Origin of the sequence: Pelomonas candidula, assembly GCF_043555985.1 — a bacterium.
GTDB lineage: Bacteria > Pseudomonadota > Gammaproteobacteria > Burkholderiales > Burkholderiaceae_C > Pelomonas > Pelomonas candidula.
Genome location: NZ_JBIGIC010000010.1, coordinates 227,313 through 269,791, shown reverse-complemented (window position 1 = coordinate 269,791; position 42,479 = coordinate 227,313). Strand labels below are relative to the sequence as shown.

The following is a 42,479-nucleotide window of genomic DNA, read 5'->3' as shown; positions in this document are numbered from 1 at the left end:
CTGTGCTGGCTCACGCCGATCCGGGCGCAGACGTCGGCCACCCGATGACCTCGCTCCGTGATCTGCTTGACCGCCTCGATCTTGAATTCTTCCGGGTAGGGTTGCTTCGCTGTCATGGCACCTCCTCTGGGCCTCAGTTTGAGGCTCGAAGGTGTCTACTGAACCCGGGGCGATTCACAGGCGCTTCCCCCACAGCGAATCAATATCCGGAATGTTGCCGCCGGTGCGCCGACGCCATGGCGGAAAGTCAGGGTCGCTGTTGAGCTTCTCCAGCAAGAAGGCCGCCGCTCGCCGCGCGCGCACCGTTGGAGCCGCAGATGAATTCGATCACCTCTTGCAGCGAGATGAAGCGATGGCGCTCCACTGCCAGCAGCGAATCCAGCCTTGAGTCACCAGCCTCATCCAAGGCGCTGTGGGCTACAGCGCTTTCGAGCGCCGGTACGCTCATGCCGCCGCCAGGTGCTGCACCTCTTCGGCCAACTGCCCCCCCTGGTCGCGTTGGATCACCTCGATGTCGTACTGGGACTGCAGGTTGAGCCAGAACTGCGGCTCGACTCCGAACGCCAGGCCCAGACGCACCGCTGTATCAGCCGTGATGCCACGCTCACCCGAGCAGATCTCGTCGATGCGACGCTGCTGCACCCCGATGGCCTTGGCCACGCGGTAGCGCGTGATGCCCATAGGCTCGATGAAGTCGTTCAGCAACACCGCGCCCGGATGCACGGCATCCAGCTTCCGGCCGGTCGTGATGCCTCGGAAGTCCAGATCCTTCAGTTCGCTGCGTGCAATGCTCATGGTCGGTCACTCCATTGACCTGCGACCCCAAGGGTCAGTGATAGTCCGCAATCTCGACGTCGAACGCGTTGCCGTCCTTCCACTTGAAGCAGATCCGCCATTGGTCGTTGATGCGGATGCTCCACTGGCCTTTGCGGTTGCCCTTCAGCGCCTCCAGCCTGTTGCCAGGCGGCACGCGAAGGGTCTCCACCGACAGCGCGGCGTCAATGACCTTGAGCTTGCGACGGGCCGTCGTCTGGATCTCTCGCGGCAGCCCTCGCACCTCGTTGCCCAGGAAGATCGCCGCGGTGCGCTTGTCTGCGAAGCTCTCGATCATGGTTAATATTGCTCTCCGACACTAGTAATGTCAAGCGGCATTAGTATCGCCGCCCGACTTCTTTTTCGACCCGCCGGCCTTGGGCAACGGGATCACCTCCGCCGCCACCTTGACGCCGGCAGCCTCGAACATCGCAGCCGTCGCACCCTTCAGCGACGTGCGCACCGGGTCGAGGTCGAGTCGGGCGTAGATCTGCGTCGCCTCGGGCGTGCGGTGGTTGAGCATCTTGCCGATCAGCAGCAGCGAGGCGCCAGACCTGGCCAGCCAGCTGCCGTTCGTGCGCCGGAGGTCATGCGGGACAAGATTCGTCAGCCCTGCCGCCTTCAACAGGCGCTCCCAAGCTGACGAGAAGTCTGTGATGTGCCCAGATTCGCTGCGGTCCGAAGAGAAGACGAAGTGCGCTGGGTCGTTGGGCGCAAGCTTGCCAGTGCGCCGCGCCGAGACCAGCAGATCCGACTTCTCGCGCCGATGGCGCAGGATCGCCACGGCCTCAGGCGTCAGCGGCACAGTGTGGGCGTCACCGTTCTTGGTGAACTCGCCTGACAGCTTCCACTCGGCACGGTCCAGATGCAGTTCATCCCAGCGCATCGCCACCACGTTGGCGCGCCGCTGGCCGGTGAACAAGGCAATCAGGATCGCATCGCGCATCGTCTCATTGGGCTCCTGGGCCAGCGCCTCGAAGAAAGGACGCATCTCGTCCGGGTAGAGGAAGCGTTCGCGGTCGTTCTGCTTGAACTTCTCGTGGCCGGACGCCGGGTTCGGGCCTGCGAACAGCGCCCGCTTCGGGGTCATGGCGAAGAAGTACATCGCGCGTAGCAACTCCAGGGCCTTGTTCGCGCTGCCGTGACCCGTCACCGGCTTTGCGGGCTTCCGCGCCACCTCCTGCTTGGGCTTCGGGGCCGGCCCGTGACGCCGAATGGCCTGACGGGCCTCGATCTCGGCGCGACGAGCTGCAGCGACCGCGGCGCGCTCTGCGGCCTTCTCCGCCCTCCGCTGCATGATCTTGGCCGGTAGATCCCGGTGCCAACGCTCGACGTCCAGGGCCTTCACCTCGGACAGCCGACGCCGCGCCCAGGCGGGAGCGACATAGTAGTCCCAGAGGTCTTTGGTGGCTTCCGGGGCCTTGTTGGTGACCTTGATGTGGGCGTAGTAGAGGTCCCACAGTTCGCCGACGGTGGGCTCGCCCTTGCGCGCGTGCCGGGCGGCGGTGACGCTCAGGCCCGACGCGAGTTGCCCGCCCAGCTCCCGGGCGCGTTGGCGCGCCTCCTCGGGCTTGACCAGCGGGAACTTGCCAAAAGTCTCACGTTCGGCCCGGCTCCCACCCTTCGGCCGACCGACGAACGAGAAGGTCTTCACACCCTTGTCTGTGACCCGCAAATACAGGCCCTGAGACTTGGTGTCCTTGTACTCGTCTCTCGTGCCCGGCGCGGCGGGCGGCAGCGCTTCGATGGCTCGGATCGTGAAGTCCAGCGGCTTTGACATCTGTTTCCCCGGGGTGACGCCCGGGTAACATATTACCGGAAAGTTGGGAAAAGTCTATAGCCCTGGATTCGAACTATCCCCAGGAGAAATGAGGGGTTCGAATGGCTCCGAAATGTCAGTTAAACATGTGATCTTTACGTTCTGGACGTAAAGTCCGGAGGTTCGAATCCTCTCACCCCGACCAGATTTCCCTTGTTTATCAAGGACTTGCAGAAGCCGCAGACTCCGCGGCTTCTTGCATTTCAGGGCCTCCGTGCCGAATGGGTGCCACGGAATGGCTTGTGTCGGCGCGGAACGCCCGGCAAACCCACCCGCCTGCCTTCACGACTCCCCGGCCGTCTGGAAACTCCCGACGACCATCGCCAGCGGCCAGTTGCCGCAGCCTCGATGCGCCGTGGCCGCTGTCCACGGACCGGATCGTCAGCAGGCCGCAGCAGCAGGCGACAGCCGGGCTCCCGCGGCGGGCCGCCAAGGTCTGGCCCCTCAAAAAACTTCTCCGCCGCATTTAAGGTTTGCGCCGCTCGCGCCGCCCAGTAACTGCAGGGGCGATGGAGATCACCCCACCGTCAAATGAACACCTCGGAGTGAACACCATGTTGAGCCTGCACACCAATGCCGCTTCCCTCTCCACGCAAAGCGCGCTGAACTCCACGACGCAGTCGCTGGCCACCACGCAAGCCCGCCTGGGTACCGGCTTCCGCATCAATTCGGCGATGGACGACGCTGCCGGCCTGCAGATCGCCACGCGACTGAACGCTCAGGTCAGCGGCATGTCGGTTGCCATGCGCAACTCGCAGAACGACACCTCGATGTTGCAGACGGGCGAAGGCGCCCTGAACGAAGTGACCAACATCCTGACCCGCATGAAGGATCTGGCCACGCAGGCAGCCGACGCCTCGTCGACCTCGACCGACCAGGATGCGATGCAGGCCGAGTACGACTCGCTGGGCCGCGAGTTGAACAACGTGATGAAGAACACCAACTTCGGTGGCCAGAACCTCTTCCTGAAGGCGGCTGACACGGCCGGCGGCGGGGCCGCTTCGGGCACCTTCGGCGCCAGCATCACTTTCCAGATCGGCGCGGCTTCGAGCGAGAAGATGGACTTCGACGCGTCGACTCACCTGAACGCTGCAGACACCGCCATCGGCGCCATCTCGGCCCAGTACGGCACGCCCGCCGCTGGCACGCCCGGCACGGAAATCACCGGCGGCAATGCCTCGGCCAACATCGACAAGCTGTCGACCGCCATCGCCGCCGTCGGCACACTGCGTTCGGACTTCGGCGCCGCGGCCAACAGCCTGAGCCATGTCTACAACAACCTGCAGAGCATGAGCAACAACGTCAGCGCCGCCAAGGGCCGCATCATGGACGTCGACTACGCGTCGGAATCGTCCAACATGACGACCCAGCAGATGCTGATGCAGTCCGGCATGGCCATGCTCAAGCAGAGCAACCAGATGTCCGGCATGGTCATGTCGCTGCTGCAGTAATCGCGGCATCGGCGCTGCGGCCCGCAAGGGCCGCTCGACCCAAGGCTCGGCGCCGCTTCTGGTGCCGGGCCTTTGTTGTTTTCCGCTTTGCCATGCCCATCGCGCTCACCCCCCTGCCCCTGCCGCTCGCGCTGCCGGCCACCGCCGCGGGCCTGCCGGACTGGCGGCCCGGCATGCTGCTCCAACTGCTGCGCGACGCCACGGGCGCCTGGCAGGCCAAGCCGGCGGACGCACCCGGCGGGCCGGTATGGGACGCCACGGCTCTGGTGCGCTCGCTGAACCCTGCCCTGCTGGCCGGCGGCGATGTCGGCCTGCTGCTGCGCGTGATCGCCACGCAGCCACGCCTGCAGCTGGAACTGCTGGCGCCGCCGTTCCCCGAAGCCTCGGTGAACGACGCGCTCGACTCGCCGACCCTCGCGACGCCGACGCGCGCCTTCCAGGCCGAACTGCCGCCTTGGCTGCACGGCAAGGCGTCCGAGCCTGCCGGCGCCGAGCCCTACCAGCCCGCACAACATGCGCAGGACTGGGCCCGCCTGAGCCTGCCAGCGCTGGCCGCGGGCCGGTCGCTTCCTGAACCTTTTGAAGACAGTCTGTGGCTGCAGGCGCTGCCGCTGGCCGGCGACCTCCGGGGGCAGGCCGGGCCGCACCTGAGCCTGATGCTGCCCTGGCACGGCGAGATGCTGGGCGTGCAGATGAGCGGCCGGGCGGCCGCGCTGGAGATCGACCTGATCCTGGCCTCGCCGCTCGCGATGGCGCTGGCACGCTCTCGCTGGCCGCACTGGGACGGCGCGCTGGCGCGGGCCGGTGCACGGGTTCAGGCCTGGCGCTGGCGGCGGCGCAGCCTGAGCTCGCCGGCCCGGCGCGAAGCGGTCCGTGCCGACCCCGACCTGCTGGTACTGGCCGCCGAGCTGCTCTGGTCCTTGTGAGCGATCAGCCCAGCGAGCCGACCACGACGATCTCGCGCTGCTCCGGCACCTCGTTGTACGACAGCACGGAGAGGCCCGGTGCGAACAGCCGCGCGTAGCGGGCCAGCAGCGGGCGCACCTGGGGCATCACCAACAGGGCTGGCGAGGCGCCCTGCCCCTTGAGCCGGTCGCGTGCCGCGGGCATGTGCTGCTGCAGTTGGCCCAGCAGCACCGGGTCCACCGGCACGCTGTCCAGCGCCACCTTGGCGCCGCCCTGGCGCGCCTGGTTGAGCGCGTTGAGCAGATGCGTCTCCAGCTCGCCGCCCAGGTTGAACACGCGCAGCGCGGCGCTCTGGCCCTCGGGCCCCAGCAGCTGGCTGACGATCTGGCGGCGCAGCGTGCAACGCACCTCGGCGGCCAGCAGGATGGGGTCCTTGGTGATCTCGGCGTTCTCCACCAGCGTGCCGGCAATGCTGACGATGTCCCTGAGCGCCACGTTCTCGGCCAGCAGCAGGCGCATGATCTTCAGCAGATGGGCATGGGTGTAGGCCTTGTCCAGCGCCGCACCCAGCTTGGGCGCGATGGCGTTCAGGCGCTCCAGCAGCGCGGCGATGTCGTCGAAGCGCAGCAGCTCGGGCAGGGTCTCGCGCGCGAGCTTGGACACATGGGTGGCGATCACGCTGGCCGCGTCGACGACCTGGTAGCCCAGGCCCAGCGCATGGGCCTTTTGTGCGGGGTCAATCCAGGTCACGGCCATGCCGTAGGCCGGGTCCACGCTGGGGGTACCGTCCAGCTCACCCCAGACCTGGCCCGAGGCGATGGCCATCAGCTTGTCCGGATAGATGCTGGCCTGGGCCAGTGGACTGCCGTTGAGCAACACGCTGTAGCTGGTGGCCTTCAGCGCCAGGTCGTCACGCACCGGCAGCGCCGGCAGCAGCACGCCAAGCTGCTCGCTGAGCGTCTGGCGCATGCCCTTGATGCGCTGCGTCAGCGGCGCACCCTGCGCCGGGTCGATCAGGTTCACGAGCTTGTAGCCCACGGCCACGGCCATGGGCTCCACCACCGGCAGCGCCCGCCAGTCCATTTCGGGCGGCGGCGCCAGCGCCAGCGTCGCGTCGAGATCCGGGGCCTCAGCCACCACCGCGTCGCCGCGCTGGCTCATGCGCCGGCCGGCCCAACCCAGCGCGACGGCGAAGCTGGCGAAGGCCATCCAGGGCATGCCCGGGATCAGCGCCAGCACCAGCATCACGCCGGCCGCGCTGTAAAGCACCTGGGGCGAGGCCAGCATCTGCTCGCCGACCTGGCTTTCCAGGTTGCCGGCCGAGTCGCTGATCCGCGTGACGATGATGGCCGCCGCGGCCGACAGCAGCAGCGCCGGGATCTGCGCCACCAGGCCGTCGCCGATGGTCAGCAGGCCGTACTGGCGCAGCGCGTCGCCCAGGCTCAGGCCGTGCATGAAGGCGCCGATGGCCACACCGCCGATCATGTTGATCAGCAGGATCAGGATGGAGGCGATGGCGTCGCCCCGCACGAACTTGGACGCGCCGTCCATGGCGCCGTAGAAGTCGGCCTCGGTGCCCACCTCGCGGCGGCGCTTCTGGGCCTGCTCCTGGTTGATGAGGCCGGCATTCAGGTCGGCGTCGATGGCCATCTGCTTGCCGGGCAGCGCGTCCAGCGTGAACCGGGCCGAGACCTCGGAGATGCGCTCCGCGCCCTTGGTGACGACGATGAAGTTCACCACCATCAGGATCACGAACACCACCAGGCCGACGATGAAGTTGCCGCCAATCACCACGTTGCCGAAGGACTCGATCACATGGCCGGCGGCCGAGGTGCCCTCGTGGCCGTGCAGCAGCACCACGCGCGTTGACGCGACGTTGAGCGACAGCCGCATCAGCGTGGTGGCCAGGATGATGCTGGGGAAGACGGAGAAGTCCAGCGGCCGGCGGCTGTTCACGGCCACCAGGATGACCACCAGCGCCAGCACGATGTTGAACGTGAACAGGATGTCCAGCAGCACCGGCGGCATCGGCAGGATGACCATGGCCAGAATGGCCAGCAGGAACATCGGCGCGGCCACGCGCATTTCGCGCAGCGAGGCAGTCAGGGAGGTCTTCATGGGGTGTCCGGATCGGAGAGGTGGCGCGGCACCTGGAGGTCGGCGTCCAGCCTGGGTTCGGTCTGCCGGCGGCCGCTGCGGAAGGCCTGCAGCTGCATGACGTGGTGCAGCACCTGGGCGACGGCCTCGTACAGCGAGGCCGGGATCTGCTGCTGCACCTGCGTGCCGTTGTAGAGCGCGCGGGCCAGCGGCGGCAGCTCCAGCTGCGGCACCTGGTGCTCGCGGGCCACGCTGCGGATGTAGGCCGCCATCTCGTCGATGCCCTTGGCTACGACGTAGGGGGCGGCGGCCTTGCTGCTGTCGTAGCGCACGGCCACGGCGTAGTGCTCGGGGTTGTTGATGATGACGTCGGCGTCGGGCACGGCCTTGCGCACGCTGCGCCGCGCCATCTGCTGGCGGATCTGGCGCATGCGCTGGCGCACCTCGGGGCGGCCTTCGTTCTGCTTGTGCTCCTCCTTCACCTCCTGCTTGCTCATGCGCTGGCCGCGCAGGAAGAGCAGGCGCTGCAGCGGCACGTCGACCAGCGCGTACAGGCCCAGCACGGCGGCCAGGCTGAGCAGCGCGTCGAACAGCAGGCCGGCCGCGCGCGGCAAGGCCTCGTCCAGGCTCAGCGCCTGCAGGCCGACGAAGGCCGGCGCCTGTGAGCGCACGAGGTAGGCCAGCACCACGATCAGGCCCGCGACCTTGACCAGCGTGGCGCCCAGGTCGCTGTAGTGCTTGGCCGAGAACAGCCGTGCCAGGTTGGCCAGCGGGTTCATGCGCCCGAACTGCGGCGCCCACTGCGAGGTGGCGAAGACGATGCCGCCGCCGAGCTGCGCCGCGACGGTGACCGCCAGCGGCAGCAGCGCCAGCGGCAGCACCATTTTGAGCAGCATCCACAGCGCGTGGCCGGCCAGCTCGGTGGCCCAGGCGTCCATCAGGCCCGGCTCCGGCAGCGGCGAGAGCACGAGGCGGAACAGGCGCCGGAAATCGTCGAACCAGCTCGGCGCCATCCAGAGCATGAGCTTGAGCCCCAGCAGCAGGCCGATGGCCGCCGCCAGGTCGCGCGAGCGCGCCACCAGGCCTTGTTCACGGGCCTTGCGGAGCTTCTGCTCCGAGGCCTTTTCGCTGCGGTCGCCGCTGTCATCCGCCATGGCTGGCCTTCATGGCCTGTGACAGGCCGTCGAGCAGTTGCTCGGTCATGCGGATGTAGTGCGAAGGGATGCTGGACAGCACCTGGCTCAGCATGAAGAGACCGATCAGCGTGATCAGCGTGTAGCCCAGCGAGAAGAGGTTGAGCGCCGGCGACGCGCGGTTCAGGAAGCCCATGCCGACCTGCACGACCAGCGCGCCCGCCACCACCGGCAGCGCCAGCAGCATGGCGGCCGAGAAGACCCAGCCGAGGTTGTAGGCCAGGCCCTGCAGCGTCAGCCAGGGCAGGCCGCCGCCCACCGGCCAGGCCGAGAAGCTGCGCCCCAGCACGGAGACGAACAGCAGATGCCCGTCCATGCCGAAAAACACCAGCATGCACAGCACGTTGACCAGCGCCGTGATGACGTCGGACGAGCTGCCGTTGAGCGGGTCGTTGAGCACGGCCATGGCCAGGCCCAGCTGCGACGACAGCAGGAAGCCCAGCGTCGTGATCACGCCCATGGCCAGGTGCAGCGTCAGGCCGATACCCAGGCCGATCAGGCCCTGCTCGGCCGTGGCGGCGATGGCCTGCAGCGACAGCGGCTCCACCGCGTGGGCCGTGGCCTGCGAGATCGGCATCATCACCACCGCCACCGGCAGCGCCAGCAGCGCGCGCACGCTCATGGGCACCATGGCCTCGCCGATCATCGGCGCGGTGGCGAACAGCGCCAGCGTGCGGCAGAACGGCCACCAGAAGGCCGACAGCCACAGCAGGATGTCCGTGAACGCCAGGTCCATGGCTAACCGACGAGCTGCGCGGCGCGCTGGAAGATGGAGATGCAGAAATCCATCAGCTGGCTCGTCATCCAGCGCCCGGCCAGGCCCAGCACGAACAGCGTGACCAGCAGCCGCGGCAGGAAGGACAGCGTCTGCTCCTGGATCTGCGTGGCGGCCTGGAACAGCGAGACGACGAGGCCCACGAGCAGGGCCGGCAGCACCAGCACCGAGACCAGCAGGATGGTGAGGTGCAGCGCTTCGCTGACCAGGTCGACGGCGACGTCGGGATTCATCGTCGGCCCCTCACCGGATGCTGGAGACCAGCGTGTTGACCGTCAGCGTCCAGCCGTCCACCAGCACGAAGAGCAGCAGCTTCAGCGGCAGCGAGATCACCATCGGCGACTGCATCATCATGCCCATGGCCATCAGCACCGAAGCCACCACCAGGTCGATGACCAGGAAGGGGATGAAGAGCATGCAGCCGATCTGGAAGGCCGTCTTCAGCTCCGACAGCACGAAGGCCGCCAGCTTGACGGGAAAGCTGTGCTCCTCGGGCGTCTTGACCTCGGCCTCGCCGGCCAGCTGTGCGATCTGGCCCAGCGCGTTCTTGCTCGTCTGCGCCAGCATGAAGCGCGACAGCGGCGCCTCGGCGATCTTGAGCGCCTCGCTCAACGTGATCTTCTCTTCGTCGTAGGGCACCATGGCCTTGTCCCAGATCTGCAGCCCCACCGGGCGCATCACCAGCATCGTGAGGATCAGCGCGACGCCCGTGATCAGCCGGTTGGGCAGGCCCTGCTGCAGGCCCAGGGCCTGGCGCAGCAGCGACAGCACGATGACGAAGCGCGTGAAGCTGGTCGTCATCAGTACCAGCGCGGGCAGCAGCCCGAGCAGGGTCATGATGACGAGGACCTGCGTCTTCAGCGTGAACTCGCCTTGCGCGCCCGTCGCCGTCGGCCCCACGACCTTGAGCGTGGCAGCCACGGCCGGGTGGCAGGCAGCCGTCAGCGCGAGGCCGAGCGCGACGCCCGACCAGCGCCGCAGCCGCTGCGGTACTGCGCTCATTGGTGCACCCTTCGCGCTGCGCGCTTGCCTTGCCAGTGCGACAAGGCGTTCGCCAGGCATGGGATGCCCACTGGGCATCCCAAGTCCGGGCTCACTCCCGCCGAGCGGGAGCGAGCTTGCTTGGGGCGGCCCCGCGCGGCGCTCATGCCCCAAGCTGGTCGAGGTCCAGGCCGTCGATCTCGATGACCTTGAGCGCGTGGCTGTCGCCGCTCACGACGACCTCGGCGCGGCCGATGGCGGTGCCGTTGACCTTGAGCGTCAGCGGCGCGCCGGCCAGCGTGTCGAGCTCGACCACGCTGTCGGGTTCCAGCTGGGCCAGGTCGTGCAGCGAGATGCGGGCTTCGCCGACCTCCAGCGTCAGCGTGACCGAGATCTTGCGCATCAGCGCCGGCATGTCGCGGCGCGGTGCGCGCGTTTCGGGAGCAGGCTCGGCCGCCACGTCGATCATGTCGATCAAGCCGTCCATCGTGTCGAGGTCGTTCATTGCGGGATCACTCCAGGTCTTGGAAAGAGGTCAGGCACAACTGGCCCTGGTGCTCGGCCACCTGCGCGTGGAAGAGCGCGGCGCCCTCGACACGCACGGTGGCCTGCTCCAGGTGCACGGGGATCAGCGACCCTGGCTTCAGGGCCAGCACGGCCTCCAGCGGGAGGCGCTGCTCGAGCAGCTGCGCCTTCAGCAGCAGCGGCAGGCGCTTGCCCAGCGAGGGCGTGGCGCCGGCCTTGCGGATGCCACGGGTGCCGCGCAAGGCCGCGGCCAACGCACGCAGCACGACGTCGATGACGCCGCCATCGATGACCAGCTTGACGGTGGTCGGCTCGAGATCGGGCGCGCAGAGATCCAGGCTGAGCAACCAGGCGCCGGCCGGCATGCGCGGCAGCGACACGGGCACCCAGGCCCCCAGCGGCTGCAATGGCGCCATGCCTTGCGCGGGCGCTTCCGTGCCCTGTGCCAGTTGGCCCAGCGCGCGCAGGCAGCGCTCGGCCAGGCTGCGGGCCAGCGAATGGCGCAGGCGGTCCTCGGTGGCCGTCTCGGCGGGAGCATCTGCCACCGTCTTCAGTCCCAGCCGCTGCGCCAGCATGTGCAGCACCAGGCCGCGCTCGATCAGGCAGGCCAGCGGCTCCCGCGCCTCGGGCGTCTGCAGCCAGCGCCCGGGGGTCGGCGGCTCCGCGCCGCCGTCGAAGGGCGTGACGCGCGCGGCCACGATGTCGTAGGACGTCTGGTAGCGGAGGTTCCAGTGCTGCTGCAGTGCCTGGTTCAGCGCTTGGCGCAGTTCCTCGGCAACCCGGGGCAGCAGATGGGTGGGACGGCCGAGGCTGCGGCTGTCCAGCCGCTGCAGCGGCGAGGTCGTGGCGCGCGGCTGGGCGCCGGCGCGAACGGTGCGGGTGTTGGACATGGAGGCTGGGGCCGAACCACAGCCCGGCGTGCCGGGGGGCTTGGCAAGGTGGTGTTGAATACCTGAACCACCGGGCTGAATCCCGTGTGGCCGATCGTTCCCGATAACGGATCTAGATTTTATGTGCGCGATTTAATTTCTGCACGCCGGCGTCCGCCTAAAACCCCTGGAGGGCAGGACCGGCGGCAAAAAATCACAGCAAACCTGGAGGGTATCCGGGCCGCCAGGGCAATTAACCCCACGCCTCGGGCGGAGATTTCAAATCACGGCAAAAAGGGCTGTTTTTCGAACAGCACAAGGGGGAGCGACCCCCGTCGAGCGTGAACCAGTTCACACTCTGGATGTTTCAGCTCGTCAGTTTTCTTACCGTATGCCGTCAAAAACGGACTGCTGCGCTACAGTTCGGGGCATCAGGGCACACCCGTGCGAAAGCCGGGGTCGCAAAGCCTCCGGTCTACAGCCGGCCTCCGGGCCGGCCACGATAGCGGGGTTGCCAGACCTGAGTCTGCGGTGCATGTGACGCATGCACCACTGGCTACTCATGCCTAGCCGGGCCGCCTCGCGCGGCCTGTTGCGACCTGCCGGCTGCTCGCCGATCGTGCCCCCGTGCAACACAGGGAGCATTTCATGTTCAGGTTCTTCTCGACCTCCTAGACCGCCTGGTCTGCGCTCGCGACATCTCGATTCGCGGCGCGCTCTGCCATTTTCAATTCCAAACATCCCGCCGGCCCGGATACCAATTCCTCGGGTCAGGGCATCGTTTTGTCTTGAATATATTCCCGAGCCACGCCCGCACTTTAATACTCGGGCCGGTCGGCAGAGCCTATTTCGAGCGTTATTGATATTCGTTGATGGCAGGCATACCTGCCGACACGAAGGATTCCGCTCGCCTGAACGATTCATGATGACGGAGTTATGGACATGGACGCGATGGTTACTGGCATGAATATGGAAAGCCACGGGCTGGCCGCCCTTGGCCGTGATTTGCAGGGCGTCCAGCAGGAGGCCGAGCAGATTGCCGCCGCTGCCGACGCCGGCAGTGCCCAGGCCGGCGCACACGGCTTCGAGCAGATGCTGCGCCGCGTCGACGCTCAGGGCCACGACGCCCAGGCGCGCATGCAGTCCGTCGAGCGCGGCGAGAGCGACGACCTCGTGGGCGCCATGCTCTCCAGCCAGCAGGCCAACCTGTCCTTCCAGATGCTCATGCAGGTGCGCAACAAGGTGATGGGCGCCATGGACGACCTCTTCAAGCTGCAGTTCTGAGCCCTCCATGCAGACCCTTCCTTCCACGCGAACCACCGAGGCCAGACTGCTGCCGGCGCCGGACTGGCGCCAGCGCGCCGCCGAGCTCTGGCGCGGCCGGCCCAGCCTGACGGGCGACTGGGTCCGCAAGGCCTGGCCGGTGATCGGCCTGGCACTGCTGGGCACGCTGGTCGTCGCGCTGCTGCTGTGGCGCGACCAGGCCAACTACAAGCCGCTGTACGGCGCCCACGAGCAGATTCCCACCGCCGACGTGCTGCCCGTGCTCGATGCCGAGCACGTGCCCTACCGCCTGCATCCCGACAGCGGCCAGGTGCTGGTGCCGGACGGCCAGCTGGGCCGCGCGCGCATGCTGCTGGCCAGCAAGGGCGTGGTTGCCCGGCTGCCGGCCGGCCTGGAACTGCTGGACCACAACGACCCGCTCGGCGTGAGCCAGTTCGTGCAGGACGTGCGCTTCCGCCGCGGCCTCGAAGGCGAACTCGCGCAGAGCATGATGGCCATCGACGCCGTGGCCGCCGCGCGCGTGCACCTCGCGCTGGCCAAGTCGAGCGCCTTCGTCGTCAGCAGCGCGGACAAGAACTCCGCGTCGGTCGTGCTGACGCTCAAGCCGGGCCGCCAGCTCTCCAACGAACAGATCGCTGCCGCCATCCAGCTCGTCTCGGGCAGCGTGGCCGGCCTGGACCCGCAGCGCGTCAGCCTGGTGGATCAGCAGGGCCATCTGCTCTCGGCCCGCGTGGACCTGAGCGAGGGCTTCGACGCCGCCGCCGCCAACGAACCGCAGCGGCGCGTCCAGGACGAGGTGCGCGCCAACGTGCGCGAGCTGCTCGCCCCCGTGCTCGGCGACCAGAACTACCGCCTCAGCGTCACGGCCGAGATCAACAACGACCGTGTGCAGGAGACCCGCGAGCAATACGGCAACGCGCCCAAGGTCACCAGCGAGGCCATGCGCGACGAGCAGGACCGCCAGGCCCTGGCCCTGGGCGTGCCCGGCTCGCTGAGCAACCGCCCGGTCAGCGAAGCGGCCACGGCCGCCTCGGGCGCGCAGGACGGCGGCGCCACCAACCGCCGGAACGCCTCCACCCGCCAGTACGCCTACGACCGCAACATCACCCAGGTGAAGAAGAGCCGCGGCCGCCTGGAGCGCCTCAACGTGGCCGTGCTGCTCAACGACGCAGCCGCACCCGCCGGCGCCCCGAAATGGACGCCCGAGCAGATCGCAGGCATCGAGCGCGTGCTGCGCAGCGGCCTGGGCATCGACGCCGACCGCGGCGACAAGCTGACGTTGTCGGCCATGAGCTTCCCCAAGCCGCCCGTGCCGCCGCAGTGGTGGGAGGAGCACGACACCTGGATCGACGTCGGTGGCTGGGCCGCCTACGGCCTGGCCCTGCTGCTGGGCTACCTGCTGATCGCCCGCCCGGTGCTGCGCATGGCGCAGCAGGCCGTGGCGCCGCGCCCGGCCGCCACGCCGCGCGCCGCGGAGGCCGCGCCGACCACGCTGCAGACGGCCGAGCCCGCGCTGGCCGCCGCCTCCGAGGCCCAGCCCGCCGTGGCAGGCCCGCGCACGGCCGTGACGCCGCTGCTGGAGAACTACGAACTGCCGCCGCCGGGCTCGCCCGTCGACGTGCTGGTGGACCACCTGAAGGTGCTGGCGGGCAAGGAGCCCGAGCGGGTGGCGGAAGTCGTCAAGCAATGGGTGCAGAGGAAAAATGGCCGAAGCGACTGATTTCATGCTGCCGACCAGCGCAGCCTCGTTGAGCCCCGTCGAGCGCGCGGCCATCGTGCTGCTGTGCATGGGCGAGGAACCCGCCGCCGCCGTGCTGCGCTGCCTCGCGCGCGACGAGCTGCTGGGCGTCACCCAGGTGATGTCGCGGCTGTCCGGCATCAAGGTGGACTGGGTCAAGACCTCGCTGCAGCAGTTCTTCGACGACTACCGCGAGCAGAGCGGCGTGCACGGCGCCTCGCGCAGCTACCTCAAGCGCTCGCTGGACCTGGCCCTGGGCGGCGAGATCGCGAGCAGCGTGCTCAACAGCATCTACGGCGACGCCATCCGTCCCAAGATGCAGCGCCTGCAATGGGCCTCGCCCAAGTGGCTGGCCGAGCAGATCTCGCGCGAGCACCAGCGCATGCAGGCCGTGTTCCTGGCCTTCCTGCCCAGCAGCATGGCCGGTGCCGTGATCGAGGCCCTGCCCGAGTTCCTGCGCGATGTCGTGCTGCTGGAGATGGCCCGCCTGAGCGAGGTCGACGCCGAGTTGCTGCACGAGCTCGACGACATGGTCGAGCGCTGCATCGCCGGCCTGGGCCAGCAGGGCGCCAGTGTGGAAGGCGTGCGCCAGGTCGCCGAGATCCTCAACCGCATGCCCGGCCAGCGCCAGCAGATGGTCGAACTGCTGCGCGCCCACGACCCCGAGGTCGTCGGCGAGATCGAGGTCAGCATGTACGAGTTCTTCATGCTCTCGCGTCAGAGCGAGGCCACGCTGCTGCGCCTGGTCGAGGACGTCGCGCTCGAGGTCTGGGCCGTGGCGCTCAAGGGTGCCGAAGCGCCGGTGCGCGACGCCATCCTCGCCGTCATGCCGCGCCGCCAGGCCCAGGCCTTCGAGGACCTGATGCGCCGCGGCGGGCCCATGCCCAAGAGCCGCGTCGAGCAGGCTCGCGCCGAGATCATCGCCCGCCTCAAGGCCCTGGCCGACGCCGGCGAGATCCAGGTCCAGCTGTTCGCCGAGGCCTCCGTCGAATGAGCACGACGCGGCCTCATCGCTTTCCGCCGCTGCTGCAGCTGCGCCAGGGCCACGAGCGCGTCGCCGGCCTGGCCGGTGCGCAGCTGCAGGCCGCGCTCGCCGACGGCTTCCAGGAAGGCATGGGCAAGGGCTACGCCGAGGGTCACGCCAGCGGCCTGGCCGCCGGCCAGGAGGAAGCGCGCCGCATCGCCGAGGAGCAGGGCTTCCAGCAGGGCTGGGAACGCGCGCGCGCCGATGCCGGCGAGCGGTTCGCCGGCCCGCTGGCCGCCGTCGAGGACCTGCAGCGGCAACTGCGCCAACTGCAGGACGACTACCAGAACGCGCTGCGCCGCGAGGTCGTGGACCTGGTCGAGCGCGTGGCCCGCCAGGTCATCCGCGCCGAACTGACGCTGCGCCCGACCCAGTTGCTGGCCCTGGTGGACGAGACCCTCGCCGCCATGCCGGCCGTGCCGCGCGAACAGGTGCGCGTGCACCTGCACCCCGAAGACCTGCAGCGCCTGGAAGAGCTGGCACCCGAGCGTGCCCGCGAATGGCGGCTGCAGGCCGACGCCCAGCTCCAGCCTGGCGAATGCCGCGTGCTGGCCGGCTCGCGCGAGGCCGACGCCGGCTGCGCGCAGCGCCTGGACGCCTGCATGCGCCAGGTGCGCGAACAGCTGCACGAGCCGGCCGCACCCGCGCTCCAGCCGGAGGCCGCCTGATGCTCTCCAACGCCCTGCGCCGCGTGGCCCTGGACGAGGTGCCCGTCGCCACGCCCACCGGGCGGCTGCAGGCCGTCACGGGCCTGCTGCTCGAAGTGAGCGGCTGCGCGCTGCGCATCGGCCAGCGCTGCCTCATCGAGCGAGTCGGCGAGGACGGCGCGGGCGACTGGATCTCCGCGCAGGTGGTGGGCTTCCGCGACCCGGTGGCCTACGTCATGCCGTTCAAGAAGCCCGAGGGCCTGGTGCCCGGCGCCCGCGTGCTGCCGGCGAACGAGCGCGCACCGCTGATGATCGGCCCCGAGTGGCTGGGCCGCGTGGTCAACGGCCTAGGCGAACCCATCGACGACCTCGGCCGCCTGGGCGGCGAGCACCTGCTGCCGGCCACGCCACCGCGCGTGAACCCGCTGCGCAAGCAGAACGTGCACGAGCCGCTGGACGTGGGCGTGCGCGTCATCAACGGCCTGCTCACCCTCGGCCGCGGCCAGCGCGTGGGCCTGATGGCCGGCTCCGGCGTCGGCAAGAGCGTGCTGCTGGGCCTGATCACGCGCAACACGGTGGCCGACGTCATCGTCGTCGGCCTGATCGGCGAGCGCGGACGCGAGGTGCGCGAGTTCATCGAGATGTCGCTGGGCCGCGAAGGCCTGGCCCGCTCGGTCGTCGTCGTGGCGCCGGCCGACGAGTCGCCGCTGATGCGCCAGCGCGCCACCGAGCTGTGCCACAGCATCGCCGCCCACTACCGCGACCAGGGCCAGCACGTGCTGCTGCTGGTGGACTCGCTCACACGCTACGCCATGGCCCGCCGCGAGGTGGCCCTGGCCCTGGGCGAGCCGCCGGCCACGCGCGGCTACCCGCCCTCGGTGTTCTCGCAGCTGCCCGAGCTGGTGGAGAGCGCCGGCAACGGCGAAGGCCCCGGCAGCATGAGCGCCATCTACACCGTGCTGGCCGAGGGCGACGACCAGCAGGACCCGGTCGTCGACACGGCTCGCGCCATCCTGGACGGGCACATCGTGCTGTCGCGCGCGCTGGCCGAGCGCGGCCACTACCCGGCCATCGACGTGGCCCAGTCCATCAGCCGCTGCATGAGCCTGGTAGCCGGCCGCGAGCAGCAGGAGTCGGCCCGCCGCTTCAAGCAGCTGCTGGCGCGCTACGAGCAGGTGCGCGAGCTCATGCCGCTGGGCGCCTACGTGCCCGGCGCCGACCCGGCGGTGGACCGCGCGGTGGAGCTCTGGCCACGCATGGAAGCCTTCCTGCACCAGGGCACGCGCGAGAGCGCGCCGCTGCAAGGCTGCCTGCAACAGCTGCGGGAGCTGACGTCATGAGCCGGCAGCTGCACGCCAACCTCGACCAGCTGCACGCGCTGCGCGAGCGCTCGCGCGACCAGGCCCAGCAACGGCTGGCCGAGCAACAGCGCCTGTGCGAACGCATCGCGGGCACGGTGAGCCGGCTCGAGATGCTGGCCGACAGCGCCGCGCCGGCGCCGGCCGACGGCCGCCTCACCGCGACGCTGCTGGCCAACCACGCGGCCTACAAGGACCGCGTGCTGGACCTGGCCCGCAGCCAGCGCCAGGCCCTGGCCAACGGCCAGGCCGCTGCGGCCACCGCCCGGGCCGAGCTGATGGCCGAGGTGCGCCGCGAAGCCGCACTGGCCCAGGCCCGCGACCAGGTCGGCGAACGCCTGGCCCGGGACGCACGGCGCCAGGAGCAGAAGGCCCAGGACGCCGTGGCCGCGCAAAGCTGGCAACGAGGAGGCCGCGCATGAACTGCCTCCGATTTAAGCAATCGCCGGCGCGGGTCGCCCTGAGCTGTGGAGAACCCTCTCCACGAGCCGAAAGGAACGCCCCATGAGCCTGAGCACCACCAGCTTCGACCCCGTCACCACCGCCACCAGCCTGGCGCAGGCCTCGGTGCAGAACATGCAGCAGCTGCTCAACACGCGCAGCCAGGCCGTGCAGAGCACCAACACGGCGCTCAGCGGCCTGCAGTCGGCGCTGAGCAGCTTCAGCACCGCAATGAGCGGGCTGTCCAGCCTGCCGGGCCAGAGCGTCACCGCGTACAGCGCCACGCTGAGCGACAGCACCGTCGCCACGGCCAAGGCCAGCAGCACGGCCGTGCCGGGCAGCTACGCCATCAGCGTGGCCCAGATCGCGACGCAGCACTCGATCGCCTTCGCCAACATCCCCAACACCATCGTGCCGTCGCCGCCGCAGCCGGGCTCGACGATCACCATCACCTTCGCCAACGGCAAGACCGCCACCGTCACGCTCAGCGCGGCCGGCGGCAGCATGGGCGCGGGCGACATCGCGCGCGCCATCAACCAGCAGGCCGGCGGCCAGGCCACGGCCAACGTCGTGTCCGGCACCGACGCGGGCGGCAACCCGGTGACGCAGCTGACGCTGACCTCCGGCACCAGCGGCGCGCAGGGCGGCATCGCGTCGATCAGCTACACGGACGGCAGCGGCGCCACGACGGCCGGCGAACTCGTGCCGGGCGTGTCCTTCGCCAGCGCCACGCAGCTGACACCCGCGCTGGATGCCGAGGCCACGATCAACGGCGTCTACGTCAAGCAGGGCAGCAACACCGTGACGGCCATCCCCGGCGTGACGCTGACGCTCACGGCCGCCCAGGCAGCCAGCGCCGCACCGGCCACGCTGACCGTGGCCCGCGACAACAGCGCCACTGCCGGCCAGGTGCAGAACTTCGTCAACGCCTACAACACGCTGAAGAAGTCGCTGGACAACCTGACCGCCATCGGCAGCGACGGCACGGCCACCGGCGCCTTCGCCAACGACGCCGGCGTGCGCAGCCTGCAGGACAAGCTCACCAGCCTGCTGCGCCAGAACTATGGCGGCTCGACGCTGTTCAAGCTGGGCGTCAGCGCCGACCGCAAGGGCACGCTGAGCCTGGACAGCGACAAGCTCAAGCAGGCGCTGGATGCCAGCCCGACGGCGCTGGACGACGTGCTCGGCAACGCCAGCCTGTCCGCGCCCAGCGGCCTGCTCGGCGCGCTCAGCGGCCTGGCCCAGCGCTGGACCAACGCGACCAGCGGCCAGATCCAGCAGCGCCAGCTGTCGCAGCAGCAGATCGGCAAGCTCATCGCCGACCAGCAGGCGCAGCTGACCGATCAATACAACAACGCCTACTCCCGCTATCTGGACCAGTTCACGCGCCTGCAGGCCGTGCAGACGCAGATGTCCCAAACCAGCAGCATGTTCGACGCGCTGAAATCTTCCTGATGACATGAGCTACGACGCCTACCAGAGCTATCAGAGCACGCATCTCAACGCCCAGACCGCCCAGGCCTCTCCGGTCCAGCTCGTGCTGGTGCTGATGGACGGCCTGCTCGACGAGCTGGCCCGCACCCGCGCCCACATCGAGGCGCGCCGCTACGAGATGAAGGCCAGGAGCCTGGAGAAGTGCGTCGGCATCATCAACGGCATGTCCAGCGCGCTGGACATGGACCGGGGCGGCGAGGTCGTGCAGAACCTCGCCCGCCTCTACGACTACTGCGCCCGGCGCCTGTTCACGTCCGGCATCGAGATGGATGTCGGGCCGCTGGACGAGGTCACCCGGCTGATGTCGCAGATCCGTGGCGGCTGGCAAGGCGTGCAGGCCCGCCATGGATAAGTCCCCGCTCAACGCCAGCAGCGTCGCGCAGCTGATCGGCATGGGCAGCTGCCTGCGCGAAGCCGCGCGCGCGCGCAACTGGTCCGCGCTGATGCGCCTGGACGCCGAGGTCGCCTCGCTGCTCGACGGATTCGACCCCGGCCTTTGCAAGCCCACCGAACTGGCGGCCTGGAAGCAGCTGTGCACCGCCCACGAGAACGCCCTGCTGGATTGCCAGCGGGAAGTCCGGCGCCTGGACCAGGCCCTGGAGCAGATGCGCCAGCACCGCGAAGGCTGGCAGGCCTATGCCGGCTCGCAGGACTGGATGCCCGAGGAGCGCGCCGCATGAAGCCGCTTGCCGCCCGCCCCCTGGCGATGCCTCCCCTGGCCATGTCACCCGCCGCCGCAGGCGCGACGCCCGTCGCCGCGCCCTCCGGCGTCACGGCCGCACCGCGCTTCGTGCTGACGGCGCCGGCGCCCGACGCCGCGCCCACGCCGGTCACCACGCCCGCAGCTCCGGCCGCCGACACCGAAGCGCCGGCGCCGGAAACCGCCCTGCCCGTGCAGGACCCCGCCCAGCTGCTGGCCTGCCTGGCGCAGATGAGCGGCCAGGTTCCGGCCGTGCCGGTGGCGGGGGCCGACACCGGCGCCAAGCCTGCCGCCACGCCACGCGCCCAGCCGGGACCGGCCCTGGCCGCCGGGCCCGCTCCGCTGCCGTTCACGCAGTCCGCCCCGCTGCCGGCGAACGCCCTCGCCGATGCGCTGCTGCCCGTCGACCTGCCCCGCATCGCCGCGATCGCATCGGCGCCGGCATCGACCGCTGCCGTGGCCGAGACACCGCTGCCGGCCTCCGACGCGCCGGCCGCCCCCGGTCCGGTGAGCCCGGCCGGCAATGCGGCCAGCGGCTTCACGCCCGTGCTGGCCAGCCTGGGCATCGACACGGCCGCGCTCTCCAACAACCCGCGCAGTGCCGCGCCTGCGCCGCTGCAGCTGGCGCCCGGCACGCCCGACAGCTGGCAGCAGCCGCTGCTGCAGGCACTGGGCGACCGGCTGCAGCTGCAGATCGCGGCGCGCAACGGCGACCAGGCAGTGCTGCACCTGGCGCCGCCGCAGCTGGGCCGCGTGGAGATCGAGATCCGCCAGCAGGGCGGCGTGCTGCAGGTGCAGATGAGCGCCAGCCACGACGAGGTGGGCAAGCAGCTGCGCCAGATCAGCGAGCCGCTGCGCCAGGAGCTGGTCCAGCGCCACACGGGCGAGGTGTCCGTGCAGGTGTCGGCCGGCAGCTCGGTCGGTCCGGAAGGCCGCGGCCGCGACGGTGCGGCAGGGCAATCGCAGCAGGACCCGCGCGAGCAGGCCGAACGCCGTGCGCCGGCCCGCGCGCGCGACGAAGACGGACAGCCCCCCAGCGGTTTCGCCCAACGCATGGCGCACACCGCCACCTCCCTGAACGGATGACCCGGACATGAAGCTCAAGACCAAGTTGCTGATCGGCGGAGTCGCCCTCGCGCTGCTGGCCGGCGCCGGTGGCGGCTGGTGGTGGTGGACCTCGCACACCACGCCCACGGACGCCGCGGCGCGCGCGCGCAAGGCCGTGGACTACAAGTACGTGTCGCTGGACAAGGTGCTGGTGATGCTGCGCGGCGAGCAGGGCCAGGCCGTGCCGCACTACATGGCCATCGACATCGTCTTCAAGGCCGAGCCGCGCGACGAGGCGCGCGCCAAGGAGCACCTGCCGCTGCTGCGCACGGTGGCCGTCAAGGCCCTGTCGGTCAACACCTTGCAGACCGCCACCGCGATGAGCATCGACCAGGTGGCCCAGGCCCTCAACCGCGCGTATGTGCAGAGCTACGAGGCCGACGGCCGCAAGCCGCCGTTCGCCGAGGCGCTGGTCGGCCGGATGATCATCGAGTAAGCGACCGATGTCGGCCCTCCCCGTCCTCACCCCCGACGCAGCCGCCTACGGCGAGTGGGCCCAGCCCGCGCCGGTGCGCCTGTCGCCGCAGGCCGAGCAGCGCGCGTTGCGCAGCTACGCGCCGCTGGTCAAGCGGGTCGTGCGCCAGCTCGGCCCGCAGGCCAGCGCGGTCATGGACCGGGAGGACATGGAACAGGTCGGCCTGATGGGCCTGCTGCAGGCGCTGCGCCGCTACGGCGAGCCCGACGACGGCTTCGGCGCCTTCGCCTCGCTGCGCGTGCGCGGCGCCATCCTCGACGAGCTGCGCCGCCAGGACTGGCGCCCCCGCACCGTGCGCCAGGACAGCCACCGCCAGCGCGACGCACTGCGCGCGCTGACGCGCCGCCTGGGCCGCCAGCCCACCGAGGCCGAGATCCTGAAGGAGCTGCAGCTCACGCCCGAGGCCTGGCTGGCCCTGCAGCAGGCCGAGGTGGCCGAGGAGATGGCCAGCTTCGACGAGATGCTGGGCGAGCTCAGCGAGCTGCCCAGCGAGCAGCGCACGCCCGAAGCGCAGCTGATGGTCACGCGCTCGCTGGCCCAGGCACTGCGCCAGCTCGACGAGCGCGAGCAGAAGGTCATCCAGCTTTACTACGAATACGACGCCAGCCTGAAGGAGATCGCCGCCGTGCTCGATCTCAGCGAGGCGCGCATCTCCCAGATCAACAAGGCGGCCCTGCGCAAGATGCGCGCGGTCCTGCAGGCCGGCTGAAGCCCGAGGAACCCCCATGCAATCCTTCGTCGGAATCCTGATCATCCTCGGCGCCGTCTTTGGCGGCTTCGTGATCCACGGTGGCGAGTTCCAGGTGATCTGGCAGCCGGTGGAGCTGCTCATCATCGTCGGCGCCGCCGTCGGCGCGCTGGTGCTGGGCAACCCGCGCCACGTGCTGTCGGAGATGCTGCTGCAGCTGCGCAAGGTGCTGCGCCGCCGCAAGCTGGGCCAGGAGTTCCAGCGCCAGCTGCTGCTGCTGATGTACGAGCTGCTGCAGGCCGCAGCCGGCGGCCTCAAGGCGCTGGATGCCCACGTGGAGGCGCCGCACGACAGCGTGCTGTTCCAGCGCTACCCGATGGTGCTGAACGAGCCCAAGCTGCTGCACTTCATCGTCGACAACTTCCGCCTGATGGCCATGGGCAAGATCAACGCCCACGAGCTCGAAGGCGTGCTCGAGCAGGAGCTCGAAGCCATCCACGACGAGCTGGCCCAGCCCGCCAAGAGCCTGCACAAGATCGCCGAGGCCATGCCCGGCTTCGGCATCCTGGCCGCCGTGCTGGGCATCGTCATGGCGATGAACAACGTGGCCGCGGGCGCGAGCTCGGGCGAAATCGCCGTGATGGTGGCCGCCGCGATGGTCGGCACCTTCATCGGCATCTTCTTCTGCTACGGCGTGCTGGACCCGCTGTCCAACATGATGAAGCAGCTCGTCGACGAGGAGCTGGCCGCGCTGGAGTCGGTCAAGGTCGTGCTGGTCACGCACGTGGCCGGCAAGCCCGCGCTGCTGGCCATCGACGCGGGCCGCCGCCTCGTGCAGCTCAACGCCAAGCCGAGCTTCTCGGTGCTGGAGGGCTGGATCGACGCGCTCGGCGAGGCCGAGGCCGAGGAACAGCCGCGCCGCCGCGCCACCGACCGCATGCCGGGGGAGGAACGCCGTGCAGCCTAAGCTCCACGATGTCGGCCACGCCACCGTGGTCAAGCGCGTGTCCCGGCGCGGGCACGACGAAGTCCATGGCGGCGCCTGGAAGGTCGCTTTCGCCGACTTCTGCCTGGCCCTGCTGTGCCTCTTCCTCGTGCTGTGGCTGCTGGCCTCGCGCAACGCCGAGCGCATGCAGGTCGTCATGAAGAGCGCCGGCGCCAACCTGCTCGAAGACGGCCAGGGCATGTCCGACACCATGTCCATGGGCACGCGCGGCAGCATGATCGACCGCTTCCCGGTGCCCGCGCGCTCCGAGGACGCCAGCGCCGGCGAGCCCGACCACGGCGCACGCGATCCCCGCCCCTATCCGCAGGAGGCCGTCCTGCTCGACTCGCCGCAGCAGCTCGGCGAGCTGGCCCAGCGCATCGAGCGCATCGCCGCCACCGAGGGGTTGTCGGGCAACCTGCAGACCACCGTCACCGCGCAAGGCCTGCGCCTGCAGCTGCACGACACCGAGGCCAACGGCATGTTCGAGCGCGGCGGCATCGTGCCGAGCCGCCGCATGCGCACGCTGCTGCACCGGCTGGGCCCGGTGTTCGCGCAGGTCCGCAACCGCCTGCTGGTCACCGGCCACACCGACGCCACCGCCTACAGCGACAAGACGCCCGGCGCCTTCTCGAACTGGGGCCTGTCCACGCAGCGCGCCATGGCGGCGCGCTACGAGCTGCTGGCGGGCGGCATGCCCGAGGCCAGCGTGCTGCAGGTCAGCGGCATGGCCGACACCGCGCCCGTCGACGCCGCAGACACCAAGGCGCCCGCCAACCGCCGCATCGAGCTGATGGTGCTGACCAGCGCCCAGAGCCGCGCCATCACCGCCATGTACGGCCCCACGGCCGGCGGCGTGTCGGCCGCATCCCTGCAACCCGCTTCGCCCGCGCTGGCACCGTGAGGCCGGGATGCGAACCAAGTCCAAAGGATCGATCATGAGAATCGCAGGCACAGGCCCCGCCGCCGGCGTGGTGCAGACCACCGAAGTCGCCTCCACCGAACGCGCCGCCGCGCCCGTCACGCCGGCCCGCGCACCGGCCGACCTGGCATCCGGCGTGCTGCGGCCCGCGCAGGCCGAGCTGGCCGCCCTGCCCGAGGTGGACATGGACAAGGTCGCCGAGCTCAAGGACGCACTCGCGCGCGGCGAGATCCAGTTCGACGCCGACCGCCTCGCGCGCCTCGTGCAGCGCTACCACGGAGGCGGCCGGTGACCACGCCGCTGAACCGCGTGCTGCGCCAGCTGATCGACGTGCTGACCCGCGACGTGCAGGGCTACCGCGAGCTGCGGACCTTGCTGGACGCCCAGTTCGACGCCGCGCTGGCGCACCACGCTGCCAGCATGGACCAGCTCGCCGGGCGCATCGTCACGCAGGTCGAAGGCATCGACGCACGCCGCGAATCGCGCGACGGCATGCTGGCCCAGCTGGCCGGCCGGCGCGAGCGCCCGGGCCTGCGCGCGCTGGCTGCCCGGCTGCCGGCCGCCGTGCCGCTGCCGCTGCGCGAGCGCCTGGCCGAGGTCTGTGGCCAGCTCGAACAGCTGACCGTGGACTGCAAGCGCCTGAATCTGCGCAACTGCGAGCTGATCCACGAGCAGCACGCGCTGATGCAACGCCTGCTCGGCCAGCCGGAAGCCAGCTATGCGCAGCCTTGAAGGCCTGGGCGCCCCGGGCGCCGGCTGGAACCCCGTGGACGCGGTCGCGCCGCAGGTCGGCGGCGGCGGCTTCGGCGCGCTCTACGGCCAGTTGCAGGCCGAGGTGCGGCAGTTCATCGAGAACGGCTCGGGCAGCGCCGTGACGGCGCCGGCGCTGAGCCCGGAAGGACTGGTGCACGCGCTGCGCACGGCGCCGGGCGACACCGCCTCACCGGCCGAGCAGCAGGCCTTTGCCGACACGATGACGCCGCTGGCCCGCGAGGCCGCGAGCCGGCTCGGCGTGGCGCCCGAGGTGCTGGTCGCCCACGCGGCGCTGGAGTCCGGCTGGGGCCGGCAGCCGCTGCGCCGCGACGACGGCAGCGACGCCCACAACCTCTTCGGCATCAAGGCCGGCAGCAGCTGGCGCGGTGAGACGGTGCAGGCCGACACCACAGAGTTCGAGGCCGGCCAGGGCCGTGCCCAGCACGCGTCCTTCCGCGCCTACGAGGATGCATCGGCCTCCTTCCTGGACCTGGCCCGGCTGCTGGGCAGCAACCCTCGCTACCGCGCCGCCCTCGGCACGGGTTCCGATGCCCAGGCCTACGGCCTGGCGCTGCAGCGTGGCGGCTACGCCACCGATCCGGCCTACGCCGACAAGCTGGCCCGCGTGACCCAGCGCCTGCAGGGAGGCTCGCGATGAGCTCAGCGATCGGCCGGCGCCACCACGCCGGCATCGACGACGCGCGCGACGATCACGCGGCCGCTGGCGCTGTTGCGCACCTTCACGGCGGCGCCGCGCGCGCCACTGTCCAGCGCCTCGCCGGCCGCCTGCACGTCGATGCCGTCGCGGTTGGCGACGATGCGCACGGCCTCGCCGCGGCGCACCAGCAGCTGGGCCTGCAGCAGGCGCTGTTGCAGCACCTGGCCGGCGCGCAGGCTGGCGCGCGGCACCAGCTCGGCCACGGCCGCGAGGCCGGAGACGGCATCGGGCATGGTGCTGATGTCGCGGCGCTGCAGCTCCACGTCCGCCTCGGCCAGCGGCTGGCCGGGCGCGACGCCACGCAGCACCACCAGCACCTCGGCGCTCAGCGTGCCGCGCAGCAGGTAGTCCTGCGGCGGCGTGCGACCGTCGGCGCAGCGGGCCACGACGTGCAGGCGCAGCAGCCGGCCGAGGTCTTCCGCACCGATGTCCCAGCCCGCCGGGCAGGCCGGCCGCTGCGCGCGCAGCGCCGGCAGGCTGAGCTGCACCTCGGGCGCAATGAAGCCGCTGCGCTGGGCCTGGTCCAGCAGGGCGCGGCGCGTGAATTCGAGCACCTGGTCGTCGAGGCTGGCCGGTACTGCCTGGGCCGCCGCGCTCACAACGATTGACGAAAGCAAGAGAGGAATCCGGCGCATGAGCATCGATTTCAACAAGGCCGTGGGCATCCATGGCGAAGCGCTGCAGCTGCGGGCCGAGCGCACGAAGATCCTGGCGTCCAACATTGCCAACGCGAGCACGCCGGGCTACCAGGCGCGCGACATCGATTTTGCCTCGCGCCTCCAGGCTGCCGCGGCCGGCGACGAAGCAGGCGGCCTCGCACTGGACAGCAACGAGCCGCAGTACCGCGTGCCCTATGCGGCGGCGCAGGACGGCAACACGGTGGAGATCGGCGTCGAGCAGGCGGCCTTCTCGCAGAACGCCCTCGACTTCCAGACGTCGCTGAGCTTCGCCAACCTCGAACTCAAGGCGCTGGCACGCGCCATCAACGGCCAGTAAGGCAGGAACACGGCATGTCCTTCAAGCAGATTTCCCAGATCGCCGGCTCCGCGCTGGCGGCGCAGACGGTGCGCATGAACACCGTGGCCAGCAACCTGGCCAACGCGCAGTCGGCCGCCGGCACGCCCGAGGCGGCCTACCACGCCCGCAAGCCGGTGTTCGCCGCCCTGCCCGCCACCGACGGCGTGGGCCAGGGCAGCACCGGCATGCGCGTGCAGGTGCTCGATGTGGTGCAGAGCACCGAGCCGATGCGCAAGGCCTACGAGCCCGACAACCCGCTGGCCAACGAGCAGGGCGAGGTGTTCTACCCGAACGTCAGCCCCGTGGCCGAGATGACCGACATGATGGCGACGTCGCGCGCCTTCGAGGTCAACATCGAGGTGCTGGGCCGGGTGAAGTCCATGCAGCAGTCGCTGCTCAAGCTGGGGGAGTGAGCGATGAGCACCACCACCTCCTCCGTCACCTCGACCGGCAGCGCCAGCCTGCTGGGCGGCGGCGTCAGCACCAACGGTGACCTGACCAGCCTGTTCACGACCCTGCTCGTGGCCCAGATCAAGAACCAGGACCCGCTGCAGCCCAACGACCCCAGCCAGTTCGTCAGCCAGCTCGCGCAGCTGAGCCAGGTGCAGTCCATGCAGCAGCTGGTCACGCAGGGCAAGGCCGGCAACAGCACGCTGAACGGCCTGCAGATGATGGCGCTGGGCGCCCAGGTGGGCAGCGTGGTGCGGGCCGGCGTGAGCCAGCTGCAGCTGGACGGCCAGCCCGTGACGCTGCATGTGAACCTCGACGCCAAGAGCACCGGCATCGAGATCGTCTTCACCAACCCCTACGGTGCCACGCAGAGCTTCCCGCTGGGCGACCTGGCCGCCGGCGACCAGGGCTTCACCGTCGACCCCAAGGCGCTGGGCCTGCCTGCGGGCAGCTACAGCGTCCAGGTGCGCAACGCCGACAGGCAGAGCCTGCCCGTCGAGGCCGAAGCCCTGCTGTCGGGCGTGCGCCTGGGGCAAGACGGCAGCGTCTTCGCCCAGCTCGCGGGCGTGGGCGAGGTGGCCAGCAGCGCCATCACCCGACTCGAAGGCCGCCCGGCCACCACCAGCACCGCCTCCAACTGATCCACAGGAGCCCCTCATGAGCTTTGAAATCGCACTCGCCGGCATTTCCGCCGTCAGCAGCAGCCTCGACCAGATCAGCAACAACATCGCCAACGCCGGCACCTACGGCTACAAGTCCAGCCGCGCCAACTTCCAGGCCGTCTACGCCGACGGCCAGACCAACGGCGCCGAGGTCGGCTCGGTCACGCAGAGCATGGGCAAGGTCGGCGGCATCGTGAACACCGGCAAGAGCATGGACGCCATGATCGGCGGCCAGGGCTTCTTCGCCGTGCGCAACGCCAACGGCCAGGTCGTCTACACCCGCGTCGGCCAGTTCAACACCGACAAGGACGGCTTCGTCGTCGACGCCACCGGCCGCAAGCTGCAGGGCTATGCCGCCGTGCTGGACAAGAACGGCCAGGCGGTGGCGGGCGCGGCCCTCGGCGCTCTGGGCGACCTCAAGGTGCCGGCCGGCCAGATCGGCGCGCAGGCGACCACCACGCTGGCCTACAGCGGCAACCTCTCGGCCGACTGGACGGCCCCGGCCAACCCGACCTTCGACAGCAGCGACCCGACCAGCTACAACAGCTCGGTCACCTCGGTCGTCTACGACTCGCTGGGCAAGCAGCACACGCTGACCCAGTACTTCGTCAGCGCCGGCATCGGCGCCGTCAACACCTACTACAGCTTCGACGGCGCGGCGCGCAAGGACGCGGCCGGTGCGGCCACGCCCGACACCCGCATGGCCTTCGACACCAACGGCCAGCTCACCGGCGTGACCAGCGCGACCCTCGCCATCACGCCGCCGGCCGGCGCCACCTTCACGGCCGCGCCCGCTGGCGCCGCACCGCTGGCCGTGGCGATCAGCTACACGAACACGACCGCCTTCTCCGGCGACACGACGACGCTGGCCAACACGGCCAACGGCTACACGGCCGGCATCCTGACGGGCACGGCCATCGGCGAAGACGGCAGCGTGGTCGCCACCTACAGCAACGGCCTCAAGCAGACCGTGGGCACCGTGGCGCTGGCCACCTTCGCCGACGAGAACGCGCTGACGCCGCTGTCGGGCACGAGCTGGGGCTCCAACAACGCCACCGGCCCGGCCCTGTTCTCGCAGCCCGGCGCCGGTGCGGCCCCGAAGCTGGCGGTCGGCTCGCTGGAGCAGTCCAACGTGGACGTGACCTCGGAGCTCGTCAGCCTGATGACGTCGCAGCAGGTCTACCAGGCCAATGCCAAGGTCATCTCCACGCAGAGCCAGATGATGCAGTCGCTGATGCAGGCCGTCTGACCATGGACCCATTGATCTACACGGTCATGAGCGGCGCCGAGCGCGTGATGAACGCGCAGCAGGTGCACGCCAACAACCTGTCCAACCTCAACACGGCGGGTTTCCGCGCCAACCTCGAGCAGGCGGGCTCCGCCGACGTGCGCGGCCCGGGCTATGCCGACCGCGTGCTCTCCAGCGTGAAGAGCGAGGCCGTCAGCAGCCGCGCCGGCGCCGTGCAGGACACGGGCCGCAGCCTGGACGTGGCCGTCCAGGGCGACGGCTACTTCGCCGTGGCCCAGGGCGGCGCGGACGGCGCCGAGGGCTACACCCGCGCCGGCAGCTTCGACATCGACGGCGACGGCCGCCTGATGCTGGGCCGCCACGCGGTGCTGGGCGAAGGCGGCCCCATCGTGCTGCCGCCGCACAGCCAGGTCGAGGTCCGCGCCGACGGCACCGTGCAGGTGCTGATGGACGGCCAGACCGAGATGCAGCCGGTGGACCGGCTCAAGCTCGTCAGGGCCGAGGCGCGCAGCCTGACCAAGAACGAGGCCGGCCTGCTGGTCGCGCGCGACGGGCAGCCGCTCGGCGCCGACGCCGAGGTCAAGGTCGCCGGCGGCAAGCTCGAAGGCAGCAATGTCTCGGCCGTCGAGGAGATGGTGGCGACGATGAACGGCGCCCGCGATTTCGATTTGCAGCTGCGGCTCTTCAAGGCCGCCGACAACATGGCGGATGCGGGCTCGCGCCTGATCCGCGACTGAAGGAGTTGAGATGAACCCCGCAATGTGGATCAGCAAGACCGGCGTGCAGGCCCAGGATGCCCGCCTGCAGGCCATCGCCAACAACCTGGCCAACGCCAACACGGTCGGCTACAAGCGCGACCGCGTCATGTTCGAGGACCTGTTCTACCAGGTCGAACGCCAGCCCGGCGCCCGCACCGAGCAGGGCACGCCCAGCGCCACCGGCGTGCAGATGGGCAATGGCACGCGCCTCGTCGGCACGCAGAAGGTCTTCACGAATGGGGGCCTGCAGACCACCGGCCAGAACCTGGACGTGGCCATCGTCGGCAACGGCTTCCTGCAGGTCGACGGGCCGAACAACACGCCGGCCTACACCCGCGCCGGCCAGCTGCAGATCAACGCCGACGGCCATCTCGTCAACGCCCAGGGCCTGCTGCTGCAGCCGCAGATCACCGTGCCGGCCAACACCACCGCGCTGACGATCAGCGAGAACGGCACCGTCAGCGCCACCGTGGCCGGCAACACCACGCCGACCGAGCTGGGCCAGCTGCACCTCTCCAGCTTCCCCAACCCCTCGGGCCTGCTGGCCCTGGGCGACAACCTGTACCAGGAGACCGTCGCCAGCGGCGCCGCCGCCGAGGGCGTGCCGGGCCAGAACGGCCTGGGCCAGATCAAGCAGGGCGCGCTGGAGGGCTCCAACGTGCAGGTGGTCGAGGAGATGGTGGACATGATCGCCGCGCAGCGCACCTACGAGATGAACACCAAGGTGCTGACCGCGGCCGACAACATGCTGCAGACCCTGGCGCAGGCCGCCCGCTGACCATGCGCCGGCCCCTGCCCCTCGCCCTCCGCGGCGGCCTCGCGGCCCTGGTGCTCGCGGGGCTGGGTGCGTGCTCGGCCATCGCGCCGCCGGCGCTGCCGTCGGCCGACCCCGGGCCGCTGCCCGCCCCCGTGCCGCTGTCGTCCACCGCCGGCCAGCGGCCATCGGGCGGCGGCATCTTCGTGCCCGGCCGCAGCGCCAGCCTGACGGCCGACACGCGCGCCTTCCGCGCCGGCGACGTGCTGACCGTGGTGCTGCAGGAATCGACCCAGGCCACCAAGAAGGCCGACACGCAGTTCGGCAAGACCAGCGACGCCGGCCTCAACCTGGGCCTCGACTCGAAGACCAAGACGCTGAGCCTGGGGGCCAGCCGCGACTTCAACGGCAGCGCCACCAGCAGCCAGCAGAACGCGCTGAACGGCGCCCTCACCGTCATCGTGCAGGAGGTGATGGGCAACGGCCTGCTGCGCGTGGCCGGCGAGAAGAGCCTGACGCTCAACCAGGGCGAGGAGCTGGTGCGCGTGGCCGGCTACCTGCGCGCCGCGGACGTGGACGGCGACAACCGCGTCTCCTCGCAGCGCATCGCCAACGCGCGCATCAGCTACAGCGGCCGCGGCCACCTGGCCGACGCCAATACGCCCGGCTGGCTGACGCGCATGTTCAACAGCCCCTGGGCACCGAACTGACCTTGTCATGAGCTTCCGCCGCCTCTTTCTCGGTCTGTGCCTGGCCCTCGCCCTGCCCGCCCACTCTGCCCCGCCCCCCCCTCCCGCCGCCACTCAAAGCCTGCGCCAGCTCGTGCAGGTCGAAGGCGTGCGCGACAACCAGCTGCTGGGCTACGGCCTCGTCGTGGGCCTGAACGGCAGCGGCGACTCCACGCAGGTCAAGTACGCGGGCCAGTCGGTCGCCAACCTGCTCAAGCAGTTCGGCGTCAAGCTGCCCGAGGGCGTGGACGCCAAGTCGCGCAACGTCGCCACCGTCATGGTCAGCGCCAGCTTTCCGAGCGGCTACCGCCGCGGCCAGACCATCGACGTGACCGTGTCCTCGATGGGCGACGCCAAGAGCCTGCGCGGCGGCGTGCTGCTGCTGGCCGAGCTGCGTGCGGTGGACGGCGAGGTCTATGCGCTGGCCCAGGGCAGCCTGGTCGTCGGCGGCGTCAGCGCCCAGGGCCAGAGCGGCTCCAGCGTGACGGTCAACACGCCCACAGCCGGCCGCATCCCCAATGGCGCCAGCATCGAGCGCGAGATCGCCAGCGACTTCGACAGCCGCCCCGAGATCACGCTGAGCCTGCGCCGCCCGAGCTTCGAGACGGCGACCCGCATCGTCGAAGCCGTGGGCAAGCGCTTCGGCGACATCGCCACCACGCGCGACGCGACGACGGTGCAGGTACGCGCGCCCGCCAACCCGACCGAGCGCGTCGCCTTCATGGCCCAGCTCGACGCGCTGCGGGTGGAAGCCGCGCCGGCCCTGCCCCGCGTGATCTTCAACTCGCGCACCGGCACCGTCGTGATCGCCGAAGGCGTGCGCGTGCGCCCGGCCGCCGTCTCGCACGGCGCGCTGCGCGTCGTGATCGGCGAAAGCCCCCAAGTCAGCCAGCCCCAGCCCTTCAGCCGCGGCCAGACCCAGGTCGTGCCGCAGTCGCGCGTGCAGGTCGAACAGGGCTCGGGCCACATGTTCCGCTGGCAGGCCGGCACCAGCCTGCAGGCCATCATCGACACGATCAACAGCATCGGCGCCAGCCCCGACGACATCATGGCCATCCTGCAGGCGCTGGACCAGGCCGGCGCCATCGACGGCGAGCTGGAGGTGATCTGATGAACGCCGCGCCCCTGCAGGCCACCGGCAAGGTCGCATCGCGTGACGACGAACGCGTCCGTGCCCAGGCCGCCGACGCGGCCGAGAAGTTCGAGGCCCACTTCATCAAGAAGATGATGGCCCAGATGCGGGACGGCGCCCGCGCGCTGTCGGCCGACAACGGCGAGGACAACCACCACTTCAACGACGACATGCAGGATGTGGCCGACGGCCTGGTGGCCGACGCGCTGGCCCACCAGCGCGCCTTCGGCATCGCCGACCTGATGCTGCGCCACGTGCTGCCCGCCGATTTAAGACCGCAGGCCGGCGGGTCGCCTTCCACCGACAAGAAGACTGCCCGGGAATCCACGCGATGAGCCTCCTGCTGAATGCCCTGTCGGGCACCCAAGCCGCCCAGGCCGCCCTGACGGCGACGAGCAACAACGTGGCCAACGCCGCCACGCCGGGCTACACGCGCCAGGGCGTGCTGCTGGGTGCCGTCCAGGGCCCGAGCGCCGGTGCCGGCGTGCAGGTGCTGGCGCTGCAGCGCTTCTCCGACGGCTACAAGAACCTCCAGCTCTGGCAGTCGAACAGCGTGCTGGGCCACGCGCAGGTGGCGCAGGACTACCTGACCCAGCTCGAACAGGTGATGTCGGACGACACCTCCAACGTGAACCAGGGCGTGCAGCAGCTCTTCGCCGCGCTCAACGCCGCCAGCGGCCAGCCCGATTCGGTGCCGCTGCGCCAGCAGGTGCTGTCGTCGGCCAACGCGCTGTCGCTGCGCATGGGCACGCTGCAGAACCTGCTGGGCCGCCAGCAGCTGGCCATCACGACGCAGCAGCAGGCGGTGGTGCAGCAGGTCAACAGCCTGGCGCAGGACGTCGCGCAGCTCAACGGCAAGATCACCGCGGCCCACGCGTTGGGCATGGACGACTCGGGCCTGCAGGATGCGCGCGACCTCAAGCTCGACAACCTGGCGTCGCTGACCGGCCTGCAGGTGGTCGACCAGCCCGACGGCAGCCGCAACGTGTCACTGCCGAACGGCCAGCCCCTGGTCGTCGGCGCCAAGGCCGGCGCGCTGTCGATCACCGCCGGCCAGCTCAGCCTGACCTTCGCCAACACCCATTTCGAGGTCCCCGGCGCGGGCCTGGGCGGCCAGCTCGGCGGCCTGTCCGATGCGCAGGCGCAGGTGCTCTCGCCGCTGGTCACGCAGATGCAGGAGCTGGCCACGCACATCGCCAACTCGGTCAACGGCCAGCTCGCAGCCGGCTACGCGCCCCCTGCCGCCACGCCGGGCCAGCCGCTGTTCGCGCTGAACAACGGCCAGCTGCAGGTCACCTCGCTGCAGGCCGCGGACCTGGCCTTCTCCGGCAACCCGACCGACGCGGGCAACAGCGACAACCTCGGCGCGCTGATTGCGCTGCAGAAGGCGCCGATGCCCATGACCCTCTTCAACGCCGCGGGCCAGGCCACGGGCACGACGCAGATCGTCATGGGCGACGCCTTCAACCAGATGGTGGGCAGCCTGGGCACGGCCAGCCAACAGAACCAGGCCTCGATCAAGACCGCCCAGACCGTGCGGGAGCAGGCGCAGCAGAACTGGAACGCCAGCGCCGGCGTCAACAACGACGAGGAAGCCACCAACCTCATGCAGTACCAGCAGCTCTACCAGTCGAACATGAAGGTGGCCCAGGTGGCCAACACGCTGTTCGACGCCGCGCTGCAGATGCTGGGCTGAGCCCCGACCCAAGGAAACCGCCGTGCGCATCGCCAGCAATCAATTCCAGGCCACCATGAACCGCGCCCTGCAGGACGCGAACGCAGGCCTGTCCCAGGTCATGCAGCAGATGGCCTCGGGCGCCAAGCTGCTCACGCCCTCGGACGACCCCATCGCCACGCTGCGGCTGTCGCGCCTGTCCAGCGACGACGCGGCCATCACCCAGTACCAGAGCAACATCACGGCCCTGCAGAGCCGGCTCAGCAACAGCGAGGCCGTGCTCAACAGCGTGAGCCAGAACATGAACGCCGCGCGCGACCTGCTGGTCTGGGCGGCCGACGGCTCCAACACGCCGTCCGACCTGAACGCCATGTCGGGCTCGCTGCGTTCGCTGCACGACAGCCTGCTCTACCTGGCCAACAGCACCGACGCCGAGGGCCACTACCTGTTCAGCGGCACGGCCAGCAACCAGCCCACGGTCGACGCGGCCTACGCCTTCCAGGGCAACACCGCCACGCAGGAGGTGGCCGTGGCCGACCGGCTGACCCTGAGCGCCAACGTGAGCCTGCCCACCATCGGCGGCTTCCTGAAGCAGCTCGACGCGCTGGCCACGCTGCTGGCCACGCCCGGCATCACCACGGCCGGCGTGCAGGGCAATGTCTCGGCCATGATCACCGGCCTCGACGGCGCGCTGGACACCGTCTCGTCGACGATCGGCGTCCTCGGCGGCCGGCAGAACATGCTGAAGACGCTCAGCGACACGAATGCGGCGGTCAAGGTCTCGAACCAGCAGTCCGAGCTGAGCCTGGGCCAGCTCGACTACGGCGAGGCATCCACGCGGCTCAGCAGCTACTCGATCGCGGTGCAGGCCACGCAGAAGGCCTATGCCAAGGTCAGCCAGCTGAGCCTGTTCAGCGTGATCTGATGCTGACGATGGCGCCATTGACGCGCCCCGCGCTGCAGGGCGTCGGGGCTTCCGGACGCTCGACCGGTTCGGTCGCCGCCGTCGAGGCCCCGGCCGTCGGCACGGCGGCACCGGTTGCGTCCCCGGTTGACGAGTTGCTCGCGACCCTGTCGCCGAGCGTCCAGAGCGGCGAGCCCGCCCGCGAACCTGGCCTGCAGACCCGCATCGGCACGCTGCAGCAAGGTGCCGACTACCTGGACCGGCTGGACCGCGGCGTGCAAGGGCTCAAAACGCAGTTGAGCCTCGCGCTGGCCGGCGGCGATGCCGACGCCGCCCCCCTGCAGGCGGCCGTCGACGGTGTCGAGGCGCTGTGGCAGTCGCGCGGCCGCGACGCGGGTGGCCAGCTCGACGCGCAGCTGCAGCCGCCCGCGGTCGATCTCCCGGCCCGCCGGCGCTTTCGCATCCGCGGCCTCGACGTGCAGAGCCTGCAAAGCGGCGGCACCGAGACCCTGCGCCTGTGGCTGCCCGGTTCGTCGGCGCCGGCGCGCGCCCAGCTCGACGGCGGCAACCCGGCCCAGGCGCTCCAGTCGCTGCGCGACGCGCTGGCGCCGGCCGGCGTGCAGGTGCAGGTCCAGGGCGGCCAACTCGCGTTCAGCGTCGAGGAATCGCGCTGGCCGGCCCTTCGCGACGGCATCGCCATCCAGGGCGACGGCAAGCGCTTCCCCGGCGGCCAGGCCGTGCATCCCGCGCTCGATCCGGCGCCCGCCGCCATCGACACGTCGCAGTGGCGGGTCGGCAGTGCGGACGAACGGCGTGCCACGCTGCGCACGCTGGCCCGCGTCCAGGGGCAGCTCTCCCAGGCCCGCCAGGGCTACGCGGCGGCACTCCGGCAGACGGCCCAGGCTGCACCGGCCGACGGCCTGGACGCCGCCCAGGCGAGCGCCGCCAGCGCGGCCGTGACCGGCGCGCTGCGGCAGGCCGACTTCAACCAGGTCGCCGCGCTGAGCCCGGCCCTGCGCGGCCTGCACCGCGAGCGGGTCCGGCAGGTGCTCTCCAGCCACTGAAGGCCGGCCGACCCGGCGGCGGACGGCCGGCGGCGTGCCTTCTGCCGCAAACCGGGCCGACACGCAGGAATCCTGCCGTTATCCCTTGTGCGGCTCCGCGCCTATGGCCGTGCGTGACTGGCACAATCGACCAACCTCACCTTCCGTCGCCGACGCCATCGCTCGTGGAAACCACGCTCGCCGAGCCGCTCCAGTCCGCCCTGTCCGGGGTTGCGCGCATGCTTGTGCATGCCGGCAAGCTGCAGACCAAGGCCGCTGAAGACCTCGTCAAGCTCGCCCGGGAAAAGAAGACCAGTTTCGTCAACGCCCTGATCGCCAGCGGCCAGGTGTCGCCAGCCGATCTGGCGCACACGCTGTCCAGCGCGCTGGCGCTGCCGCTGCTGGATCTGTCGGCGATGGACCCGCAGCGCATGCCCAAGGACATCATCGAGGGCAAGCTGGCGCAGCAGTACCAGGTCGTCGCACTGTCCCGGCGCGGCAACCGCCTGTTCGTGGGCGGCGCGGACCCGACCGACCTCGAGGTCATCGAGCGCATCAAGTTCGCGACGCAGTTGCAGCCCGAGTGGGTCATCGTCGAGCACGACAAGCTGGCCAAGATGCTCAGCAACGTCGGCGTCAGCGCGACCGAGTCGCTGGAATCCATCGCCGGCGGCGATTTCGATTTCGACATCGCCGAAGAAGACGCCTCGCCGCAACAGGAGGCGGCCGAGCTGGCGGACGTGGAGGACGCGCCAGTCGTGCGCTTCCTGCAGAAGATGCTCGTGGACGCGATCAACCTGCGCGCGTCCGACCTGCACTTCGAGCCCTACGAGTATCACTACCGCGTGCGCTTCCGGGTCGACGGCGAGTTGCGCGAGATCACGCAGCCGCCCATCGCGATCAAGGACAAGCTGGCCTCGCGCATCAAGGTCATCTCCCGGCTGGACATCGCCGAGAAACGCGTGCCGCAGGACGGCCGCATGAAGCTGAAGTTCGGCGCCAAGTCCATCGACTTCCGCGTCAGCACGCTGCCCACGCTGTTCGGCGAGAAGATCGTCATCCGTATCCTGGACTCGTCCTCGGCCAAGCTGGGCATCGAGGCGCTGGGCTACGAGAAGATCGAGAAGGATCGGCTGCTGGCAGCCATCTACCGTCCCTACGGCATGGTGCTGGTGACCGGCCCGACGGGCTCCGGCAAGACGGTGTCGCTCTACACCTGCCTGAACATCCTGAACCAGCCGGGCGTCAACATCTCGACCGTCGAGGACCCGGCCGAAATCAACCTGCCCGGCATCAACCAGGTCAACGTCAACGACAAGGCCGGCCTGAACTTCTCGGCCGCGCTGAAGTCCTTCCTGCGCCAGGACCCGGACATCATCATGGTCGGCGAAATCCGCGACCTGGAGACGGCCGACATCGCCATCAAGGCTGCGCAGACGGGCCACATGGTCATGTCGACGCTGCACACCAACGATGCGCCCAAGACGCTGACCCGCCTGCTGAACATGGGCGTCGCGCCGTTCAACATCGCGTCCAGCGTGCTGCTGATCACCGCCCAGCGCCTGGTGCGGCGGCTGTGCGAGAACTGCAAGGCGCCGGCCGACTACCCGCGCGACGCGATGCTGAAGGCCGGCTTCGTCGATGAGGACTTCGATGGCAGCTGGAAGCCGTATCGCGCCGTAGGCTGCAGCAATTGCACAAACGGTTACAGGGGGCGCGTCGGTCTTTACCAAGTGATGCCCATCACGGAGGACATCCAGCGCATCATCCTGGCTGAGGGAACGGCGATGGACATCGCCGCGCAAGCCAAGAAGGACGGCGTGCGTGACCTGCGCCAGTCCGGCCTCGTCAAGGTCCGCATCGGCGTCACGACGCTGGAAGAAGTCCTGTCCGCCACCAACGAATAAGAAAGTCGCGAGGAGAGCATGGCCACTGCCACCGCCGCAGCCGCAGCAAAGGGCGTCAAGGACTTCGTCTTCGAGTGGGAAGGCAAGGACCGCAACGGCAAGGTCGTCAAGGGCGAACTGCGTGCCGGCGGCGAAGCCATGGTCAGCGCCACGCTGCGCCGCCAGGGCATCCTCGTCAACAAGGTCAAGAAGCGCCGCGCCAGCGGCGGCAGCGCGATCAAGCAGAAGGACATCGCCATCTTCACGCGCCAGCTCGCGACGATGATGCGCGCTGGTGTACCGCTGCTGCAGGCATTCGACATCGTCGCGCGCGGCGCGACGAACCCGCGCCTGACGCGCCTGTTGAATGACATCCGCCAGGACGTCGAGACCGGCACCAGCCTGTCGGCAGCCTTCCGCAAGCATCCGATGTACTTCGACGCACTGTATTGCAACCTCGTCGAGGCCGGCGAGGCGGGCGGCATTCTGGAAGCGCTGCTGGATCGCCTGGCGATCTATCAAGAGAAGACGGTCGCGATCAAGAACAAGATCAAGTCGGCCCTGACCTACCCGATCGCCGTGTTGACCGTCGCCTTCATCGTCGTCGCCGTCATCATGATCTTCGTGGTGCCAGCCTTCAAGGACGTGTTCCAGTCCTTCGGCGCCGACCTGCCCGCGCCGACGCTGATCGTCATCGCGATGTCGGAGTTCTTCGTCAAGTGGTGGTGGGCCGTCTTCGGCAGCATCGGCGGCGGCCTCTACTTCTTCATCCAGAGCTGGAAGCGCTCCGAGAAGATGCAGAAGCGCATGGACCGGCTGCTGCTGAAGATCCCGGTCTTCGGCGACCTGATGTACAAGTCCGCCGTCGCCCGCTGGACGCGCACGCTGTCGACGATGTTCGCGGCCGGCGTGCCGCTGGTCGAGGCCCTGGACTCCGTGGGCGGCGCCTCGGGCAACGCCGTGTTCCAGGAAGCCACCGAGCAGATCCAGCGCGACGTCTCCACCGGTTCGGCGCTGACCACGTCCATGCAGACCACCGGCATCTTCCCGACCATGGTGCTGCAGATGGCCTCCATCGGCGAAGAATCCGGCTCGCTGGACCACATGCTGGCCAAGGCCGCGGAGTTCTACGAGGACGAAGTGGACGAGGCCGTCAAGGCGCTGTCCAGCCTGATGGAGCCCTTCATCATCGTCATCCTGGGCGGCCTCATCGGCGGCATCGTCGTGGCGATGTACATGCCGATCTTCAAGCTGGGCCAGGTGGTCTGAGCGAAGCGCGGCGAGGATGCCGATTGCGGGTAGATTCCTGCCCGCATCCATTTTTCCGCGCTCACCATGCCCCTTGCCTCCATCGATTGGTCCGTCTGGCTCTCGCCCTGGGTGCTGGGCATCTTCGGACTGTGCATCGGCAGCTTCCTGAACGTCGTCATCTACCGGCTGCCGTTGATGCTGGAGCGACAGTGGCTGCATGAATCGGCCGCACAGCTGATCGATGCGCCGGCCATGTCCCGCGTCGCCGGCACGCCGCTGGCCGAGACCGAGAAGCTGGCCAAGGCCGTCGATGCCTACGGCACGAAGATCGAGGAACTGCCACCGCTCACTCTCTCCGCGCCGCGCTCGCGCTGCCCGCACTGCGGCCACCAGTTGCGCTGGCACGAGAACCTGCCCGTCGTCGGCTGGCTGCGCCTGGGCGGCAAATGCGCGTCGTGCAAGGCCCCGATCTCCAGGCGCTACCCCCTCATCGAGCTCGTCACGGGCCTGGCCTTCGCCGCGCTGTCCTGGCGCTTCGGCGCGCAACCGACGACGCTGGCCTGGTGCGGCTTTGTCGCTGCACTGATCGCGCTGGCGATGATCGACTGGGACACGACGCTGCTGCCCGACGTCATCAACCAGCCCCTGCTGTGGACGGGCCTGCTCGCCGCGCTGATGGGCTGGACACCGGTCTCGCTGCCAAGTGCCGTCATCGGCGCCGTGGCCGGCTACATGTCGCTGTGGACCATCGCCTGGCTGTACGAGAAGCTGCGCGGCCAGATCGGCATGGCGCCTGGCGACTTCAAGCTGCTGGCGGCGCTGGGTGCCTGGCTGGGCTGGCAGATGCTGCTGCCGGTCGTGCTGGGTGCGTCGGCCGTCGGCGCCATCGTGGGCCTGCTGATGAAGCTGACGGCCAGCCTGCGCGAGGGTCGCTACGTGCCCTTCGGCCCCTTCCTGGCCGGCGGTGGGCTGGTCGTGCTGTTCGCGGGTCGGGAGGCGGTGCTGTCCTGGCTCGGCTGGGCCGCATGAAGACATGAGAATCGGCCTGACCGGCGGCATCGGCTCGGGCAAGAGCACGGTCGCCGGCTTCCTGCGCGAGGCCGGCGCCGCCATCGTCGACACGGACGCCATCTCGCGCGGGCTGACACTGGCCGGCGGTGCAGCCATGCCCGCCATCGCGCAACAGTTCGGCGCGGACTTCGTCACCGTCGACGGCGCACTGGACCGCGACCGCATGCGCGCCCTCGCCTTCTCGGACGCCGCCGCCAAGCGCCGGCTGGAGGCCATCCTGCATCCGCTGATCACCGCCGAGGCGCTGGCCCAGGCGGAGGCGGCAACCGCGCCGCTGATCGTGTTCGACGTGCCGCTGCTCGTCGAGTCCGGCCGCTGGCGCCCGCGCGTCGCGCGCGTGCTCGTGGTCGACTGCCCGGCCGAGACGCAGAAGGCGCGCGTGCTGCAGCGCCCGGGCTGGACGCTCGAGCGCGTCGAAGGCGCGCTGGCTGCACAAACCACCCGCGAGGCACGCCGCGCCGCGGCCGATGCGGTGTTGCTGAACGACGGCATCTCGCTCGTCGCGCTCAGAATGGAGGTCATGAGCCTGGCTGCACGCTGGGGCTGTGAAACAATCACGCCGCCCTGACTGAAGTCCCCGCCGTGGTCCTGTACGAGTACCCGTTCAACGAGAGCATCCGCACGATGCTCCGCCTCGAACACCTGTTCGACCGCCTCGGCGCCCTGATGGCGCGCGATCCCGCGCTGGATCATCATTTCGCGCTGGTCACGCTGTTCGAGATCCTCGACGTCGCCTCACGCGCCGACCTGAAGAGCGACCTGCTGAAGGAGCTCGAGAAGCACAAGGCCCAGTTCAACACCTACCGCGGCAGCCCCGGTGTCGACGACGCGCGGCTTGATGAGGTCGTCGTCCGCATCGACGGCGCCTTCCAGCGCCTGAACGCGCTCAGCGGCAAGACCGGCGCGGCGCTCGCCAGCAACGAGTGGCTGATGAGCATCCGCAGCCGCATCAGCATCCCGGGCGGCACCTGCGAGTTCGACCTGCCGGCCTACTACCACTGGCAGCAGCTGCTGCCGGTGCGTCGCCGCAAGGACCTGATGACCTGGGCGCAGACGCTGATGCCGCTGGCCGAAGCCCTGCAGGTGCTGCTGGGCCTGCTGCGCGACTCCGGCACGCCGCACAAGGTCGCCGCCACGGGCGGCCAGTTCCAGCAGAGCCTGCCGGGCGGGCGCGTCTACCAGTTGCTGCGCATGCGCATCGACCCCAGCCTCGGCCTCATTCCCGAAATCTCCGGCCACCGGCTGATGATCTCCATCCGCCTGATGCGCCAGGACGAGGAAGGCCGCCTCAAGCTGGCCCAGGAAGACACCGGATTCGAGCTGACGCTGTGCCAATGAAGAAGAACGCCCAAGGCGAGCGCCTCGTGCGCTGCCCGCAATGCAGCGGCGACAGCGTGTTCGCGCCCAGCAACAAGTGGCGCCCGTTCTGCAGCGAGCGCTGCCGACAGATCGACCTGGGCGCCTGGGCCAGCGAGTCTTTCCGCGTGCCGGCCACCCCGCCCCAGGACCCCGATGAGTTCGCCTCCGACGGCGAACCCCTGCACTAGGCGCTCAGCAAGCGCCGCGACACCAGCTCGCGTCGCGCGCTGGCGGCGTCGGTGAACAGGAAGGACTGCCAGTCGCGCGACAAGGCCGCATCGACGTTGACCGGATGGTCGTCGATGAACAGCAGCTCTTCCGGCTTGGCGCCGAATTGCTTCTCCGCCATCGCGTAGATTTCGGCGTTCGGCTTGATCTGCTTGACGCGGCCCGAGAACAGCCCCGACTCGAACCATTCGGCCAGCGGGTAGGTCGCGCTGAGATGATCAGCGTAGGGCTCGGGCATGTTGGACAGGAAATGCAGCGTGTGCCCGGCCGCGCGCAGGTCACGGATCAGCACGACGGTGCCCGGGATGGGCATCAGTTCGTCAGGCACGGCGCGCACGACGGTCTCCACATCGCCGCGAGACCAGCCGGTGCGCGCCGAGATGCGGCGCACGACCTCGTCGGCGCCGATCAGCCCCTGGTCGAACAGCCCCCAGTCGCCGCCGTAGTTCTGGAAGAACACCGACGCCAGCTGGGCGCCCTGCTCCAGCGTCTCGACACGGTGCGGCCACACGCGCGCGAGGAAGCTGGCGGGGTGCCAGCGGAACAGGA

Annotated in this window: 51 protein-coding genes and 1 riboswitch (1 of these 52 only partly in view); of the genes, 37 read left to right on the top strand and 14 right to left on the bottom strand. The window is 69.8% G+C overall.

Annotated elements, in window-relative coordinates:
- The 5 genes from ACG04R_RS20140 to ACG04R_RS20120 all read right to left on the bottom strand — a co-directional run.
- The coding region (locus tag ACG04R_RS20140) for a transposase (RefSeq protein WP_394415018.1) at positions 1–116 on the bottom strand (116 nt) is incomplete at its 3' end.
- 131 nt (positions 117–247) lie between these two features.
- Complete coding sequence (locus ACG04R_RS20135; protein ID WP_394414992.1) at positions 248–448, bottom strand: hypothetical protein; 201 nt, start codon at positions 446–448, stop codon at positions 248–250.
- Positions 445–795 (bottom strand): HigA family addiction module antitoxin, encoded by a 351-nt coding sequence (locus tag ACG04R_RS20130; RefSeq protein ID WP_394414989.1) that lies wholly within the window; start codon positions 793–795, stop codon positions 445–447. Before ACG04R_RS20130 ends, ACG04R_RS20135 begins: the two co-directional genes overlap by 4 nt.
- A 34-nt stretch (positions 796–829) precedes the next feature.
- Positions 830–1,111 carry a type II toxin-antitoxin system RelE/ParE family toxin gene (locus ACG04R_RS20125; RefSeq protein ID WP_394414986.1) on the bottom strand — a complete coding sequence of 94 codons (282 nt, stop codon included), beginning with the start codon at positions 1,109–1,111 and terminating at the stop codon, positions 830–832.
- Positions 1,112–1,141: 30 nt separating this feature from the next.
- Positions 1,142–2,593 (bottom strand): tyrosine-type recombinase/integrase, encoded by a 1,452-nt coding sequence (locus tag ACG04R_RS20120; RefSeq protein WP_394414983.1) that lies wholly within the window; start codon positions 2,591–2,593, stop codon positions 1,142–1,144.
- A 593-nt stretch (positions 2,594–3,186) separates the two neighbouring features.
- On the opposite strand from ACG04R_RS20120, the gene ACG04R_RS20115 reads away from it, so the two are divergent.
- Together ACG04R_RS20115 and ACG04R_RS20110 are read left to right on the top strand one after the other, a co-directional pair.
- Positions 3,187–4,083: a flagellin N-terminal helical domain-containing protein gene (locus tag ACG04R_RS20115; protein WP_394414980.1), complete on the top strand. Its 897-nt coding sequence runs from the start codon at positions 3,187–3,189 to the stop codon at positions 4,081–4,083.
- Positions 4,084–4,175: 92 nt separating this feature from the next.
- On the top strand, positions 4,176–5,009 hold the full coding sequence (locus ACG04R_RS20110; protein WP_394414977.1) for a hypothetical protein: 834 nt from the start codon (positions 4,176–4,178) through the stop codon (positions 5,007–5,009).
- A 4-nt stretch (positions 5,010–5,013) separates the two neighbouring features.
- Here the strand turns inward: ACG04R_RS20110 and ACG04R_RS20105 are convergent, their stop codons facing one another.
- The 7 genes from ACG04R_RS20105 to ACG04R_RS20075 all read right to left on the bottom strand — a co-directional run bounded on the left by ACG04R_RS20105 (position 5,014) and on the right by ACG04R_RS20075 (position 11,450).
- Positions 5,014–7,107, bottom strand: coding sequence for a flagellar biosynthesis protein FlhA (locus ACG04R_RS20105; protein ID WP_394414974.1), 2,094 nt, complete (start codon positions 7,105–7,107; stop codon positions 5,014–5,016).
- The gene (flhB, locus tag ACG04R_RS20100) at positions 7,104–8,240 is read right to left on the bottom strand and encodes a flagellar type III secretion system protein FlhB (RefSeq protein ID WP_394414971.1); all 1,137 of its coding nucleotides are present in this window, start codon (positions 8,238–8,240) and stop codon (positions 7,104–7,106) included. Before flhB ends, ACG04R_RS20105 begins: the two co-directional genes overlap by 4 nt.
- Positions 8,230–9,015, bottom strand: a complete 786-nt coding sequence (fliR, locus tag ACG04R_RS20095; protein ID WP_394414968.1) for a flagellar biosynthetic protein FliR — start codon at positions 9,013–9,015, stop codon at positions 8,230–8,232. The genes flhB and fliR overlap by 11 nt, the downstream gene beginning before the upstream one ends.
- Positions 9,016–9,017: 2 nt before the next feature.
- Positions 9,018–9,287 carry a flagellar biosynthesis protein FliQ gene (gene fliQ / locus ACG04R_RS20090; RefSeq protein ID WP_394414965.1) on the bottom strand — a complete coding sequence of 90 codons (270 nt, stop codon included), beginning with the start codon at positions 9,285–9,287 and terminating at the stop codon, positions 9,018–9,020.
- Positions 9,288–9,297: 10 nt separating this feature from the next.
- A complete protein-coding gene (gene fliP / locus ACG04R_RS20085) occupies positions 9,298–10,056 on the bottom strand; it encodes a flagellar type III secretion system pore protein FliP (protein WP_394414962.1) in 759 nt (252 codons plus the stop codon).
- A gap of 142 nt (positions 10,057–10,198) precedes the next feature.
- Positions 10,199–10,540, bottom strand: a complete 342-nt coding sequence (locus ACG04R_RS20080) for a FliM/FliN family flagellar motor switch protein (RefSeq protein WP_394414959.1) — start codon at positions 10,538–10,540, stop codon at positions 10,199–10,201.
- 7 nt (positions 10,541–10,547) lie between these two features.
- Positions 10,548–11,450, bottom strand: coding sequence for a FliM/FliN family flagellar motor switch protein (locus ACG04R_RS20075; RefSeq protein ID WP_394414956.1), 903 nt, complete (start codon positions 11,448–11,450; stop codon positions 10,548–10,550).
- Between the two features lie 404 nt (positions 11,451–11,854).
- A riboswitch (cyclic di-GMP riboswitch) is annotated at positions 11,855–11,948 on the top strand.
- 450 nt (positions 11,949–12,398) lie between these two features.
- Here ACG04R_RS20075 and fliE point away from each other — a divergent pair.
- The 17 genes from fliE to ACG04R_RS19990 all read left to right on the top strand — a co-directional run bounded on the left by fliE (position 12,399) and on the right by ACG04R_RS19990 (position 25,703).
- Entirely contained in the window at positions 12,399–12,713 is a 315-nt protein-coding gene (gene fliE, locus ACG04R_RS20070) for a flagellar hook-basal body complex protein FliE (RefSeq protein WP_474103862.1), read from the top strand.
- A 7-nt stretch (positions 12,714–12,720) separates the two neighbouring features.
- Positions 12,721–14,433: a flagellar basal-body MS-ring/collar protein FliF gene (gene fliF, locus ACG04R_RS20065; protein WP_394414950.1), complete on the top strand. Its 1,713-nt coding sequence runs from the start codon at positions 12,721–12,723 to the stop codon at positions 14,431–14,433.
- Between the two features lie 4 nt (positions 14,434–14,437).
- Entirely contained in the window at positions 14,438–15,445 is a 1,008-nt protein-coding gene (locus tag ACG04R_RS20060) for a FliG C-terminal domain-containing protein (RefSeq protein WP_394414947.1), read from the top strand.
- Complete coding sequence (fliH, locus tag ACG04R_RS20055) at positions 15,442–16,143, top strand: flagellar assembly protein FliH (protein WP_394414944.1); 702 nt, start codon at positions 15,442–15,444, stop codon at positions 16,141–16,143. Before ACG04R_RS20060 ends, fliH begins: the two co-directional genes overlap by 4 nt.
- Positions 16,143–17,462: a flagellar protein export ATPase FliI gene (gene fliI, locus ACG04R_RS20050; protein WP_394414941.1), complete on the top strand. Its 1,320-nt coding sequence runs from the start codon at positions 16,143–16,145 to the stop codon at positions 17,460–17,462. The genes fliH and fliI overlap by 1 nt, the downstream gene beginning before the upstream one ends.
- Positions 17,459–17,902: a hypothetical protein gene (locus ACG04R_RS20045; RefSeq protein ID WP_394414938.1), complete on the top strand. Its 444-nt coding sequence runs from the start codon at positions 17,459–17,461 to the stop codon at positions 17,900–17,902. Before fliI ends, ACG04R_RS20045 begins: the two co-directional genes overlap by 4 nt.
- Positions 17,903–17,984: 82 nt before the next feature.
- Complete coding sequence (fliD, locus tag ACG04R_RS20040; protein WP_394414935.1) at positions 17,985–19,376, top strand: flagellar filament capping protein FliD; 1,392 nt, start codon at positions 17,985–17,987, stop codon at positions 19,374–19,376.
- Between the two features lie 4 nt (positions 19,377–19,380).
- Positions 19,381–19,767, top strand: coding sequence for a flagellar export chaperone FliS (gene fliS / locus ACG04R_RS20035; RefSeq protein WP_394414932.1), 387 nt, complete (start codon positions 19,381–19,383; stop codon positions 19,765–19,767).
- Entirely contained in the window at positions 19,760–20,095 is a 336-nt protein-coding gene (locus ACG04R_RS20030) for a hypothetical protein (protein WP_394414929.1), read from the top strand. Before fliS ends, ACG04R_RS20030 begins: the two co-directional genes overlap by 8 nt.
- Positions 20,092–21,201 (top strand): flagellar hook-length control protein FliK, encoded by a 1,110-nt coding sequence (locus tag ACG04R_RS20025; RefSeq protein WP_394414926.1) that lies wholly within the window; start codon positions 20,092–20,094, stop codon positions 21,199–21,201. The genes ACG04R_RS20030 and ACG04R_RS20025 overlap by 4 nt, the downstream gene beginning before the upstream one ends.
- Before the next feature lie 7 nt (positions 21,202–21,208).
- Positions 21,209–21,658: a flagellar basal body protein gene (locus tag ACG04R_RS20020; RefSeq protein WP_394414923.1), complete on the top strand. Its 450-nt coding sequence runs from the start codon at positions 21,209–21,211 to the stop codon at positions 21,656–21,658.
- Positions 21,659–21,665: 7 nt separating this feature from the next.
- A complete protein-coding gene (locus tag ACG04R_RS20015) occupies positions 21,666–22,406 on the top strand; it encodes a FliA/WhiG family RNA polymerase sigma factor (protein WP_394414920.1) in 741 nt (246 codons plus the stop codon).
- Positions 22,407–22,422: 16 nt separating this feature from the next.
- Positions 22,423–23,352, top strand: coding sequence for a flagellar motor stator protein MotA (gene motA, locus ACG04R_RS20010; RefSeq protein WP_394414917.1), 930 nt, complete (start codon positions 22,423–22,425; stop codon positions 23,350–23,352).
- Positions 23,342–24,274 (top strand): flagellar motor protein MotB, encoded by a 933-nt coding sequence (locus ACG04R_RS20005; protein ID WP_394414914.1) that lies wholly within the window; start codon positions 23,342–23,344, stop codon positions 24,272–24,274. The genes motA and ACG04R_RS20005 overlap by 11 nt, the downstream gene beginning before the upstream one ends.
- Positions 24,275–24,308: 34 nt before the next feature.
- Positions 24,309–24,584, top strand: coding sequence for a flagellar biosynthesis anti-sigma factor FlgM (flgM, locus tag ACG04R_RS20000; RefSeq protein ID WP_394414912.1), 276 nt, complete (start codon positions 24,309–24,311; stop codon positions 24,582–24,584).
- Complete coding sequence (locus ACG04R_RS19995; protein ID WP_394414909.1) at positions 24,581–25,024, top strand: flagellar protein FlgN; 444 nt, start codon at positions 24,581–24,583, stop codon at positions 25,022–25,024. The genes flgM and ACG04R_RS19995 overlap by 4 nt, the downstream gene beginning before the upstream one ends.
- Entirely contained in the window at positions 25,011–25,703 is a 693-nt protein-coding gene (locus tag ACG04R_RS19990) for a glycoside hydrolase family 73 protein (protein WP_394414906.1), read from the top strand. The genes ACG04R_RS19995 and ACG04R_RS19990 overlap by 14 nt, the downstream gene beginning before the upstream one ends.
- A gap of 2 nt (positions 25,704–25,705) precedes the next feature.
- Here ACG04R_RS19990 and flgA read toward each other — a convergent pair whose 3' ends face one another.
- Positions 25,706–26,380: a flagellar basal body P-ring formation chaperone FlgA gene (flgA, locus tag ACG04R_RS19985; RefSeq protein WP_394414903.1), complete on the bottom strand. Its 675-nt coding sequence runs from the start codon at positions 26,378–26,380 to the stop codon at positions 25,706–25,708.
- A 16-nt stretch (positions 26,381–26,396) separates the two neighbouring features.
- Here flgA and flgB point away from each other — a divergent pair, with 16 nt between their 5' ends.
- The 18 genes from flgB (at position 26,397) to ACG04R_RS19895 (ending at position 41,890) form a co-directional block, all read left to right on the top strand.
- Positions 26,397–26,759, top strand: coding sequence for a flagellar basal body rod protein FlgB (gene flgB, locus ACG04R_RS19980; protein ID WP_394414900.1), 363 nt, complete (start codon positions 26,397–26,399; stop codon positions 26,757–26,759).
- A 14-nt stretch (positions 26,760–26,773) separates the two neighbouring features.
- Positions 26,774–27,193: a flagellar basal body rod protein FlgC gene (gene flgC, locus ACG04R_RS19975; protein WP_394414897.1), complete on the top strand. Its 420-nt coding sequence runs from the start codon at positions 26,774–26,776 to the stop codon at positions 27,191–27,193.
- Positions 27,194–27,196: 3 nt separating this feature from the next.
- Positions 27,197–27,871 (top strand): flagellar hook assembly protein FlgD, encoded by a 675-nt coding sequence (locus ACG04R_RS19970; RefSeq protein ID WP_394414894.1) that lies wholly within the window; start codon positions 27,197–27,199, stop codon positions 27,869–27,871.
- 16 nt (positions 27,872–27,887) lie between these two features.
- Positions 27,888–29,141 (top strand): flagellar hook protein FlgE, encoded by a 1,254-nt coding sequence (locus tag ACG04R_RS19965; RefSeq protein ID WP_394414891.1) that lies wholly within the window; start codon positions 27,888–27,890, stop codon positions 29,139–29,141.
- A 2-nt stretch (positions 29,142–29,143) separates the two neighbouring features.
- Positions 29,144–29,878, top strand: a complete 735-nt coding sequence (locus ACG04R_RS19960) for a flagellar basal body rod protein FlgF (RefSeq protein WP_394414888.1) — start codon at positions 29,144–29,146, stop codon at positions 29,876–29,878.
- A 10-nt stretch (positions 29,879–29,888) separates the two neighbouring features.
- Complete coding sequence (gene flgG / locus ACG04R_RS19955; protein ID WP_394414886.1) at positions 29,889–30,677, top strand: flagellar basal-body rod protein FlgG; 789 nt, start codon at positions 29,889–29,891, stop codon at positions 30,675–30,677.
- Between the two features lie 2 nt (positions 30,678–30,679).
- Positions 30,680–31,363, top strand: a complete 684-nt coding sequence (locus tag ACG04R_RS19950; RefSeq protein ID WP_394414883.1) for a flagellar basal body L-ring protein FlgH — start codon at positions 30,680–30,682, stop codon at positions 31,361–31,363.
- 7 nt (positions 31,364–31,370) lie between these two features.
- Positions 31,371–32,492, top strand: a complete 1,122-nt coding sequence (locus tag ACG04R_RS19945; RefSeq protein WP_394414880.1) for a flagellar basal body P-ring protein FlgI — start codon at positions 31,371–31,373, stop codon at positions 32,490–32,492.
- On the top strand, positions 32,492–32,848 hold the full coding sequence (locus ACG04R_RS19940; protein ID WP_394414877.1) for a hypothetical protein: 357 nt from the start codon (positions 32,492–32,494) through the stop codon (positions 32,846–32,848). Before ACG04R_RS19945 ends, ACG04R_RS19940 begins: the two co-directional genes overlap by 1 nt.
- The gene (gene flgK / locus ACG04R_RS19935) at positions 32,845–34,209 is read left to right on the top strand and encodes a flagellar hook-associated protein FlgK (RefSeq protein ID WP_394414874.1); all 1,365 of its coding nucleotides are present in this window, start codon (positions 32,845–32,847) and stop codon (positions 34,207–34,209) included. The genes ACG04R_RS19940 and flgK overlap by 4 nt, the downstream gene beginning before the upstream one ends.
- Before the next feature lie 22 nt (positions 34,210–34,231).
- Positions 34,232–35,113 (top strand): flagellar hook-associated protein FlgL, encoded by an 882-nt coding sequence (flgL, locus tag ACG04R_RS19930; RefSeq protein ID WP_394414871.1) that lies wholly within the window; start codon positions 34,232–34,234, stop codon positions 35,111–35,113.
- Between the two features lie 8 nt (positions 35,114–35,121).
- A complete protein-coding gene (locus ACG04R_RS19925) occupies positions 35,122–36,156 on the top strand; it encodes a hypothetical protein (RefSeq protein WP_394414868.1) in 1,035 nt (344 codons plus the stop codon).
- A 218-nt stretch (positions 36,157–36,374) separates the two neighbouring features.
- Entirely contained in the window at positions 36,375–38,042 is a 1,668-nt protein-coding gene (gene pilB / locus ACG04R_RS19920; protein WP_394415015.1) for a type IV-A pilus assembly ATPase PilB, read from the top strand.
- A gap of 18 nt (positions 38,043–38,060) precedes the next feature.
- Positions 38,061–39,290, top strand: a complete 1,230-nt coding sequence (locus ACG04R_RS19915) for a type II secretion system F family protein (protein ID WP_394414865.1) — start codon at positions 38,061–38,063, stop codon at positions 39,288–39,290.
- A 66-nt stretch (positions 39,291–39,356) separates the two neighbouring features.
- The gene (locus ACG04R_RS19910; RefSeq protein ID WP_394414862.1) at positions 39,357–40,301 is read left to right on the top strand and encodes a prepilin peptidase; all 945 of its coding nucleotides are present in this window, start codon (positions 39,357–39,359) and stop codon (positions 40,299–40,301) included.
- A 4-nt stretch (positions 40,302–40,305) separates the two neighbouring features.
- Positions 40,306–40,911, top strand: coding sequence for a dephospho-CoA kinase (gene coaE, locus ACG04R_RS19905; protein ID WP_394414859.1), 606 nt, complete (start codon positions 40,306–40,308; stop codon positions 40,909–40,911).
- A gap of 14 nt (positions 40,912–40,925) precedes the next feature.
- The gene (gene zapD, locus ACG04R_RS19900) at positions 40,926–41,681 is read left to right on the top strand and encodes a cell division protein ZapD (RefSeq protein WP_394414856.1); all 756 of its coding nucleotides are present in this window, start codon (positions 40,926–40,928) and stop codon (positions 41,679–41,681) included.
- On the top strand, positions 41,678–41,890 hold the full coding sequence (locus ACG04R_RS19895; protein WP_394414853.1) for a DNA gyrase inhibitor YacG: 213 nt from the start codon (positions 41,678–41,680) through the stop codon (positions 41,888–41,890). The genes zapD and ACG04R_RS19895 overlap by 4 nt, the downstream gene beginning before the upstream one ends.
- On the opposite strand, the gene ACG04R_RS19890 is transcribed toward ACG04R_RS19895, so the two are convergent.
- On the bottom strand, positions 41,887–42,479 hold the 3' portion of the coding sequence (locus ACG04R_RS19890) for an HAD family hydrolase (RefSeq protein ID WP_394414850.1). 28 nt of this gene lie beyond the right edge of the window; 593 of the gene's 621 nt are visible here — the last part of the coding sequence; its start codon lies beyond the right edge, outside the window — the gene reads right to left on this strand; its stop codon occupies positions 41,887–41,889. The two genes, ACG04R_RS19895 and ACG04R_RS19890, sit on opposite strands and share 4 nt — an antisense overlap.

Bases quoted from the DNA above. Each gene is read 5' to 3' on its own strand.
- ACG04R_RS20135 (WP_394414992.1), bottom strand. From the start codon at position 448: ATGAGCGTACCGGCGCTCGAAAGCGCTGTAGCCCACAGCGCCTTGGAT.
- ACG04R_RS20130 (WP_394414989.1), bottom strand. From the start codon at position 795: ATGAGCATTGCACGCAGCGAACTGAAGGATCTGGACTTCCGAGGCATC.
- ACG04R_RS20125 (WP_394414986.1), bottom strand. From the start codon at position 1,111: ATGATCGAGAGCTTCGCAGACAAGCGCACCGCGGCGATCTTCCTGGGC.
- ACG04R_RS20120 (WP_394414983.1), bottom strand. From the start codon at position 2,593: ATGTCAAAGCCGCTGGACTTCACGATCCGAGCCATCGAAGCGCTGCCG.
- ACG04R_RS20115 (WP_394414980.1), top strand. From the start codon at position 3,187: ATGTTGAGCCTGCACACCAATGCCGCTTCCCTCTCCACGCAAAGCGCG.
- ACG04R_RS20110 (WP_394414977.1), top strand. From the start codon at position 4,176: ATGCCCATCGCGCTCACCCCCCTGCCCCTGCCGCTCGCGCTGCCGGCC.
- ACG04R_RS20105 (WP_394414974.1), bottom strand. From the start codon at position 7,107: ATGAAGACCTCCCTGACTGCCTCGCTGCGCGAAATGCGCGTGGCCGCG.
- flhB (WP_394414971.1), bottom strand. From the start codon at position 8,240: ATGGCGGATGACAGCGGCGACCGCAGCGAAAAGGCCTCGGAGCAGAAG.
- fliR (WP_394414968.1), bottom strand. From the start codon at position 9,015: ATGGACCTGGCGTTCACGGACATCCTGCTGTGGCTGTCGGCCTTCTGG.
- fliQ (WP_394414965.1), bottom strand. From the start codon at position 9,287: ATGAATCCCGACGTCGCCGTCGACCTGGTCAGCGAAGCGCTGCACCTC.
- fliP (WP_394414962.1), bottom strand. From the start codon at position 10,056: ATGAGCGCAGTACCGCAGCGGCTGCGGCGCTGGTCGGGCGTCGCGCTC.
- ACG04R_RS20080 (WP_394414959.1), bottom strand. From the start codon at position 10,540: ATGAACGACCTCGACACGATGGACGGCTTGATCGACATGATCGACGTG.
- ACG04R_RS20075 (WP_394414956.1), bottom strand. From the start codon at position 11,450: ATGTCCAACACCCGCACCGTTCGCGCCGGCGCCCAGCCGCGCGCCACG.
- fliE (WP_474103862.1), top strand. From the start codon at position 12,399: ATGGAAAGCCACGGGCTGGCCGCCCTTGGCCGTGATTTGCAGGGCGTC.
- fliF (WP_394414950.1), top strand. From the start codon at position 12,721: ATGCAGACCCTTCCTTCCACGCGAACCACCGAGGCCAGACTGCTGCCG.
- ACG04R_RS20060 (WP_394414947.1), top strand. From the start codon at position 14,438: ATGCTGCCGACCAGCGCAGCCTCGTTGAGCCCCGTCGAGCGCGCGGCC.
- fliH (WP_394414944.1), top strand. From the start codon at position 15,442: ATGAGCACGACGCGGCCTCATCGCTTTCCGCCGCTGCTGCAGCTGCGC.
- fliI (WP_394414941.1), top strand. From the start codon at position 16,143: ATGCTCTCCAACGCCCTGCGCCGCGTGGCCCTGGACGAGGTGCCCGTC.
- ACG04R_RS20045 (WP_394414938.1), top strand. From the start codon at position 17,459: ATGAGCCGGCAGCTGCACGCCAACCTCGACCAGCTGCACGCGCTGCGC.
- fliD (WP_394414935.1), top strand. From the start codon at position 17,985: ATGAGCCTGAGCACCACCAGCTTCGACCCCGTCACCACCGCCACCAGC.
- fliS (WP_394414932.1), top strand. From the start codon at position 19,381: ATGAGCTACGACGCCTACCAGAGCTATCAGAGCACGCATCTCAACGCC.
- ACG04R_RS20030 (WP_394414929.1), top strand. From the start codon at position 19,760: ATGGATAAGTCCCCGCTCAACGCCAGCAGCGTCGCGCAGCTGATCGGC.
- ACG04R_RS20025 (WP_394414926.1), top strand. From the start codon at position 20,092: ATGAAGCCGCTTGCCGCCCGCCCCCTGGCGATGCCTCCCCTGGCCATG.
- ACG04R_RS20020 (WP_394414923.1), top strand. From the start codon at position 21,209: ATGAAGCTCAAGACCAAGTTGCTGATCGGCGGAGTCGCCCTCGCGCTG.
- ACG04R_RS20015 (WP_394414920.1), top strand. From the start codon at position 21,666: ATGTCGGCCCTCCCCGTCCTCACCCCCGACGCAGCCGCCTACGGCGAG.
- motA (WP_394414917.1), top strand. From the start codon at position 22,423: ATGCAATCCTTCGTCGGAATCCTGATCATCCTCGGCGCCGTCTTTGGC.
- flgM (WP_394414912.1), top strand. From the start codon at position 24,309: ATGAGAATCGCAGGCACAGGCCCCGCCGCCGGCGTGGTGCAGACCACC.
- ACG04R_RS19990 (WP_394414906.1), top strand. From the start codon at position 25,011: ATGCGCAGCCTTGAAGGCCTGGGCGCCCCGGGCGCCGGCTGGAACCCC.
- flgB (WP_394414900.1), top strand. From the start codon at position 26,397: ATGAGCATCGATTTCAACAAGGCCGTGGGCATCCATGGCGAAGCGCTG.
- flgC (WP_394414897.1), top strand. From the start codon at position 26,774: ATGTCCTTCAAGCAGATTTCCCAGATCGCCGGCTCCGCGCTGGCGGCG.
- ACG04R_RS19970 (WP_394414894.1), top strand. From the start codon at position 27,197: ATGAGCACCACCACCTCCTCCGTCACCTCGACCGGCAGCGCCAGCCTG.
- ACG04R_RS19965 (WP_394414891.1), top strand. From the start codon at position 27,888: ATGAGCTTTGAAATCGCACTCGCCGGCATTTCCGCCGTCAGCAGCAGC.
- ACG04R_RS19960 (WP_394414888.1), top strand. From the start codon at position 29,144: ATGGACCCATTGATCTACACGGTCATGAGCGGCGCCGAGCGCGTGATG.
- flgG (WP_394414886.1), top strand. From the start codon at position 29,889: ATGAACCCCGCAATGTGGATCAGCAAGACCGGCGTGCAGGCCCAGGAT.
- ACG04R_RS19950 (WP_394414883.1), top strand. From the start codon at position 30,680: ATGCGCCGGCCCCTGCCCCTCGCCCTCCGCGGCGGCCTCGCGGCCCTG.
- ACG04R_RS19945 (WP_394414880.1), top strand. From the start codon at position 31,371: ATGAGCTTCCGCCGCCTCTTTCTCGGTCTGTGCCTGGCCCTCGCCCTG.
- ACG04R_RS19940 (WP_394414877.1), top strand. From the start codon at position 32,492: ATGAACGCCGCGCCCCTGCAGGCCACCGGCAAGGTCGCATCGCGTGAC.
- flgK (WP_394414874.1), top strand. From the start codon at position 32,845: ATGAGCCTCCTGCTGAATGCCCTGTCGGGCACCCAAGCCGCCCAGGCC.
- ACG04R_RS19925 (WP_394414868.1), top strand. From the start codon at position 35,122: ATGGCGCCATTGACGCGCCCCGCGCTGCAGGGCGTCGGGGCTTCCGGA.
- pilB (WP_394415015.1), top strand. From the start codon at position 36,375: ATGCTTGTGCATGCCGGCAAGCTGCAGACCAAGGCCGCTGAAGACCTC.
- ACG04R_RS19915 (WP_394414865.1), top strand. From the start codon at position 38,061: ATGGCCACTGCCACCGCCGCAGCCGCAGCAAAGGGCGTCAAGGACTTC.
- ACG04R_RS19910 (WP_394414862.1), top strand. From the start codon at position 39,357: ATGCCCCTTGCCTCCATCGATTGGTCCGTCTGGCTCTCGCCCTGGGTG.
- coaE (WP_394414859.1), top strand. From the start codon at position 40,306: ATGAGAATCGGCCTGACCGGCGGCATCGGCTCGGGCAAGAGCACGGTC.
- ACG04R_RS19895 (WP_394414853.1), top strand. From the start codon at position 41,678: ATGAAGAAGAACGCCCAAGGCGAGCGCCTCGTGCGCTGCCCGCAATGC.